We start from the raw sequence: 55,675 nt of genomic DNA, 5'->3' as shown, positions 1-55,675 counted from the left end.
GCACGCTCGGCCCAGGCCTGGATGTTGGCGTCGCCGTTCAGGTTCTGGCGCTGCGCGTGGATCGCGGCGAACACCTTCGGGTGGTACTCGTCGAGCTTGCCCATCGCTTCGAGCGTGAAGTACAGGCGCTGCTTGGCCTCGACGTCGTTGCCCACGAAGGGCACCGGAATGCGGCGGAAGGCCACTTCCTTCGGGGCTGCCTTGACCCAGGCTTCGAGCGAGGGCTCGAAGTCGTTGCAATGCGGGCAGTTGTACGAGAAGAACTCGACCACCTCGACCTTGCCGGCGGGTGCATCGACGGGCACGCGCTTGTCGAGCACGAGGAAATCGGTGCCGGCCTTGGGGGCGCGCTGGGCATGTGCCGGAACGGCAGCCAGCGAAAGCAGCCCGATCGAAGTGGCGGCCAGCGAAAAGTCACGACGTTTCATGGAAAAGGTTCTCCTGTGGGTACCGCAGTACAGAGCCGGCGCGCCGCCGGGAGTTCCCCGTGGACGGCGCGACCGAGGCGCTGGAATTGACAAACGAGTGCGGCAGATGCCGCGCGGGCGAGAGCTTAAAGGCTGTTCAAGAAAGGCGTCGGTCAGCGCTGCACGCGCACCAGCGCCGATTCGAGACCGCCGCCGTCGAGCCGTTCCTTGAGCCGGTCGGCGTCGTCCTTCTTGTTGAACGGGCCCGCGCGCACGCGGTAGACCGTGCGACCGGCCTGCTCGCGCTCGGTGACCTTGGCCTCGACGCCCATGAGCGACAGCTTGGCGCGCTGCGCCTCGGCGTCGTCGGTGGTGCGGAAGGCGCCGGCCTGCACGAAGTACATGAAGGGATCGGCACCCGAGGACGACGGTGCGGCGGCGGCCGTGTGGCTCGGCGCGGCGGACGCGGTGGTCGTGCTGCCGCCCGCACGGGCGCGGGCGAGGTCGCCCAGCGGATCGTTCGACGGCGGCAGGGCGTTGGCTTCGGCCGGCACCGGTGCGGGGCGCGCCGGCTTGGGCGCCACCACCACGGGGGCCGGGGCGGTGACCGGCGCGGTGGCGACAGGCGGCGTGCCGGGCGCCACGGTGGCGGGCGCGCCGGTGATCGGGTTCACCGGGCCGGTGGCCGTGGCGGCCGGCGGCGTGGCGGCGGGCTTGGGCGCGCCGGCCTTGCCGGCCAGCGGCGCGTTCGGGTCCCAGTCGCGGTTCTTGCGGGCTTCGGCTTCGTCCTGCTCGGCACCGCCGCGTTGCGTCTTGTTGACGAACGGGATCGGCACCTTGGTGACGTAGACCGCGATGCCCAGGGCGACGCCCAGACCGAGCACCAGGCCGATGATCAGCCCGATGACGATGTTGCCGCGTTGTCTGCTTGTCTTCTTCATGTTCAGAGGGTGATTCACATCTTGCTCGGCGCACTGACGCCGAGGATCGCGAGGCCATTGTGCAGCACCTGCGCGGCTGCTGCGACGAGTGCGAGACGCGCCAGCTTGACCGGCTCGTCGTCCACCAGGATGCGCTCGGCATCGTAGTAGCTGTGGTAGCTGGCCGCGAGTTCGCGCAGGTAGAAAGTCACGTCGTGCGGGGCGAAATCCTTCGCCGCCGCCGTCAGCATGGCCGGGTACTTGGCCAGCAGCAGCATCAGCGCCTGGGCCGCCGGGCTGTCCAGCGGCGACAGGTCGACCGCCTTGAGCGCGGCCACGTCGCCGCCCCAGGCCGCGAGCACCGAGCAGATGCGCGCGTGGGCGTACTGCACGTAGTACACGGGGTTGTCGTTGTTCTTGGTGACCGCCAGGTCGACGTCGAAGGTGTATTCGGTGTCGGGCTTGCGGCTGAGCAGGAAGAAGCGCACGGCATCGGTGCTGGTCCATTCGATCAGGTCGCGCAGCGTGACGTAGCTGCCGGCGCGCTTGCTGATCTTGACCTCTTCGCCGCCCTTCATGACGCGCACCATGGTGTGCAGCACGTAGTCGGGGTAGCCCTCGGGAATGCCTTCGCCCGCGGCCTGCAGGCCGGCGCGCACGCGCGCGATGGTGCCGTGGTGGTCGGTGCCCTGGATGTTCACGACCTTGTGGAAACCGCGCTCCCACTTGGCGATGTGGTACGCGACGTCGGGCACGAAGTAGGTGTACGTGCCGTCCTTCTTCTTCATCACGCGGTCTTTGTCGTCGCCGTAGTCGGTCGACTTCAGCCACAGCGCGCCATCCTGCTCGTAGGTCTTGCCGGCGGCCACGAGCTTGGCCACGGCCGCCTCGACGCGGCCGCTGGTGTAGAGGCTGGACTCGAGGTAGTAGTTGTCGAAGCGCACGCGGAAGGCCTGCAGATCGAGGTCCTGCTCGCGGCGCAGGTAGGCCACGGCGAATTCGCGGATGCTGTCCAGGTCGTCGATGTCACCGCTGGCGGTGTACTCGCGGTCGTCCGACTTGACGGTCTTCTTCGCCTTGAAGTCCTCGGCGATGTCGGCGATGTAGTCGCCGTTGTAGGCCGGGGCCTTTTCGCCGCTGGGCCACTCGGGGTCGCCGGGCTTGAAGCCCTTGGCACGCAGCTGCGTGCTGTTGGCCAGCGTCTGGATCTGCACGCCGGCGTCGTTGTAATAGAACTCGCGCCACACGCTCTGGCCCTGCGAGGCCTGCAGGTTGCAGATGGCGTCGCCCAGCGCGGCCTGGCGGCCGTGGCCGACGTGCAGCGGACCGGTCGGGTTGGCCGACACGAACTCGACCAGCACCTTTTCGCCGGTGGCGGGCTGCTGGCCGAAGGCGTCGCCGGCGGCCAGCACCTCGCGCACGATCTGCTGCTTGGCGGCAGCCTTCAGGCGGATGTTGAGGAAGCCGGGGCCGGCGATCTCGATGGCCTCGACCCATTGGCCGAAAGCGGGGGTGGCGAGCAGCGCAGCGCTCAGTTCCTCGGCCAGTTCGCGAGGCTTGCGCCCCAGCGGCTTGGCGAGCTGCATGGCAGCGGTGCTGGCGAAATCGCCGTGCGCCGCCACCTTGGGCGACTCGAACGCGGCTTTGGCGCCGGCGCCGGGAGAGAGGGTTTCGAGCGTGTTCGCGAGCGCCGCGAGCAGCTCCTGTTTGACCAATAGCATCTGTGAATTTTACCGGGGGCAAACCCGGACCCAGTTAACGATCGTCATCCGATGGGCGATGTCGCCCGTTAGGATGGTCGGCCCCGAGGCGGGGCGTCTGTCACAACCCAACCTTGCAAGGACATATCCACCATGAAGAAGCTCCTTTCCCTGGTCGCCTCCACCGTCGCGCTCGGCGCCTGCCTGTCGTTCAGCGCCTACGCGCAGGACAAGGCACCCGCCCCGGTCGTGGCCCCCGCTGCCGCCGCCGCACCTGCGGCAGCCCCTGCCGCCGCGGCCGCACCCGCCGGTGGCGCCAGCTGCGATGCCAAGGCCATCGACAAGAACGGCAAGCCCCTGGCCGGCGCTGCCAAGAACAGCTTCATGAAGAAGTGCACCAAGGCCGCCGCCGGACCCGCCTGCGCCGCCAAGGCCCTCGACAAGAACGGCAAGGCCCTGGCCGGTGCCGCCAAGAACAGCTTCATGAAGAAGTGCGAAGCCGACGCGGCCAAGGCCTGATCCGGCGCGGCGGCGCCGTGTGGCGCTGACATTTGTTACTCCCGAAGGGCCCGCTCATGCGGGCCTTTTCTTTTGTCTTTTGTGTTGATTACTTGCCGAAGCCGCGCGCCAGGAACACCGCCACCAGCGGGATCAGTGCGATCAGGTGCGCCTGGATCATCACCAGCTTGCGCGTCTTCAGGATGTCGGCCTCTGCCGGCAGCTTGCCCGTGGCGCGCAGCGTCTTGCGCCAGCGGAAGTAGGTCAGCGTCGGGAAGATCGACAGCACGCCCACGATGATGAACAGCGTGAGCTTCACGTGCAGCAGCGGGTTGGTCCAGTACCAGGCCGTGCCCTTCACGCCCCACCAGGTGCGTGCGATGCCGGTGGCCAGCACCGCGATGGCGGCGATGCCGTAGACCATGTCGACCTTGGCCAGCCGCTCGACCACGGCGGCATTGAGCCATTGCACGCGGCACAGCGCGGCTTCACTGGAGATGAACACGACCATCGTGAGGATGGCCAACAGATGCAGGTAGGCGAGGATGGCTTCGAGGGTCATCGGAAACTTTCTTCATCGGGGTTGCAAGCAAATGCAAAAAGCATTGTGCCGCCCGGTCACGATTTCAGGACCGCCCGCCCCAGAATTCCGGCTGCCCGTACTGCGCTTTGAGGAAATCAAGCCACAGTCGCACGCGCAGCGGCAGGTGCTTGGTGCCTGTGAACACCGCATAGATGCCGTTGGGCGGTGCGGCGAAGTCGTCGAGCAGGGGCACGAGCAGGCCGGCGTCGATCTCGGCCTCGACCTCCCACGTGCTGCGCCAGGCGATGCCGTGGCCCGCGAGGCACCAGTCGTGCAGCACCTGGCCGTCGGAACAATCGAGCGGGCCGCTGGGGCGCAGGTGGATGAGTTCCTGCACGCCCTCCTCGCTGGTAATGCGAAAGGCCCAGCCGCGCGTCTGCGAGGCGTCGCTCGACAGCGTGAGGCAGGCAAAGCGCGACAGTTCGCCCGGGTGTTTGGGCGCGCCGTGGCGGCGCAGAAACTCGGGCGTGGCGACGCAGCGGCGGCGGTTGTCGGCCAGGCGCACGCTCACGAGCGACGAGTCGGGCAGGTCGCCCACACGCACGGCGCAGTCGAAGCTCTCGCCCGTGACGTCGACCACGCGGTCGCTGAGGTTCAATGAGATCGTCACCTCCGGATGCAGCGCATGAAAGCGCGGCACCAGCGGCGCGACGTGGCGGCGGCCGAAGCCGGCCGGCGCGGTCACGCGCAGGTGGCCGCTGGCCTTCACGCCGCCGGCGCTCACGCTGGCCTCGGCGTTCGCGAACTCGGTCAGGAGGCGCTGGCAGTCTTCGAGAAAGGCGCTGCCTTCGTGCGTGAGCGCGATGCGCCGCGTGGTGCGCACCAGCAGCTTGACGCCCAGGCGCTCTTCGAGCGCGTCGATGCGACGGCCCATGATCGCGGGCGCCACGCCTTCCGCCTTGGCCGCCGCGGTGAGGCTGCCGCGGGTCGAGACCGAGACAAAGGATTCGAGCTGCTTGAGGCGGTCCATGGCGCGGGAACTATATCGCCCGCCGCGCATTGAGCAGGGGTTCAGTCGCCGGCCGTGACGCCTTGCGCCCGCAGCGCGGCGATGTCGCCGTCGCTGTAGCCCACCTCCTTCAGCAGCGCCTCGCTGTGCTCGCCGATGTGCGGCGGCTGCAGGCGGATGCCGGGGCGTTCGCCGCCCAGCGTGAACGGCGCGAGCGGCACCTTGGCCATGTGGCCGTCGTTCATGCGCACGGGCGCGAGGCCGCCGGTGGCGTTCAGGTGCGGGTCGTCGAACAGCTCCTGCGGCTTGGTGATGGGCGCGAAGGGCAGCTCGTGCTGCTCGAACACCGCGCTCAGTTCGGCCGCGCTGTGGTTGGCGAGGTGCGAGCGCAGGATCGGCATCATCCACTCGCGTGCGCGCACGCGGTCGTTGTTGGTCTTCAGGCGCGGGTCGGCCAGCATCTCCTCGAGGCCGAAGGCTTTGCAGAAGATGGCCCACTGCTTGTCGCTCACGGCCGCCAGGAAGATCTGCTCGCCGTCCTTCACCGTGAACACGTCGTACACAGCCCAGGCCGAGATGCGGCTGGGCATCGGGTCGGCCGCCTTGCCGGTGGCGGCGAACTGCATCATGTGCTGCGCGACGAGGAACACGTTGTTCTCGAACAGCGCCGACTGCACCTCGCAGCCCTTGCCGGTGAGCTCGCGCTGGCGCAGCGCGGCCATCGCGCCGATGGCGCCGAACATGCCGCCCATGATGTCGTTCACGCTGGTGCCCGCGCGCAGCGGATCGCCGGCGCGGCCGGTCATGTAGGCCAGGCCGCCCATCATCTGCACCACCTCGTCGAGTGCGGTGCGGTGGTCGTACGGGCCGGGCAGGAAGCCCTTGTGGCTCACGTAGATGAGGCGCGGGTTGAGCTTGCTGAGCGTGTCGTAGTCGAGCCCCAGCTTCTTCATCGTGCCGGGCTTGAAGTTCTCGCTCACGATGTCGGCGGTGGCAATGAGGCGCAGCGCGGCCTCCACGCCTTCGGGCTTCTTCAGGTCGAGCGCGATGCTCTTCTTGTTGCGGTTGAAGGTCGGAAAGAACCCCGCGCCCGAGCCCAGCAGGCGGCGCGTGTTGTCGCCCTCGATGGGCTCGACCTTGATGACCTCGGCGCCCAGGTCGGCCAGCAGCAGGCCGCAGGTCGGGCCCATGACCATGTGGGTGAACTCGACGACACGCACGCCCGCGTAGGGCAAGGGATTGGCTTCAGACATGAGAGAGGGTTTCCTGGACAAAGCCCTTGGGCAGACCGGCTTCGGGCGTCATGCCGTAGACCGGCTCGCCGGGCAGGCCGGCCTTGAGCGGCGCACGCGCCGCGATGAGTTTGTCGATGTCGATGCCAGTGCGCACGCCCATGGCCTCGAACATGAAGACGAGGTCTTCGGTGACGGCATTGCCCGACGCACCCGGCGCATAGGGGCAGCCGCCGAGGCCGCCGAGCGAGGCGTCGAAGGTGCGCACACCCTCGTCCCATGCGGCCAGGCAGTTCGCGATGCCCAGGCCGCGCGTGTTGTGCATGTGGGCCGCGCCCGCGTGCACGCCGAGTTCGGCGCGCAGCCGCTTGAAGAGGCGGCGCACCTGCGCGGGGTTGGCATAACCCACGGTGTCCGACAGGCCGACCTCCTGCGCACCGGCCTCGACGCACTGCACCGCCAGGCGGATCACGTCGTCTTCCGGCACCAAGCCCTGCAGCGTGCAGCCGAAGGCGGTGGAGATGCCGGCTTCGAGCTTCACCTGCGGCGCGAGGGCGCCGCGCAGCTCGGCGATGGCGCGCACCTCCTCGACCATCTCGGTCGGCGTCTTGCGCACGTTGGCCAGCGAATGCGCCACGCTGGCCGACACCGGCATCGTGAGCTTGTGCACGCCCGCCTCGAGCGCAGCCTGCGCGCCCTTGCGGTTGGGCACCAGCGCCATCACCACGAGGCCGGGCAGCGTGACGGCATGGCGCACCACCTCGGCGGCGTCGGCCATCTGCGGCAGCAGCTTCGCGGGCACGAAGGAGGCGACCTCGATCTCGCGCAGGCCGGCGGCATGCAGCGCATCGATCCAGCGCAGCTTGTCGGCCGTGGGCATGGTGGCCTTCACGGACTGCAGGCCGTCGCGCGGACCGACCTCGCTGATGAGAACGTCGGGGGAGGTCATCGGGTGCTTTCTTGACTGTTCTATCCTGCAGAACTATATTCTGTTAAACAGAATTAAATCGGCAAGCCCGCCGACTGTCAAGCCACGCCATGCCACGCAAAGCCCAGACCGAATCGGTGTCCGACCTCAACGCCGCCCCCGGCGGCGCCGCCGCGGTCGACCGCGCGCTGAGCCTGCTGTCGGCCTTCCGGCCTGGCGACGAGGCGCTGTCGCTCGCCCAGTTCGCCGAGCGCACGCAGCTCTACAAGAGCACGGTGCTGCGCCTGCTGGCCTCGCTCGAACATGCGCGGCTGATCCGCCGGCAGGACGACGGGCGCTATGCGCTGGGGCTGGAGATCGCGCGGCTGCACGGGCTGTACGCGGCGTCGCAGTCGCTCGACCGCCTCGTGCTGCCGGTGCTGCGCACGCTCGCCGCCGCCACCGGCGAGAGCGCGGCGTACCACGTGCGGCAGGACCAGGGCGAGAGCTGGGTGCGGCTGTGCCAGTTCCGCGTCGATTCCTCGCACGTGGTGCGCGACCACGTGCGCGCGGGCGACCTGCTGCCCAACGACCGGGGCGCGGGCGCGCGCGTGCTGATCGCCTTCGGGCCCGAGGCCGAACGGCCGCGTGGCGCGAAGGAGCGCAAGCTGTACGACGCGATCCGCGCGCAAGGCTATTGCGCGCTGGTGGGCGACCGCACGGCCGAGCTGGCGGGCATCTCGGCGCCGGTGTTCCATGCGGATGGCGGCCTGGCCGCGGCGGTCACGCTGACGATGCCGACGCACCGCTATGACGCAGCCTACATCGAGCCCGTGCGCGCGGCGGCGAAGGCGCTCAGCGGGCAGGTCTGAGCATCAGGACTCAGCCTTGAAGCCCGAGTTCTTGATGGGCAGTTCCCACCGCTTCAGGTGCGTCGCCTGGATCGTCGCCAGCTCCGCCGGCCCCGCATGCGCCGGCACGAGGCCCAGCGCGTAGATCTTTTCCTGCACGTCGGGCAGGCGCAGCGCGTCGGCCACGGCCTTGTCGATGCGCGCGACCAGCTCGGGCGACATGCCCGGCGGGCCATACAGCCCGAAGAAGGCATCGGCCGTCACGTTGATGCCCGCTTCCTTCAGCGTCGGCACGTCGGGCAGCGCGCGGCTGCGCTTTTCGCCCGTCACCGCGAGGATGCGGACCTTGCCCGCGCGGTGGTGCTCGATGGTTTCCGAGGCGGTGTCCACCATCAGCGGCACCTGTCCGCCGATGAGGTCCTGCGCGGCCGGCGCGCCGCCGCGGTAGGCGACGTGCGTCATCGGCACGCCCGAGGCCTGCGCCAGCAGCTGGCCCGCGAAGTGCGGCACCGTGCCGGCGCCCGAGGTCGCGTAGTTGGCCTTGCCCGGGTTGGCCTTCATCCAGGCCAGCACCGCCTTCAGGTCGCCCGCCGGCGCGCCCGGCCCGGCCGTCACGGCGAAGTCGAAGGTGCTGCCGAGCGAGATCGGCGTGAAGTCCTTCACCGTGTCGTAGCCGAGGTTCGAATACAGCCACGGGTGGATCACCATCGCGCCGCTGGGCGAGAAGATGAGCACGCTGCCGTCCGGCGGCGAGCGCTTGAGTTCGGCCAGCGCCAGCCGGCCGGCCGCGCCGGGCTTGTTGTCGACGATGACGTTCTGTCCGAGCGACACGCGCATCTTGTCGGCCAGGATCCGCGCGACCACGTCGGCCGACCCGCCCGGCGGAAAGCCGATCAGGATGCGCACCGTGCGCTCCTGCGCGAACGCCATCGGCGCGAAGGCCGTGGCGGTGATGACGGCAGCGGCCTGCGCTGCGAACTGGCGGCGTTGCATGGGGCGGTCTCCTCGGGGTGGTTGTTCTTCGGTGTGCGTGGGGTCGTCAGCGCAGCGCGGCCAGCAGCGCCTCGTTCTGTGCCGGCAGGCCGACGCTCACGCGCAGCCATTGCGGCAGTCCATACGGGCCGAGCAGCGAGACCTCGATGCCGGCAGCCAGCAGGCGCGCGTGCACGGCCGGCGCATCGCCGACCTGCAGCATCACGAAGTTGCCCGACGACGGCACGTGCGGCAGGCCCAGCGCGGTGAAGCCCGTGGCGAGCTGTTCGCGCCCGGCGGTGTTGAGTTCGTAGGTGCGCGCCAGGAAGTCGGTGTCGCCCAGCGCCGCCACGGCCGCGGCCTGGGCCGGCGTCGTCACGTTGAAGCGCGGGCGGTGCGCGTTCATGCGCGCCGTGAGCGCCGGCTGCGACACGCCGTAGCCGATGCGCAGCCCCGCCAGGCCGAAGGCCTTGGAGAAGGTGCGCGCCACGATCAGGTTGGGCAGGCGGCGCACCCATTCGATGCTGTCGTAGCGCTGCGCGGGCGACAGGTACTCGGTGTAGGCCTCGTCGAGCAGCACCGTCACGTGCGCGGGCACCGATTGCAGAAACTCGCGCAGCGGCGCAGCATCGATGAAGGTGCCGGTCGGGTTGTTCGGGTTGGCCACGAAGACCAGCTTGGTGTCGTCGCCGATGGCGGCGCGCATCGCGTCCAGGTCGTGGCCGAAGTCGCGCGAAGGCACGACGGTGGCGCGCGCGTGGGCGTGCGCCGTGGCCGCCGCATAGACGATGAAGCCGTACTGCGAATAGACGACGTTCTCGCCCGGCTTGAGGCTGACCTGCGCCGCCAGTTCGAGGATCTCGCTCGACCCGCTGCCCAGCGTGAGCCACTCGGGCGGCACGTCGAGCCGTGCGGCCAGCGCCTGCTTGAGCGCGGTGCCGTTGCTGTCGGGGTAGTTGCCCGCGCCTTCGAGGGCGGCGGCGGCGGCGCGGCGGGCCGACTCGGGCATGCCGAGCGGGTTTTCGTTGGAAGCCAGGAGGATCATTGCGGCGGGAGCTGATTATTTAAGAAGTTAAATATATACAGCTGCCACCGCCCCGGCCTCAGGGCCTACCCTTTGAGGCGGGGCTTGGGTTCTGGTCGATTACCTTCATTTTTGTCACAGATAAATCTCACTTTCGGCTCTTACTGGCCCGCAAAGTATCGAATACAGTTCTCCCATGGCTTCACCTGGGGCAAGTGCGCCCCACTGCTGCGCCGCCCCCCCGATTTCCTGTTTTTTGCATTGCGTTCCCCAAGGAGAAACACATGACCGACCGCACCACCGCCCACCGACTCCAGGTCGCGACCGAACTGCACCGCTTTGTCGAAGAGAAGGTCCTGCCCGCCAGCGGCGTGGCCAGCGACGTGTTCTGGAAGGGCTTCGACGCCATCGTCCATGACCTGGCGCCCAAGAACGTCGCCCTGCTCGCCGAGCGCGACCGCCTGCAGAGCGAACTCGACGCCTGGCACAAGAAGAACCCCGGCCCGATCGCCGACATGCCGGCCTACCGCGCCTTCCTGGAAAAGATCGGCTACCTGCTGCCGCAGCCCAAGGGCGTGAAGGCCACCACGGCCAACGTCGACTCCGAACTCGCGCTGCAGGCCGGCCCGCAGCTGGTGGTGCCGATCCTGAACGCACGCTACGCCCTGAACGCCGCCAACGCGCGCTGGGGTTCGCTGTACGACGCGCTGTACGGCACCGACGCCATCCCCGAAACCGGCGGCGCCGAAAAGGGCAAGGGCTACAACCCCGTGCGCGGCGCCAAGGTCATCGAGTTCGCGCGCAACGTGCTCGACCAGGCCGCACCGCTGGCCAACGGCTCGCACAAGAACGCCACCGGCTACAGCGTGAAGGACGGCCAGCTGGTCGTCGCGCTGCAGGGCAGCACCACCGGCCTGGCCGATGCGTCGCAGTTCGTCGGCTACCAGGGCGACGCCGCCGCGCCGTCGTCGGTGCTGCTCAAGCACAACGGCATCCACCTGGACATCCGCATCGATCGCAGCACCGCCATCGGCAAGAGCGACGCGGCCGGCGTGAGCGACCTCGTGCTCGAAGCCGCGCTCTCGACCATCCTCGACCTGGAAGACTCGGTGGCCGTGGTCGACGCGGCCGACAAGGTCGTCGCGTACGCGAACTGGCTGGGCATCGTGCAGGGCACGCTCACCGAAGAAGTCGCCAAGGGCGGCAAGACCTTCACGCGCGGCCTGAATGCCGACCGCGAGTACACAGGCGCCAATGGCCAGCCGCTGAAGCTGCACGGCCGCTCGCTCATGTTCCTGCGCAACGTGGGCCACCTGATGACCAACCCGGCCATCCTGTACGAAGGCGGCAAGGAAATCCCTGAAGGCATCCTGGACGCCGTGGTCACCACCACCATCGCCATGATCGACGTCAAGCGCAAGGGCAACTCGCGCACCGGCAGCATCTACATCGTCAAGCCCAAGATGCACGGCCCGGCCGAAGTCGCCTTTGCCAGCGAGCTGTTCGGCCGCGTCGAGCAGCTGCTCGGCCTGCCCGCCAACACCGTCAAGCTCGGCATCATGGACGAGGAGCGCCGCACCAGCGTGAACCTGCAGGCCTGCATCGCCGAAGCCGCCGCGCGCGTGGCCTTCATCAACACCGGTTTCCTGGACCGCACCGGCGACGAGATGCACACCGCCATGCAGGGCGGCCCGATGATCCGCAAGGGCGACATGAAGTCCAGCGCCTGGATCGGCGCCTACGAAAAGAACAACGTGCTCGTCGGCCTGAACTGCGGCCTGCGCGGCAAGGCGCAGATCGGCAAGGGCATGTGGGCCATGCCCGACCTGATGGCCGCCATGCTCGAGCAGAAGATCGCCCACCCCAAGGCCGGCGCCAACACCGCCTGGGTGCCCTCGCCCACCGCCGCCACGCTGCACGCGCTGCACTACCACCAGGTCAGCGTGACCGCCGTGCAGCAGGAACTGGAAAAGATCGACGCCGACGGCGAGCGCGAGAACATCCTGAACGCGCTGCTGCAGGTGCCGATCGCTGCGCAGGCGAAGTGGACCGACGCCGAGAAGCAGCAGGAAATCGACAACAACGTGCAGGGCATCCTGGGCTACGTGGTGCGCTGGGTCGACCAGGGCGTGGGCTGCTCGAAGGTGCCAGACATCCACAACGTCGGCCTCATGGAAGACCGCGCCACGCTGCGCATCTCCAGCCAGCACATCGCCAACTGGCTGCTGCACGGCGTGGTCACCAAGGCGCAGGTCGACGAGGCCTTCCAGCGCATGGCCAAGGTGGTCGACGAGCAGAACGCCGGCGACGCGCTGTACCAGCCGATGGCCGGCCACTTCGACACCTCGGCCGCCTACAAGGCCGCGCAAGACCTGGTGTTCAAGGGCATCGAGCAGCCCAGCGGCTACACCGAGCCGCTGCTGCACGCCTGGCGCCTGAAGGTCAAGGCCGCGGCCTGACGCGCGCCTTGCGCAGTGCCGGCCTCCGCCGGCACTGACGCCTCGGAGACACGCAACGAACGGCGCCCTCGGGCGCCGTTCTGCATGGGGCGCGACATGCCGGTAGCATCGACGCCGCCCTCTTCTCTCTCTCCGGTCTCCGTCTCTCCCGATGAACAAGCACGCGGCTACGCCGCCCCCGACCCGCGGGTCGACCTCGGCCGCGGCCATGCTGGTCGCACTGGCCACCGCCTTCGCGCTGAGCCAGGCCTTTCGCACCGTCGGCGCCATGATGGCCACGCCACTCACGCAGCACTTCGGCCTCACGCCGCAGGCGCTGGGCACCTGGGCCGGCACCTTCCATTTCACCTTCGGCATCATGCAGCTCGCGATGGGCGTGTCGATCGACCACTTCGGCGTGCGCCGCACCGTGCTCACCGCCTTTCCGCTGGCCATCGCGGGCGCCGCGCTGTGCACCGTGGCGCCGGGCTTCGGCGCGCTGCTGCTGGGGCAGGCGCTGATCGGCGTGGGCTGCGCGCCGGCCTTCCTGGCCTGCACCGTGTTCATCGCGCGGCACTTCGACGCCGCGCGCTTCACCGCCATGTCGGGGCTGGTGATGAGCCTCGCGGGCATGGGCATCCTGTTCACCGGCACGCCGCTGGCGCTGCTGATCGAGGCCGCCTCGTGGCGCGCCGGCTATGCCGCGCTGACCGGCTTCGCCGTGCTCTCGTGGATCGTCATCTTCTGGCGCGTGCACGAGCCCGCGCGACCAACGATCGCATCGGGCGAACCCGCGCCCGAACGCCAGTCGCTGCGCCAGGCCGTGCGCGACCTGCTGCCGCTGTTCGCCATGCCGCACACGCTCGGGCTGCTGTGCTTCGCCTGCGTGTCGTATGCCGCCTTCATCACGCTGCGCGGCCTGTGGCTCGGCCCCGTGCTGCACGACCGCCACGGCCTCTCGCTCGTGGCCAGCGGCAACGTGGCGCTGGTGATGACCGTCGCCGGCATGGCCAGCCCCATGCTGTTCGGCCGCCTCGACCCCGGCGGCGCGCGCCGCACGCGCTGGATGATGCGCTGCGCCTTCGCCGGCGCAGCGATGTTCGCCGCCATGGCCCTCACGCAATCGCGCGCCATCGACATCGGCCTGCCGATCGTCTACGGCATGCTGTCGGGCTACAGCGTGCTGCTGTACGCGTACACCAAGAACGCCTACCCGGCGGCCGTCACGGGCCGCGCGATGGCGCTGCTCAACATGGCGATGTTCCTCGGCGTCTCGCTGATGCAATGGACCACCGGCGTCGCCGCCTCCTGGGCCGTGGCCCAGGGCAGCGAGCCGTTCCGCGCGGTGTTTCTCACGGTGAGCGGGATGCTGGCGGCGGGCACGTTGGCGTTTCTGCTGCTGCCGCGAGCGAAGGTGCCGGTGCGTCCGACGCCCTGATCGCCGATCACGCTGCCTCACGTCACATCACCCAACCGCGCCCGCACCTCGCGCCGGCTCAGCTGTCGCTTGGCGACGGCATAGACGTCGTGACGCCCATACATGTCGACGTGCGTAGGCAGGCCCGGCGCTGAACGTCGCGCCGCACCGCAGCGCGTGACCATGCAGCGGCGCAGCACGTCGTAGCAATTGGGCTCTGGCTGCGCCGCGCTTGTGCGCTCGGGAAACTGCGCCAGCACGACCTCGAACCAGCAGCCCTCGACGCAGTGCCACTGCGTGGTCTCGTCGATCACGTGGTAGACCGCATACGGCGTGTCGCCGCGCCGCCCGGCCCGGTCCGCACGGCGCGCCGCACGCGCCTCGCGCAGGCGCCGGTTCGGCAACAGGATGCCGGTGACCGGATGCACGAACAGCTCGACACCCGGCGCTTCGTGCAGCGGCACGCCGGGCCGGTCTCCCCAGCGGTACGGTCGCACCCGCACCTCGCCATCGCACAGCACCGCGTCGCGCGCCACGAAGTCGTCGACGTGCAAAAAGATGTGCGCCTGCACCGTGCTGCGGCGATCGATGCCGCTGCACAGTTCGGCGTACACCTTGTCCCACGGCCGGTGCACCTGCTTGTGCAGCCAGCGCTTGAGCGGCTGGAGGTTTTCGCTCAGCCACTTCGGATGCTGCAGCCCGCGCTTCATGCCCACATGCGAGCCGCGCTCGGTGCTGTTGCGCCATAGGCGGCCATCGCCCTGCACGCGCCAGCCGCCGCGCGGACGCTCGACGATCACCTTGTCCATGTCGTCACGCATCGTCGGCCCTCCGCCCGAAGTCGCGCGCGGCTTTCTGCAGCGCCACCTTCTGCGCGCGCCGCTCGGCGCGGTGGGTGCGCAGGTGGCGGCCTGCGCCCTGGCTGGATTCGCGGCGCGCCATCGCGGCCACCACGGGATTGCGCGGTGCCGACGCGGGCACCGCAAAGTAGAACCGGCCCAGACGCTTGTCGTCGTCGCGGGCCTTTCGTTGAGCACTCATGTGCACACACTCCGAAAAAACAAAAAGGCCCCGGCGAATGCAGTTGCGCGCGGGGCCCTTGTCGATTCGGCCGCGGCGGATGCGAAGGTGCACATCCGGCCGGGGCGGTCGGTGTGCGTCAGGTGTTCAGTGAACGGTTCATTGAATGGTGTTCTCGCCCGGGAGGTTGATCGTCGCCGGGCGTGGTGTCGGAAAAAACTGTCGCTGAAAAAGGAAGGGCGGATTCTGGCGAGGGCTCGCGCCGCGCGCAAGCGGGGCACGCAGCGCTGTGGCGCAAAGCTGACACGAACGCGCGCGTTGAATCCGCTTCACGCATCGCGCCGTATGGCATCTCAAGCGCATCGCGCCCCCGAGCTGTTGGCGGTTTCCACAGAGCCTTTCCTTCCAGGAGACATCCATGAAAAAACTCGTGATCGCCCTCGGCGTGTCGGTCCTGCTCGGCGCGTGCGCCGGCAGTGGCATGAGCAACGCCAGCAGCAACAGTGCCGGCACCCCCATGGTCGGCGGCGCGCCGATGTACCCGACGAAGGACATCGTCGACAACGCGGTGAATTCGAAGGACCACACGACGCTGGTCGCCGCGGTGAAGGCGGCCGACCTCGTGGCCACGCTCAAGAGCCCGGGCCCGTTCACGGTGTTCGCGCCCACCAACGCCTCGTTCGCGGCGCTGCCGGCCGGCACGGTCGACACACTGCTCAAGCCCGAGAACAAGGCCACACTCACCAAGGTGCTGACCTACCACGTGGTGCCCGGTCGCATGGACAGCGCGGCGCTGATGAGCGCGATCAACGCGGGCGGCGGCAAGGCGCAACTCAAGACCGCCAGCGGCGGCACGCTCACGGCGACGATGAGCGGCGGCACGGTGTGGGTGACCGACGCCAAGGGCGGCACGGCGGCGGTGACGATCGCCAATGTCTACCAGTCGAACGGCGTGATCCACGTCGTCAACAAGGTGCTGCTGCCAGGTTGAGTCAGCTCCGCTGCGCGGCCTCCGCCTCGTCGCGCAGCCATTGCGCGAAGTCCTGCGCGTCGCGGTTGCCCGCGGCGCGCCGCGACATCTCGATGAAGTAACCGCGGTGCGATGCCACGCCCTGGCCGAGTGGCGCCACGAGCCGGCCGTCGCGCACCAGTTCGCGCAGCAGCGGCAGGCGCCCGATCACCACGCCCTGCCCTGCCACCGCGGCGGCCACCGCATCGGCGTACTGCGAGAAGCGCAGCGTGCTCTTCATGCGCAGGTCTTCCAGCACCATCACCTTGAGCCACGGCTCCCAGTCGGCGGTCGGGGCTTCGCTGTGGTCCGGGTACTCGATGGTCAGCAGCGTGAGCTTGGAAAAATCGGACAGCTCGCGCAGCGACGCGGCCACCTGCGGCGCGCACAGCGGGATCACCGACTCCTCGAACAGCGCCGGGCCCACGCCGCGGCCGATGGGCACGAAGCGCACCGCAAGGTCGAGCCGGCTCACGTCCAGGTCGAGCACGTCGAGCGTGGCCGACACACGCACGTCGACCTGCGGATGCGTGCTGGTGAAGCGCGCCAGTTTCGGAATGAGCCACAGCGACGCGAAGCCCGGCGTGGTGGTGATCGACACCTGCCGCGGCGCGGCGCTGGCGCGCACGCGCGCGGTGGCGTCGCGCAGGCGCTCCAGGCTGTCGGTGACGGCGCGCTGCAGCACGCCGCCGGCCTCGGTGAGCGCGAGCGCACGGTGGCGGCGCTCGAACAGCAGCACGCCCAGGCTGGCTTCGAGCTGCTGGATCTGCCGGCTCACGGCCGACTGCGTGAGGTGCAGCTCGCCCGCCGCCAGCGTGAAGCTGAGCCGGCGCGCGGCGGCCTCGAAACTGCGCAGCAGCTCGAGCGGCGGGAGCTCGCCGGCAGGGGTTTTCGCATTCTCTGGAGGCATGCAACGAGTTCCGAATGACCGCGTGTAAGAGAGGGCTCGGCTCACTATATTCATTCGTATCACGAATGCAATGGAGGTTCCCATGAGCACCACCGACCGGTCCCCTTCCACCTTTTTCTCCTCGTCGAGCTCGCGCTTCCACGTGAGCCTGCCCAGCCGCGCCGTCTTCGCCGTGCCCGACGGCGCGGGCGTGGGCATCGAATGCCGCAGCGGCGCCGTGTGGATCACGCTCGACCGCGACCCGCGCGACATCGTGCTCGGGCCGGGCGAGCGCTTCGAGAGCACCGAGCACCGGCGCGTGCTGGTGTCGGCGCTGGAGTCGTCGTGCATCTCGGTGTCGGACGCGCAGCCCGCCGCGCTGCCGAACCCGGCCTCGCGCGCACAGGCTCGTGTGCGGTCGCCTTGGCGACTGGCGCTGCACGGGTTGTCCCCGGCTTGACCGCGGGCGCCGTGGCATCGAACCTCGATGCCATGGACCGCCCCCGCAGGGAGCAGCACCGCGCGCCGCCGTGACGACAGGCGGCTTTTTGCTTTGGGCGTCCGTTTTCCTTCTTGGCCTTGAAAGGGACACGCCCATGACCACCACTTCCGGCGCAGCGCTCGCATGACCGCGCCGCAACCCACACCCCAACCCTGCGTGCTGTGCGAGCAGGCCGACGGCATCGCCACGCTCACGCTGAACCTGCCGCACAAGCTGAACCCGATCGCGAAAGACCTGCAGATCGAACTGCGCGACGCGCTCGAGCGCATCCGCGACGACCGCACGGTGCGCGCCGTGATCCTCACGGGCGCCGGCAAGGCCTTCTGCGTGGGCGCCGACCTGAGCGCGATGGCGCCGCCCGGCGAGCCCGGCCAGACGCTCGGTGACCAGACCGCCGAGTGGATGCAGAAGCTCAGCAACCCGCTCATCGAGACGCTGCGCACGCTGCCGGTGCCGGTGGTGGCAGCGGTCAACGGCCCGGCGGCCGGTGCGGGCGTGGGCCTGGCGCTCGCGGCCGACGTGACCATCGCCGCGCGCAACGCCTACTTCTACCTCCCGTTCCTGCCCAAGCTCGGCATCGTGCCCGACCTGGGCTGCACCTGGGCCATCCCGCGCCGCGCCGGCCGTGCGCGCGCGATGGGCATGGCGCTGCTCGACGAGCGCCTGAGCGCCGGGCGCGCCGTGCAGTGGGGCCTGATCTGGGCCTGCGCCGACGACGAGCAGCTGATGGACGAGGCCCGCGCCATCGCGCAGCGCCTGGCGCGCCTGCCGGCGCATGCGGTGCTCGAAGCCCGCGAAGCCTTCGAGGCCTCGGAGCACCACACGCTGAAGGAACAACTGCACTACGAGAGCGAGCGCCAGCGCGCGCTCATCGACCGCCCCAGCTTCCGTGAAGGCGTGAGCGCCTTCCTGCAGAAGCGCCCCCCTGTTTTCGAAACCCGCTGACGTCCCCATGACCATCGAACGCACCCTCTTCACCGCCGACCACGAGGCCTTCCGCGACAGCTTCCGCCGCTTCATGGACAAGGAGATCGCGCCCTTCCACGACGCATGGGAAGAGCAAGGCTACGTGGACCGCGCCGTCTGGTCCAAGGCCGGCGAGAACGGCTTCCTGTGCATGGCGCTGCCCGACACCTACGGCGGCGCGGGCGCCGACCTGCTCTATTCTGTGATCCAGTTCGAGGAGCTGTGGGCACGCGGCTTCACAGGCATCGGCTTCGGCCTGCACAACGAGATCGTGGCGCCGTACATCCTGCGCTACGGCACCGAGGCGCAGAAGCAGCACTACCTGCCCAAGCTCGCCAGCGGCGAGATGGTCGGCGCCATCGCCATGAGCGAACCCGGCGCGGGCAGCGACCTGCAAGCCGTGAAGACCAGCGCCATCCGCCAGGCCGACGGCAGCTACCTGCTCAACGGCAGCAAGACCTTCATCACCAACGGCTGGCACGCCGACCTGGTGATCGTGGTCGCCAAGACCGACCCGGCCGCGGGCGCGAAGGGCACGAGCCTGTTCCTCGTCGAGCGCGGCATGCCGGGCTTCGAGAAGGGCAAGCGCCTGAAGAAGCTGGGCCTGAAGGCGCAGGACACGTCCGAGCTGTTCTTCAACGACGTGCGCCTGCCCGCCGAGGCGCTGCTGGGCGAGGTCAACCGCGGCTTCGTCTGCCTGATGGAGCAGCTGCCCTGGGAGCGGCTGCAGATCGCGATCAGCGCGGTGGCCGCGTCGCAGGCTGCCATCGACCACACCGTGGCCTACGTGAAGGAGCGCAAGGTGTTCGGCCAGCCCGTGGGCAACTACCAGAACACGCGCTACACCTTGGCCGAGCTGCAGACCGAGGTGCAGGTGGCGCAGGTGTTCGTCGACAAGTGCATCGAGCTGCTCATGGCCGAGAAGCTCGACACCGCCACCGCGAGCATGGCCAAGTACTGGACCAGCGACCTGCAGTGCAAGGTGATGGACGAGTGCGTGCAGCTGCACGGCGGCTACGGCTTCATGTGGGAGTACCCGATCACCCGCGCGTACGCCGACGCGCGCGTGCAGCGCATCTACGGCGGCACCAACGAGATCATGAAAGAGGTGATCACGCGCTCGATGGGCCTCGGCGGGCGCTGAAGCGCCCCGCATTTGGCACCACTGGCGCCATGGAAAGGGCTGCGGGAGAATGCCGCGCATGCCCCTCCTCAACGCCTTCTACGCCCAGTCGGGCGGCGTCACCTCGGTCATCAACGCCTCGGCCTGCGGCGTGATCGAGACGGCGCGCCAGCACCCGGACCGCATCGGCACGCTCTATGCCGGACGCAACGGCATCCTCGGCGCGCTCACCGAGGACCTGATCGACACCAGCGCCGAGCCGGCCGACGCGATTGCGGCGCTGCGCACCACGCCCTCGGGCGCCTTCGGCTCGTGCCGCTACAAGCTCAAGTCGCTCGAAAAGAACCGCCGCGAGTACGAGCGCCTGATCGAGGTGTTCAAGGCGCACGGCATCGGCTACTTCTTCTACAACGGCGGCGGCGACTCGGCCGACACCTGCTTCAAGGTGAGCCAGCTGTCGCAGTCGATGGGCTACCCGCTGCAGGCCATCCACGTGCCCAAGACCATCGACAACGACCTGCCGCTGACCGACTGCTGCCCGGGCTTCGGCTCGGTCGCGAAGTACGTGGCGGTGTCCACGCTCGAAGCCTCGTTCGACGTGCGCTCGATGGCCGCCACCTCCACCAAGGTGTTCGTGCTCGAGGTGATGGGCCGCCATGCCGGCTGGATCGCCGCGGCCGGCGGGCTGGTGGCCGACCATGGCATTCCGGTGGTGGTGCTGTTCCCCGAGATCGAATTCGATGCGGCCCGCTTCCTGGCGCGCGTCGATGCCATGGTGCAGCAGCACGGCTACTGCTCGGTGGTGGTGTCCGAGGGCTGCCACCATCCCGACGGCACCTTCCTGGCCGAGCAGGGCGCGCGCGATGCCTTCGGCCATGCGCAGCTGGGCGGTGCGGCGCCGGTGGTCGCGCAGATGGTGAAGGAGGCGCTGGGCCACAAGTTCCACTGGGCGGTGGCCGACTACCTGCAGCGCGCGGCGCGGCACATCGCCTCGGCCACCGACGTGAAGCAGGCCTACGAGCTGGGCCAGCGCGCGGTCGAGCTGGCGCTCGAAGGCCGCAACGCGGTGATGCCGACCATCGAACGCACGAGCGACGTGCCTTATGCGTACACGCTGGGCGCGGCGCCGCTCGACGCGGTGGCCAATGTCGAGAAGCCGATGCCGCGCGACTTCATTTCGGACGACGGCTACGGCATCACCGAGAAGTGCCGCCGCTACCTGCTGCCGCTGATCGCGGGCGAGGACTACCCCGCCTACCGCGACGGCCTGCCGGTGTACGCGACGCTGCGCAACGTGGCAGTGCCGAAGAAGCTGCCGGCCTTCGCGCTCGCATGACGGTGGTCATCGACACCGCGCGCTGTCCGCTGTGCGGCGAGGCGAACCGCTGCGCGATGGAGGTCGAACGCGAGACCGGGCAGGCGCAGCCGCCCTGCTGGTGCATGGCCGCCGATTTTTCGCTGGCGCCGCTCGACACGCTGCCGCCGGCGTTGCGCGGCCAGGCCTGCATCTGCGCGCGCTGCGCCGCAGGAAAGCCGCCGCCTCAGGACTGAGCGGCGTCGCCCTGCGACTGCGATTGGGTCTGCCCCTGTGCAGGCTCGGCAGCTTCCGTCGCGGCTTCCGCCACATCCCCCGCCGTCACCATCGTCGGCGCCGTGCCGCTGCGCTGCGCGGTGACCACGCCGTGGATGAACTGCAGCTTGCCCACCGCCGCGCGCGGCAGCACGAAGGGGTAGTAGTCGGGCTGGCCCATGCTGCGCGACAGCTCGTTGAGCATGCTGGTCAGCAGCACCCAGCCGTTGATGAAGTCGAGGAATTTCGCGGCATCGGGATGCTCGGGCTGCCACAGGTCGGCGGCGGTGAACAAATCGTTCTGCAGCTCCACGTTGCTCGCGTCGATGCCGAAGCTCATCGCCGTGTCGGCCGTGTCGGCCATGTGCAGGTAGTGGGCCCAGGTCTCGGCCCAGTCTTCCCACGGGTGCATGCTCGCGTAGCTGCTGACGAAGCGCTGCGCCCAGTCGGGCGGCGGGCCCTGCTCGTAGTGCTGCTGCAGCGCGGCGCCGTAGTCGGCGCGCTCGTCGCCGAAGAGCGCGCGGTAGTCGTCGATCCAGCGCGTGGGCAGCACCAGCAGGTCCCAGTAGTAGTGGCCGATCTCGTGGCGGAAATGGCCCAGCAGCGTGCGGTAGGGCTCGTGCATCTCGGCGCGGATGCGCTCGCGCACGGCGTCTTCGGCCTCCTCGGCGTTGAGCGTGATCAGGCCGTGCTCGTGGCCCGTCATCACGTGCGGGGCGCCCGGCATGTTGCTGAGGAAATCGAAGGCCAGCCCGTGCACCGGATCGGCATGGCGGCTCACCACCGGCAGGCCGAGCGCGAGCAGCTGCGAGATCAGGCGGCGCTTGGGCATCTCGAGCTTGCGCCAGAGTTCGCCGTTGGCTTCCACCGACAGGTCGGGGATGGTGCGCGTGACGCTGCAGGCCAGGCAGTAGCCGGGCGCCAGGCCCTGCGTGTCGGCGGGAATCGTTTCGCCCTCGCGCGGCTGCGCCACCATCCAGTTGCAGGCGGCCGGCGTCATGAGGTTGGCGCAGCGGCGGTAGGTGGCGCCGTGCGGATCGCCGAAGACGGTGAAGGTGTCGGGCAGCGCGCCCTCGCCTTCGGCCGGCGCCAGCGGCACCACGCCGAGGCGGTCGATCACGTAGCCCAGCGGCGTGTGGCAGGCCAGGCACTCGCTGTTGCGCAGGAACACGGGGCGCCCGCACTGGCAGCGGTAGGCGCGGCTGACGGTGGGCGCGGCGAGTTCGGCCGAAAGCGTGGGGGCCGCCTCGGGCGCGGCCGGGTCATGGACGGAGTCGGGGGTCGATGGATGCATGGCTTGTTCTTTGGAGACTTGACGCACAGGGGACAGCCGCCGCATTGTGCGACCGGCCCGCGCGCGGTCGACTCCGCAAACACCGATATGCTTGTAGGACGACGGACCCGCGACCGTCCCTGCGCCGCCCCATGACCTCCCCACAACCCCCTGACACGCCGCCCTCCATGGGTGTCCTGCGCGCCCGCTACGGCGAGCGCTACCGCTGGTACCTGCTGCTGTCGGTCATGGTGGGGACGATGGCGTCCATCATGTCCTCGACCATCGTCAACGTGGCGATCCCCGACATGAGCCACCACTTCGCGCTGGGCCAGGAGCGCGCGCAGTGGGTGAGCTCGGGCTTCATGGTGGCCATGACGGTGTCGATGCTCACCACGCCCTGGCTGCTGTCGCGCTACGGCTACCGGCGCACCTACGTCGGCACCATGCTCCTGCTGCTGGCCGGCGGCATCGTCGGCGGGCTGGCCAACCACTACCCGCTGGTGCTGCTGGCGCGCGTGGCCGAGGGGCTGGCGGCGGGCGTGGTGCAGCCCATTCCGGCCATCATCATCCTGCGCGCCTTCGAACCGCACGAGCAGGGGCGCGCCAGCGGCATCTTCGGCATGGGCGTGGTGCTGGCGCCGGCCATCGGGCCGAGCATCGGCGGCGTGCTGGTCGACCTGTTCGGCTGGCGCTCGATCTTCTTCATGGTGGTGCCCTTCTGCCTGGCCTCGATCTGGCTGGCCTACAAGTTCGTGCCCAAGACCGCGCCCGGTGGCGTGGCCGCGACGCGCGGCAGCGGGCTCGATGCGCGCGGCCTGGCGCTGGGCACCGTGGGCACGCTGTGCCTGCTGAACGGGCTGGTCGAGCTGCGCGGCGATTCGCCGCTGCAGGCCACGCTGCTGCTGGCCGGCGCGCTCGTCGCCTTTGCCGCCTTCGTGTGGTGGCAGCGCCGGCTCATGGCCTCGGGCGGCGCGCCGCTCATGAACCTCGCGCTCTTTCGCTACCGCCAGTTCGCGATGGGCAGCCTGGTCGCCTTCATCTACGGCACCGCGCTGTTCGGCTCGACCTACCTGCTGCCCGTGTACATGCAGGTGGGGCTGCACCTGTCGGCCTCGCACGTGGGCACCACCCTGCTGCCGGCCGGCATCGTGCTGGCCTTCACCATCGCGGGCGTGGGCCGGCTGGCCGACAAGCAACCGACCTGGCTGCTGGTGAGCATCGGCCTGGCGCTGCTGGCGGTGTCGTTCGCGCTCATGGCCGTGCTGCGGCTGGACAGCCCGCTGTGGCTGCTGGTGGTGTTCGCGATCGTCGGGCGCATCGGGCTGGGCTTCATCCTGCCCTCGCTCAACCTCGGGTCGATGCGCCCGCTGGCCAAGCCGCTCATTCCGCAAGGCGCCAGCGCGATCAGCTTCGTGCGCATGCTCGGCGGCGCCGTGGGCGTGAGCCTGTGCGCCATCATTCTCGAATGGCGCCTGGCGGCGCACGGCGACTCGCTCGCCAACCCGGTGAGCACCGCGGCGCGGCTGGCCGCCTTCGACGAGGTGTTCCTGATGCTGGCCGGCCTGTGCGCGCTGGCCGTCTGCGCGGCCTGGCAGCTGCGCGAGCCGCCCGGCGAGGACACGGCGCAACACAGGGGGTAAACCCCGGCGGCGCGGGGACTCGCTTTCGCTTTCAATTGTTATCAGTTGTATCTAAAAGCGGAATCGGTTCCATGCATCGCAGACGTTTTCTCGCCGCCTCGGCCGCGGCGACGGCCGGACTCGGCCCCCTCCTTTCCTTGCCTTCCACCGCCCTGGCCGCCGAGAACGGCGTCAGCGACGGCGAGATCGTGCTCGGCCACACCGGCATCCTGAGCGGGCCGCTGGGCGTGCCGATCAAGGTCGTGATGGCCGGCGCCGGGCTGGCCTTCGACGCGGTCAATGCGCAGGGCGGGCTCGCGGGCCGCAAGCTCAAGCTGGTCTCGCTCGACGACGAGCTCAAGCCCGAGAAGGCCGTCGCCAACTACGAGAAGCTGCTCGCCGAGCACCGCGCCTTCGCCTTCTTCGGCTGCGTGGGCTCGGGCACCACCGCCGCCGCGGCCAAGGTGCTGGGCCAGAGCGGCGCGCCGATGGTGGGCGGCTACGCGGTGTCCGATTCGGCGCGCGAGAAGGTCGCCGGCTCGGGCTACTTCGTGCGCGCCACCTTCGCACGCGAGGCGCAGGCGCTGGTGCAGCACCTGAGCACCATCGGCGTCTCGCGCATCGCCGTGGCCTACCTGGACAACCCCGGCGGCGCCGAAGTGGCGCGGCTGGTCGAGGCGGCCCTCGACGCGCTCAAGCTCAAGCCCGTGGCCGCGGTGCCCGTGAAGGGCGACGGCACGGCCAACGAATCCTCGGGCAAGGCGCTGGCCGACAGCCAAGCGCAGGCCGTGCTCATGTATTTGGGCGGCGGCATCGGCGGCGAGGTCATGAAGAGCGCCTGGACCGCCGGCGGTCGCCAGATGTTCTACGGCATGTCGATCGTGCCGGGCGACGTCACGGCGAAGCTCGTCGGCGACAAGACCAGCGGCCTGGCCATCTCGCAGATCGTGCCCTACCCCTGGAGCGAGGTCGACGCCACCGCGCGCGAGTTCCGCCAGCTGGCCGAGCGCGCCAAAGTCGACATCGGCTACCTGAGCTACGAAGGCTATGTGAACGCGCTCGTGATGATCGAGGCGCTGCGCCGCACCGGCCGCGACCTCACGCGCGCAAAGCTGCACGCCACGCTGAAAGCGATGAAGCTGCGCATCGGCAACATGGAGATCGACTTCACGGGTGCCAGCAACACGGGCTCTCGCTTCATCGAGATGGTGCGGGTGACGAAGGAAGGGCGGTTCCTGCGCTAGAGACAGAGGCCGGCTCTGCTCACAACCCCAGCTGCGTGAGCGCCCACGCCACCGTGCCCAGCTGCATCACGTTGAGCACCATGCCCGCGATGTGGAGCTTGCGGAACTGCACGATCGACGTGTCCGTGGCCGGGATCGTGTGGCGCAGCAGGTCCATGCGCGGAATGATGAGCCAGCGGCGCAGCGCGAAGGCCAGGCCGGCGATGAAGGCCATGCCGACTGCGAAGAAGGGCTTGCCGCACCACGCATAGCTGAGCGCCGCCGCGCTCGCGGTGAGCACCACGGCCACGTAGTAGACGTTGAACAGGCCGCGGATGAAGCGCGAGTCCAGCGGGGTGTCGTGCGAGAGCACGAGCAAGGGCAGCGAGCCCATCATGAAGAACCCCATCCAGACCAGCAGGATGACGGTCGCCATGAGCGCAACGACGATGGGAAGCATCTTTGAAAACCCTCCGCGGCGCGCAAGCATACGCCCGGGCGGGCGACGCGTCTCCTACACCGCGCGTGCGGCCGCCGGCACCCGCGCCCCGCCATCGGCCACCAGCGCCACGCCGGTCACGAACGAGGCTTCGTCGCTGGCCAGGAACAGGCACACGGCGGCCATCTCCTCGGGCGTGGCCATGCGGCCCAGCGCGATGCGCGCCACCGTCTGCGCGCGCGCGGCGTCCTCGTCGATGCCGCGTTCGGCGGCCAGGTCGCGCATCTCCTGGCGGCTCATGGGCGTGTCGACCCAGCCGGGGCACAGCGCATTCACGCGCACGCCCTTCGGGCCATAGGCCTGCGCGGCCGAGCGCGTGAGCGCGACCACGCCGGCCTTGCTGGACGCATAGCTGGCCATGCCGGCGCCCGCATTGAAGGCCGCGACCGAGGCGATGTTGACGATGGCGCCGCCGCCCTGCGCCACCATGCCGGGCAGCACGGCGCGCTGGCAGCGCATGGTGCCGCCGAGGTTGACCTCGTGCAGGCGGTGCCAGTCGCCGTCGTCGATATCGGCCGCGTCGTCGCTCTGCACGATGCCAGCGCAGTTCACCAGCACGTCGATGCGCCCGAAGGCGGCCTGCACCGCGGCCACGGTGGCGCGCACGGCCGCGTCGTCGGTCACGTCGCAGTCGAAGGCCGGGCCGTCGCCCACCGGCTGCGGGCGCGGCCAGCCGGCCACCGCGACGCGCGCGCTCTCGGCCGCGAAACGTGCGGCCACGGCGGCGCCGATGCCGGTCGCTGCACCGACCACGAGGCAGGCCTTGCCGTGCAGGCGCGCGCTCATGTCGGTTGCTCCGCGAAGAATGGGCTTTCGGGCAGCGTCGAGCCGCCATCGACCACGATCGTCTGCCCCGTGATGTAGCGCGCCGCCGGGCTCGCCAGGAAGCGCATCGCGTAGGCGATGTCCTCAGGCCGCCCCAGTTCACCGGCCGGGATGTGGCGCGCGATGCGCGCGGCCTTGGCCGGGTCGGACAGCAGCGAGCCGCCCTGCTTGGCGATGTAGCCCGGCTCCACGCCGTTCACGGTGATGCCCTCGCGCGCGTACTCCAGCGCCGCGGTGCGGATGAAGCCGTTCACGCCGGCCTTGCTGGCCGCGTAGTGCGCGCTGCCCGGCATGGCCACGCGCGGCCCGGTCACCGACGAGGTGACGAGCAGCCGCCCGCCGCCGCGCGCGCGCAAGTGCGGCACAGCGGCCTGCGTGAGCCAAAAGCAGGCCTTGAGGTTGACGGCCAGCGTGTGCTCGAGCTGCTCGTCGGTCATTGCGTCGATGGCGGCCCAGGGGTTGACGGCCGCGTTGTGGACCACGATGTCGAGCGCGCCGAACACGCGCACCGCCTCGGCCACCGCGCGCTCAGCCTCGTCGCGCCGGCCGATGTCGCAGGCCATCGCCTGCGCCGCGAAGCCGCGCGCACGCAGTTCCGCCGCCACGGCCTCGCCCGCACTGCCGGTGCGGTTGGCGATGAGCACCGAGGCGCCCGCTTCGGCGAACACCTGCGCGATGGCCGCGCCGATACCACGCCCGCCACCCGTGACCAGCGCCACCTTGCCCTGCAGGCCGAAGAGATCGGGCGTGCTCATCCCTTGCACTCCCGCACGAACTCGGCGAAGGCCGCGTTGTGCTCGTCCACCTCGCGCTCGGTGGTGCCGGGGCAGCACAGCATCATGTTGTGGAAGGGCGTGATGAGCACGCCGCGGTTCATCATGAAAAGGTGCAGCAGCGCTTCGAGTTCGCCGTCGCGCGTGCGGCGCACGTCGCTCGCGTTGCGCGGCGCGTCGGCGCAAAAGAGCGTCTCCACGCGCGCACCGACCTGCGTCGCATGCCACGGCAATCCCGCCGCGGCGATGCTGGCGTTGACGCCTTCGGCCAGGCGTTGCGCGAGCACCAGCATGCGATCGAAGGCCTCGGGCGTGAGCACCTGCGAGAGCACCGCGCGCATCACGGCCACGGTGAGCGCGTTGCCCGCCAGCGTGCCGCCGAAGCCGGCGTGCGCCGACTGGCGCTTCGTCGGGTGCAACTTGGGCAGCACCTGCCAGACGCGTTCGGCGGTCTCGGCGCTGAGGCCGAAGGCGGCGGCGGGAATGCCGCCGGCGATGGCCTTGCCGATCACGAACATGTCGGGGTCGAGCCCGTGCTGGCGCGTGTAGCCGCCGGGGCCACTCGAGATGGTGTGCGTCTCGTCGATGACCAGCAGCGTGCCGGTCTCGCGCGTGAGGCGGCGCAGCGCGTCGTGAAAGCCGGGCGCGGGCGCGATCATTCCGTAGTTGGTCATGGCCGGCTCGGCCAGCACGCAGGCCACGTCGCCGGCGCGCAGCGCGCGCTCCAGCGCGGGCACGTCGTTGAACTCGACCACGGCCGAGAGCTGGTCGTGCGGAAAGCCGTTGGGGTGGATGTCGTTGCGCATCGCGACGGCGCCGTCGCGCAGTCCACATGCGCCTCTTCCACCGAGCCGTGGTAGCAGCCCGAAAACACCAGCACGCGCGGCCGGCCCGTGACCATGCGCGCCAGGCGGATGCAGGCGCGGTTGGCGTCCGAGGCCGAGGTCGTGAGGTTCCAGTACGGCAGGCCGAAGCGGCGCGACAGCTCTTCGCCGACCCAGGCCGCGTCGTCGGTGGGCAGCATCAGCGAGCTGCCCACGCGCGCCTGCCGCGCCAGCGCCTCCACCACCGCCGGGTGGCCGTGGCCGCACATGCCGCCGGTGTCGCCCAGGCAGAAGTCGGCGTAGCCGTTGCCGTCCACGTCGACAAAGCGCGCGCCATAAGGCAGCTGCGCGTCCTGCACGTACAGCGGCCAGCCGCCGATCCAGCGGCGCATCCAGTGCGAGGGCGCGCCGTAGAGCCAGGCCTGCTGGCCCTGCGCAAAGCGTTCGCCGCTGCGCGCGTGGGTGCGCGCGTAGCGCGCCTGTTCGGCCTGCATCAGGGCCTGCACACGCTCGCGCGGCACGGTGGGTTCGAAGGTCGGGGTCATCGGGAACTCGGTCAGAAAGAAAGAGAGGAAGAAACGCCCAGCATCGAGAGCGCCTGCGCATAGCTCGCGCCCGGATGCATCACGTCGAAGTGCACGGTGCGCAGGCCCACGCGCTGTGCGCCGGCGATGTTGCGCAGCTGGTCGTCGACGAACACGCAGGCGTCGGCGGGCAGGCCGAGCTGGTCCAGGCACTGCTGGTAGGCGCGCGCATCGGGCTTGAGGATGCCGGTGTGCGTGGCGTCCACCACCACGTCGAAGGCGCTCATGAAGGGCAGGCGCTGGCGAAAACCCGCGCCGTAGAACAGGTCGAGCTCGTTCGACAGGATCGCGAGCCGGCAGCCGGCACGCCGCGCCGCCTCGATGGCCGCGAGCGCCTCGGGGCGGATCGCGGCCTCGGGGTCGGCGCCGCGTGCGCGCTGCACGAAGGTCTCCATGCGGTCCCAGCGTTCACCGACCAGCGCGCCCACTTCGCGCGTGCGCGCCATCCAGTAGTCGCGCTCCGAGAGCTTGTCGGCCTGCATGTCGCGCCACAGCGGATCGCTCGCGAGGTCGAAGGGGCCGCGCCACGTGAGCGTGCCGCGCGGCAGCGACAGCGCTTCTTCGGTGAGTGCGTGGGTCTCGAACAGCGTGCGGCTGATGACGCCGCCGAAGTCGAGCACGAGGGCTTGCGTGTCGTGAATCATGCGCGGCTCCCTGCGGGCACGGTGCCGTCGGCCACCCAGGCGTCGAACACGCGCAGTGCGGCGTCGCAGAACGCGCTGTCGTTGATGTGCGCGTCGAGCTCGACGAGCCGCGCCGGGTCCACGCTGCCGCGCAGCGCTTCGGTGAAGGCCGCGAGGCCTTCGGGGTCGTGCAGCGGCTCGCCCGGACGGTCCCAGCCTTCGATGCCTTGCAGCGGCATCAGAAGGCAGGTGGCGCCCTCGGCGCGCGCGAGGCGGCGCGCGATCTCGGCGGCCACGCCACGGCGGAACGCGGGCGCGCTCAGTGCCGAGGCCAGCAGCCGGTTGTGGATGTGCGTGGGCCGGCCTTCCAGGCCTTCGGGCGTGGACTGCCAGGCCGGGTAGTCGAGCATGTCGATGGCGCCGGGCGCGACGATCTGCGGCGTGCCCGCGCGACCGGCGCCGAGCAGGCGGTCGGGCCCGGCCGTCACGCACGAGCCGCCGAGCTGGTTGGCCAGCTCCTGCAGGCTGAAGTCCATCACCGCGCAGAAGCGGCCCTCGGCGGCCAGCGCCTCGAAGGCGCGACCGCCCATGCCGGTGGTGTGGAACACGGCGACTTCGTAGCCACGCGCCTCGAGTGCGGGCTTGAGCGTCTTCATGTAGGTGAGCGCGCTGGAGCCCAGCGAGGTCATGCCCACCAACGGCTTCTCGAAGGCCGGCACGCAGGCCTGGCGGCAGGCGCCGAGCACCGCGCCCGCGGCCTGGCTCAAGGCCGAGCGGCACAGGCTGTTGAGGCCATAAAGCCCGCCGGCCCACAGCACCATGATGAGGTCGGGCGGAATGCGCTCGGGCGGCAGCAGGTGCGAGTAGGCGATGGTCGAGACCAGCACCTTCGGCACGCCCAGCGGCAGCGCCTGCGCCACGTCGAGCGCCAGGTCGGTGCCCATGGTGCCGCCCAGCGCGAGCAGGCCGTCGATGCGGCCCTCGGCCTGCCAGCGCGCGGCGAGCCTGGCGGCGCCGCGCGCCATCAATGTCATGGCGCTGTTCTCGTCGCCACTGGCCGCCACCTCGGCCACGGTCTTGCCGGCGGCGGCGGCCACCTCGGTGTTGGGAATGTCGGGCGTGAAGGGCGCGCCGTCGAGCACGCCCACGTCCATCACGACGACGCGGCCGCCGCCGGCCTCGATGCATTCGCGCATGAACAGCAGCTCGGCGCTCTTGGTGTCGGCGGTGCCGATCAGCAGGATCGTGGGCGATGCACTCACGGCGTCGCTTCCACGTCGGCCTGTACGTCGGAAAATGCGCCTTCGAGCGCATCGACCATGAAGTCGACCTCCTCGCGCGTGATGACCAGCGGCGGCGAGAGGATGAGGTTCGGCCCCGAGATGCGCACCATCAGCCCGCGCTGGTAGGCCGCCTGCGCCACCTTCGCGGCGATCGGGTTGCCGCGCGGCAGCGTGGTGCGCGTGGCCTTGTCGGCCACCATCTCGATGCCCAGCATGAGGCCCATGCCGCGCACGTCGCCGACGAAGCTGAACTTGTCGACGAAGGGCCGCACGCGCGCCTGGAAATGCGCGCCCACGCGCGCCGCGTTGCCAGGCACGTCGAGCGCCTCGATCTGGTCGAGCGTGGCGAGTGCCGCGGCGGCGGCCACCGGGTGCGCGCTGTAGGTGTAGCCGTGGCCCACCGCGGCCTGCCCGGAGGCATCGTTGAGGAAGACCTCGGCCACCTTGTTGCCGATGGCGGTGGCGCCCAGCGGCACGTAGCCCGACGAGATGCCCTTGGCCAGGCACCACAGGTCGGCCTTCACGTTCCACAGCCGCGTGCCGAACATCGCGCCGCCACGGCCGAAGCCGGTGACGACCTCGTCGGCGATGAGCAGCACGCCGTACTTGTCGCAGATCTCGCGCACGCGCGGCCAGTAGTTGGGCGGCGGCACGATCACGCCGCCCGCGCCCTGGATCGGCTCGGCGATGAAGGCGGCCACGGTGTCGGGGCCCTGGAACTGGATCTCGCGCTCCAGCTGCGTGGCGCAGATCTCGCCGAGTTCTTCCGGGTCCTGCGTGTAGGGGTTGCGGTACAGCCAGGGCGTGTCGACGTGAAAGCACCCCGGCAGCAGCGGCTCGTAGGCGCGGCGGAAGTTCAGGTTGCCGTTGACGCTCATGCCGCCGAAGTGCACGCCGTGGTAGCCCTGGCGCAGCGCGATGAACTTGAAGCGGTCGGCCTGGCCCTTGAGCTTCCAGTACTGGCGCGCGAGCTTGAGCGCGCCCTCGACCGCGTCGGAGCCGCCGTTGCTGAAGAACACGGCGGCCACGCCGTCGGGTTCCATGGTCTTGACCAGGCGCGCCGACAGCTCGATGGCGCGCGGGTGCGTGGTGCCGCGAAACACGTTGTAGAAGGGCAGCTCGTCCAGCTGCGCGACGATGGCGTCGCGCACGGGCTTGTTGCTGTGGCCCAGGTTCGCGGCCCACAGGCCGCCGACGCCGTCGAGCATCTTGTGGCCATCGACGTCCCAGATCCAGCAGCCCTGGCCGCGCGCAATGATGTCGGGCTTCGTCTTGAGCATGGCCTGCGGATGCGCCATGGGGTGCCACAGGTACTGGGCGTTGTCTTGCTTGAGCGCCGCCACGGCGGCGGCATCGGTCGTTGTCATGCAGGTCTCCGGAAGTGTTGGGTGTGTGCTCAGGACGGCACGCCGACGGTGAGGGTCTTGACCTCGGTGTAGTGCAGCAGGCCCTCGGCGCCCATCTCCTGGCCGATGCCGCTTTCCTTCCAGCCGCCGAAGGGCATCTCGGGCTGCGAGACGCCGAAGTGGTTGATGCCGACCATGCCGGCCTCGAGCGCGTCGCCCAGGCGGTGCGCGGTGTGCAGGTCGCGCGTGAAGGCGTAGGCGCCCAGGCCGTAGGGCAAGGCATTGGCCTGCGCGATGGCTTCGTCCAGCGTGTCGTACGGCTGCAGCACGGCGATGGGGCCGAAGGGCTCCTGGCGCATCACGCGGCTGTCGGCGGGTGCGTTGGCGATGACGGTGGGCTCGAAGAAGAAACCGGGGCGCTGCACGCGGTGGCCGCCGCACAGCAGCTGCGCGCCGCGTTCCACGGCGTCGTCGACAAAGCGCTGCATGTCCTCGATGCGGCGTGCGTGCGCGAGCGGGCCCATCTGCGTGGCGGGGTCGGTGCCGTCGCCCAGGCGCAGCGCGCGCGCGGCCTGCACGAAGGCCTCGCTCCATTCGCCGAAGCGCGCGCGCGGCACGTAGAAGCGGATCGGCGACGCGCACACCTGGCCCCCGTTGCGGAACTTGGCGGCGAGCGACTGCTTGAGCGCGAACGGAAAGTCGGCGTCGTCGCAGACGATCACCGGCGCGTGGCCGCCGAGTTCGCCGGTGAAGCGCTTCACATGCCGCGCCGCCTGCTCGCCCAGCAGCTTGCCCACGGCCACCGAACCGGTGAACGACACCTTGGCGATCGCCGGATGGTCGATGAGGAAGGACGACACCTCGGCCGGGTCGCCGCACACCATGTTCAGTGCATCGGGCGGCACGCCCGCGTCGAGAAAGGCGCGCACCAGCAGCATGCAGGTGCCCGGCGTTTCTTCCGCCGGCTTGATGACCACGCTGCAGCCCGCGGCCAGTGCACTCGCGAGTTTTCGCGCCGGCAGGTTGGCCGGAAAGTTCCACGGCGTGAAGGCCGCCACCGGCCCCACGGGCTGGCGCATCACCGACTGCGAGAGGATGCCTTCGACGCGCGGCGGCACGAGGCGGCCGTACAGGCGCTTGGCCTCCTCGGCCTGGAAGTCGATGATGTCGGCCGACAGCGTGACCTCGCGCAGCGACTCGGCCAGCGGCTTGCCTTGCTCGAGCGTGAGCACGTGCGCAATCGTCTTCGCTTGCGCGCGGATGTTCTGCGCGGCGGCGCGCAGGATGTTGCAGCGTTCGAGTGCGCTCTTGCTGCGCCACTGCACGAAGCCGCGGCGCGCGGACGCGGCCGCTTCGGCGAGTTCGTCGCGGCCGGCCAGCGGCAGCTGTGCGATGACTTCTTCAGTGGCGGGATTGACGACCGCGCGGCGGCCGCCGGCGGTCTGCGTGCGCCATTGGCCGGCGATGTGCAGTGCGAGTTCGGGGTAGTCCATGCCCTGCACGATAGGGAGCGAGCCCCTTGCCGCGTTATCGAAAACTGGCAAACCTCGCGCGGCCTCGTGCGTGATGCGCAAGGGCCTTCCTATACTGTCCGCGCCGATCTTCTTTCACGACGCCTCCACGCCACGACCTCACCGTGCCCCGTTCACGCATCCCTTCCCGGCCCAGCGCCAAGCCCCTTCCCAAGGCACGCAGCAATGCCGCGAGCGCCCCGGCCTTCGACCTCGAGACCTTCCTGCCCTTTCAACTCTCGGTGGTTGCCAACCGCGTGAGCCAGACGGTGGGCCAGTCGATTGCCAGCCGCTTCTCGCTGCAGATTCCAGAGTGGCGCATCGTCGTGGTGCTGGGCAAGTACGGTGCACTGTCGGCGCTCGAGATTGCACAGAAGACGAGCATGGACAAGGCCCGCGTGAGCCGCGCGCAGCACCGGCTGGTGGACCTGGGGCTGGCCAACATGCACCCTTCGGCGGACGACCGCCGCAAGGTCATCGTGTCGCTCGAGGAAGAAGGCCTGGCGCTGTACCGCGACATGGTGCCGCTGGCGCACGACACCGCGCAGCGCCTGTTTTCGCAGCTCACGGCGGACGAGCGCCAGGTGCTGCAGACCATCGTGCAGAAGCTGTTCGACAGCACCACCGGCTTCGAGCCCAGCGGCGAGCTCGAATAGGGCGCGATCGGGTGGCTTAGGGGTTTGCCCTGTCACTTTAAGATCGTTGTCAACGAAACAATCTGGTCTGGAGATTGCTTCCGGCACGGGTCTTCGCACCCCTGCCACCGCTTCGCCGGACCGCCATGACCAGCCAGACCGCCTCCGTTCTTCCCGCCCCCGCCCCCACCGTCGCGACGCGCTGGACCCTGTCCACGCACGACATCGACGCCTACGCCAGCGGCCAGAACGGCTGGCACTTGGCGTGCGACATGCTCTCGGGCGGCAGCTTCGCCGGCTTTCTCGACCATGTGCAACTGCCCGGCCTGCGGCTGGTGCGCGAAACCACCAACCGCGCGCTGCGCCAGCACGGCGAGATGAACCCCGACTGCTGCGGCTTCGCCCTCACCTGCCGGCAGGACGGCGAGGCGCGCTTCTCGGGCCAGCGGCTGGACACCGAGTCGGTGATGGTCGGGCGCTGCGACGAGCTCGACCTGTGCAGCCCGCCGGGCTTCGAGCTGACGGGCATCGTGGTCGACAACGCGCTGCTGCAGTCGCTCACCGAACGCCTGAACGACCGCGCGCCGCCGGCCTGGCTCGAACGGCGCGTGGTGCTGCACTTCGACGACCCCACCATGCAGTCGCTGCGCGGCACCCTGCGCGGCGCCTTCAGCGCGCTCGACGCGATGCCCGGCCTGCTCGACGACCCCGTCGCCACGGTGCAGCTGCGCGACGACGTGCTGCTGGCCTGGCTCAACGCGCTGCCCGAAGACGTCGACCTGCGCGAGCTGCGCTCCACCGAGGCGCACCGCCGCGTGGTGCGCCGCGCCTGCGAGCTGATGATGTCGCGGCCCGACGAGCCGCTGTCGATGCTGCAGGTGTGCAGCCGCATCGGCGCGAGCCAGCGCAAGCTGAACTACTGTTTCCAGGAAACGCTGGGCCTGAGCCCCGCGCGCTACCTGCGGGCGCTGCGCCTCAACGGCGTGCGCCGCGCACTGAAGCGGCCCGAGTCGCGCTCGGTGCAGGACATCGCGGCGCACTGGGGCTTCTGGCACCTGAGCCAGTTCGCGACGGACTACCGGCGCCAGTTCGGCGAACTGCCCTCGCAGACGCTGCGCGGCGCGGCGCTCACGAGGCACTGATCCGGTGCACGGGCCGAGGGGAATCCCTCGGTTTTCGGGGCGCCAGTTTTGCCGTTTTTTGATACCTGCTTGCGGAGGCGGTCGCTATCGTTGACCGCCATATGTCCGCCACGCTGCCACCCCTTCCCAGCGCCCGTTCGCTCGCCGCCGCCCTGCAACGCCGCGAGCTCTCGTGCCGCGAACTGATGCAGACCTGCCTCGCGCGCATCGAGCGCTTCAACCCGCAGGTCAACGCGCTGGTGTCGCTGCAAGCGCCCGAGGAGATGCTGCGCCAGGCCGATGCCTGCGATACACAGTTGGCGCGCGGCGACGCGGTGGGCCGGCTGCACGGCTTCCCGATGGCGCCGAAGGATTTCGTCGCCACCGCCGGCCTGCCCACCACCATGGGCAGCCCGGTGTTCGCCAAGCAGGTCACGCCGCACGACGCGATCATGGTCGAGAGGCTGCGCCGCGCCGGCGCGCTCTTCGTGGGCCGCAGCAACACGCCCGAGTTCGGCCTGGGCTCGCACACCTACAACACGGTGTTCGGCACCACGCGCAACGCATGGAACCTCGACCACGCAGCCGGCGGCAGCAGCGGCGGCGCGGCGGTGGCGCTCGCGCTGCACATGCTGCCGGTGACCGACGGCAGCGACATGATGGGTTCGCTGCGCAACCCCGCGGCCTGGAACCACATCTACGGCCTGCGCCCGTCGCTGGGTCGCGTGCCCACCGGGCCGGGGCCGGAGCTGTTCTTCCAGCAGCTGGGCTGCGAAGGGCCGATGGGCCGCACGCCCGAGGACGTGGCCTGGCTGCTGTCGGTGCAGGCCGGTTACGACGCGCGCTCGCCGCTGAGCTTGGCCGGCGACGGCGAGGCCTTCGCGCAACCGCTCGATGCGGAACTGCGCGGCCAGCGCATCGCGTGGCTCGGCGACCTCGGCGGCCACCTGCCGATGGACCCGGGCGTGATGGCGCTGTGCGAATCGGCGCTGCGGCATTTCGACACGCTGGGCTGCAGCGTCGCACCCGCCGTGCCCGCCTTCGACTTCAACGCCCTGTGGACCGCCTGGCTGCGCCTGCGTGGCTTCATCGTCGCCGGGGCGCTGCGCGGGCTGCATGCCGACCCGGCCACGCGCGCGCAGCTCAAGCCTGAGGCCTGCTGGGAGATCGAACAGGGCGAGCGCCTGAGCGCCGCCGCGCTGCATGAGGCGGCCGTCACGCGCACGCAGTGGCATGCCGCGCTGCTGCAGCTCTTCGAACGCTTCGACTTCCTGGTGCTGCCGGCCGCGCAGGTGTTCCCGCTGCCGGTCGACACGCACTGGCCGCGCGAAGTCGGCGGCCGCGCCATGGACACCTACCACCGCTGGATGGAAGTGACCATCGGCCCCTCGCTCGCCGGCCTGCCCGCGATGGCGATCCCGGCCGGCTTCTCGCAGGCCGAGGGCACGCGCGGCCTGCCGATGGGCCTGCAGCTCATCGGCCGCCCCGGCGCCGACCTGGACGTGCTGCGCATGGCGCACGGCTGGCACCAGGCCGTGCCCTTCGCGAACGTGCAGTCGCCGCTGCTGCAGCAGTAGCAAGCCCCCTGTTTCCCGTACTCCGACACATCTCACACAACCCGAGGAGAGAACCCATGCGCAGACGTTCGCTGATTGCTGCCGGCCTGGCCGCCGGCCTGTCCCCCATCGCCCTGCCCGCCCTGGCGCAGGGCCTGGGGGGCAAGACCCTGAACCTGATCGTGCCCTACCCCGCGGGCGGCGGCTCCGACATCAATGCGCGCCTGGCCGCGCCCGAGCTGTCGCGGCTGCTGGGCCAGCCGGCCATCGTCGACAACGTGCCCGGCGCCAGCGGCTCGCTCGGCGTGATGAAGGCGGCGAATGCACCGGCCGACGGCTCGGCGCTGCTGGTGGGTTCGCCGATGGAGCTGATGCTCACGCCGCTCACGCTCAGCAGCGCGCGCTACAAGGCCGAGGACTTCCGTCCCATCGGCGTGATGGCCGTCACCTCGATGGTGCTGCTGGCGCGCAAGGACCTGGGCGCGGGCAGCGTCGACGAACTCATCGCACTGCTGCGCCGCCCCGACACGAAAGAGCTGAGCTACGGCAGCATCGGCCCGGGCTCGCTCTACCACCTGCTGGGCGAGCGCTTCATGCAGCAGACGGGCACCAAGATGCTGCACGTGCCCTACAAGGGCTTCGCACCGCTGGTGAACGACCTGCTGGGCGGGCAGATCGACCTGGTGTTTGCGCCGCTGGCCGGCAACGTGCCCGACCTGCTGGACGCCGGCAAGGTCAAGGCGCTGGGCATCGCGGCCTCGGCGCCGCACGAGCGCTTCACGGCCATTCCGCTGATCCGCAACAGCAAGGGCCTGGACGACTTCGTCTACAGCCTGTGGGCGGGCATCCAGGTCTCGCACCGCGTGCCCGAGGAGGCGCAGCAGCGGCTGCACACGGCCTTCAACCAGATGATGCTCAAGCCCGAGCTGCGCCGCGCGCTGGAACTCGGCGGCAGCAAGGTGGCGCCCGAACAGACGCTGGCCGAGCTGCGCCGCGGCTACCAGGCCGACATGGAGCGCTACCGCGCCATCGCCAAGTCGGTGAACCTGCGGCCCGAATGACATCCGCGGGCACGGGCCCGCGTTTTGCCAGTTTTCGATAACGCCGCGGCGGCGCGCAGAGAGAGGATGCGGACCTGTCCATCCTTCATCCGCCAAGGAGAACCGCCATGTCCGCCGACCTTTTCCCCGCAGCCTCTGGCGCCCTCACGCGCCGCCAACTCGTCATCGGCGGCGGCGCGGCCGCGCTGGCCGGCGTGCCTGCGCTGGCGCATGCGCAATCGAAGACGATCAAGATCGGCTACCTCACCACGCTGTCGGGCGTTCGCGCCAACTTCGGCGAGGCCGACCCCTGGAGCCTGGAGCGCGTGCGCGCCGCGCTGAAAGACGGCCTGACCATCGGCGGCACGACCTACAAGGTGGAGATCGTGGTGCGCGACACCCAGTCCGACGCCAACCGCGGCGCCACCATGTCCAGCGAACTGCTGCTGCGCGAGAAGGTCGATCTGCTGCTGGTGCAGGACAGCGACGCCGCATTGGCCGCCGGCCAGCTGTGCGACGTCAACGGCGTGCCGATGGTGTCGACCATGGGGCCGTGGCAGGCCATCACCTTCGGTCGCGGCTCCACGCCGCAAAAAGGCTTTCCGTTCTCGTTCCATTTCTTCTGGGGCGCCGACGACGTGCTGAAGAACTTCTTCGGCATGTGGGAGCCGCTGAAGGTGGAGCGCACGCTGGGCACGCTGTACATCGACAACGGCCCGGGCCACGCCTTCGCCGATCCGGCCACGGGCATCCCGGGCGGCGCGAAACAGCGCGGCTACAAGGAGACCAACGGCGGCTTCTTCAAGATCGCGACCGACGACTTCAGCAACCAGGTGTCGAGCTTCAAGGCGGCGCGCGCGAACATCGTCTCGGGCTTTGCCTATGCCAACCACTTCGCCACCTTCTGGAAGCAGGCGCAGCAGGCGGGCTACCGGCCCGAGGTGGTGACGATGGCGGCGTCGTTCCTGTTCCCGAGCGCGGTGGAGTCGCTGGGCGCGGCGGGCAACGGCATGTCGACCGAGGTCTGGTGGACGCCCAACTTCCCGTTCAAGTCGTCGCTGACGGGCCAGAGCGCCAAGGCGCTGGCGGCCGACTGGGAGGCCACCACGGGCAAGCAATGGACGCAGCCCATCGGCTACGGCCATGCGCTGTTCGAGGTCGGCATTGCCGCGCTGAAGAACGCCACCAACCCGAAGGACAAGAAGGCCGTGCGCGACGCGCTGGCCAACCTGCAGCTCGATTCGGTGGTGGGACGCATCGACTTCAAGGGCAGCCCGATCAAGAGCGTGGCCGTCACGCCGATGGTGGCGGGCCAGTGGCGCAAGACCAAGGCGGGCAGCAAGTTCCCGTACGAGCTGGTCATCACGCACAACAGCACCGCGAAGCAGATTCCGGTGGAAGACGAGCTCAAGCTGCTGTCGCAGCTGAAAGCTGCATGACCGACTGCCTCGTCATCGACGGCCTGTGCAAGCGCTACGGCGAGATCGTCGTGGCCGACCAGGTGGCGCTCTCGCTCGCGCGCGGCCAGTGCCTGGGCGTGGTCGGGCCGAACGGCGCGGGCAAGAGTTCGCTGTTCAACCTGATCACCGGCGTGGCCGTGCCCGACGCGGGCAGCATCCGCCTCGAAGGCCACGAACTCGTCGGGCTGCGCGCCGATGCGCGGGCGCGGCTGGGCGTGGCGCGCGCCTTCCAGATCCCGCAGCCCTTCGCGCACCTGAGCGCCTACGAGAACGCACTGGCCGCCGCCACCTTCGCCGCGCGGCTGCCGCGCGCGCAGGCCGCGCGCCAGGCCTGGGCCGTGCTGGAACGCACCGGGCTGGCCGACCGCGCCGACGTGCCGGCCGGCCGCCTGCCACTGCTGGACCGCAAGCGGCTCGAACTGGCCAAGGGCCTGGCGGCGCGGCCGCACCTGCTGCTGCTCGACGAGATCGCCGGCGGCCTCACCGAGGCCGAGGTGCAGGTGCTGGTGGCGCTGGTGCTCGAACTGAAGCAGGACGTGGCGATGATCTGGATCGAACACATCGCGCAGGCCTTGATGGCCGTGGCCGACCGCATCATGGTGCTGAACTTCGGCCGCAAGCTGCTGGAAGACACACCCGCCGCCGCCATGGCCAGCCGCGAGGTGCGCGAGGTCTACATGGGCGTGGGCGATGAAGACACCTTGCAGGAGAGCACCCATGCCGCTGCTTGAAGTGCGCGACCTGTGCAGCCACTACGGCGACCTGCAGGCGCTGTTCGACCTCTCGCTCGACGTGGCGGAAGGCGAGGCCACCGCGCTCATCGGCGCCAACGGCGCGGGCAAGTCGACGCTGATCCGCGCCATTGCCGGGCTGGGCTCGCGCAGCCGCGGCGGCATCCGCTTCGACGGCCAGGCCATCGAGGCCGAGCCGGCCGAGCGCATCGCGCGCCGGGGCATCGCGCTGGTGCCCGAGGGGCGGATGCTGTTCCCCTCGCTCACCGTGGAAGAGAACCTGCGCATGGGCGCACTGTGCGGCCGCACGGGCCACTGGACGCTGTCCACCGTGTACGCGCTCTTCCCCATCCTGCAGGAGTTCCGCCACCGGCCGGCCACGCAGCTGTCGGGCGGGCAGCAGCAGATGGTGAGCATCGGCCGCGCCCTCATGGCCAACCCGCGCCTGATGCTGTGCGATGAAATCTCGCTCGGCCTCGCGCCCGTGGTCATCGAGCAGATCTACCGCGCCTTCGGCGACATCCGCGCGCAGGGCACGGCGCTGCTCGTGGTGGAGCAGGACGTGACGCGCGCCTGCCGCATCGCGCAGCGCGTGTACTGCCTGCTCAAGGGACGCGTCACGCTGGCAGGCCGCGCGTCGGACTTCAGCGCCGCGCAGATCGCCAACGCCTACTTCGGACACTGAACACCTCCCCACCATGGCCTGGCTCGAAACCCTCATCAACGGCGTGCTGCTCGGCGGCCTCTACGCGCTCTTCGGCCTCGGGCTGGCGCTGGTCTTCGGCGTGATGCGCATGGTCAATCTCGCGCACGGCGAGTTCGTGGTGCTGGCGGCGTACTTCGCGGTGTTCCTGGCCACGCAGTTCCCCGGCGTGTCGCCGCTCTTCTTCATCGCGCCGGTGGCGCTGGCGGCCTTCGGCATGGGCTACCTGCTGCAGCGGCTGCTGCTGAACCGCGCGGTGGCCACCGACGATCCGCTCACGCCGGTGCTGGTCACCTTCGGCATCGCGGTGGTTCTGCGCAACCTGATGGTCGAGCTGTTCGGCGCCGACCCGCGCGCACTCGACGGCGGCGCGCTGGCCACGGCGGGCTTCGAGATCGGCGGGCTGCGCATCGGCTGGTACCCGGTGCTGGTGCTGGTGCTCGCGGTGCTGGCCTTCGGCGCGCTGCAGTGGCTGCTGCAGCACTCGCGCTTCGGGCTGGTGGTGCGCGCCACCTCGGACCACCGCGAGATCGTGCGCACGATGGGCGTGCGCCCGCGCCATGTGTATGCGGTGGTGATGGGGCTGTCGCTGGCCTTCGCGTCGGTGGCGGGGCTGCTGCTGGCGCTGCGCACCTCGTTCACGCCGTTCTCGGGCGTGGAGCGGCTCTTGGGCGCGTTCGAGGTCGTGATCATCGGCGGCCTGGGCTCGTTCCGCTGGGCGCTGGTCGGCGGCATCGCGCTGGGCGTGGCGCAGCTCGTGGGCCAGCGGCTCGATTCCAACGCGGGCGCGCTGTACGCCCACCTGCTGTTCTTCGCGGTCCTGATGGTGCGCCCCAATGGCATCGCTGGCGCACGCACCTGAGATGACTTCGATGCGCCATCCGTCCCTCGCCCCCTGGCTCGGCTTCACCGCTGCGGCCCTTGCCATCGCCTTCGCGCCCACCGTGGCCGACGGCGGCCTGCTGCGCCTGCTCAGCGAGGTGCTGATCACGCTGGCCATGGCCCAGATGTGGAACCTGCTGGCCGGCTACACCGGGCTGGTGTCGATGGGCCACCAGGCCTTTGCCGGCATCGGCGCCTACCTGCTGTTCGTGGCCTCCGACCGGCTGGGCATCTCGCCCTACTGGATGGTGCCGGTGGCGGGCCTGGGCGGCGCGCTGCTGGCCGCCGTGGTGGCGCCGCTGATGTTCCGCCTGCGCGATGCCTACTTCTCGATCGGCATGTGGGTGCTGGCCGAGATCGTGCGCCTGCTGGTCGCCAAGTTCCCGCTGTTCGGCGGCGAATCGGGCGTGCCGCTGCAGGCGGTGCGGCTGGTGGAGGCCGAGACCTTCCAGCAGAACGCGTTCTGGATCTCGGGCGCCATCGGCCTGGCAGCAGTGGCCGGCGTGTACCTGCTGATGCGCTCGCCCTTCGGCCTGGGGCTGATGGCGGTGCGCGACAACGAACTGGCCGCCACGAGCATCGGCGTGAACGTGTGGCGCAACCGCTTCATCGCGTTCGTGCTGTCGGGGCTGGGCTTCGGGCTGGCCGGCGGGGCGCACTTCATGGGGACGATGTTCGTCTCGCCCGACTCGGCCTTCGACATCAACTGGGTGGTGACGGCGATGTTCATCGTGATCATCGGCGGCATCGGCACCATCGAGGGGCCGCTGATCGGCACGGTCATCTACTTCGGGCTGCGCGAGCTGTTCAACACCTGGTTCGCGATGTCGGGCGGCTGGTACCTGATCGCGATGGGCTGCATCGCCATCGCGGTCATGCTGCTGGCACCGCGCGGCCTGTGGGGCCTGGCGCGCGAACGCTGGGGCTGGCGCGGCCTGAGCGTGCAGCGCCATCCGCCGCCGCGCGACGAGACGGCCCTTTCTTCTTCTCCCCTTCCTCCCTCCACGCAAGGACGCACCGCATGAAGACCACCGCCTTCTTTCACGACGAACGCACCTTCTGGCACGTGCCCGGCGGGCTGCATGCCCTGTTCCTGCCGGTGGGCGGCTGGGTGCAGCCCATGGCCGGCAGCGGCATGGCCGAGTCGCCCGATTCCAAGCGGCGCATCAAGTCGCTGATGGACGTGTCGGGCCTGAGCGCGCAGCTCGACGTGCTGAGCGCGCCGATGGCCAGCGAAGAAGACCTGCAGCGCGTGCACCCCGCCAGCTACCTGCAGAAGTTCAAGGCCGCCAGCGACGCCGGCGGCGGCGACCTGGGCGAGGTCGCGCCCTTCGGCCCGGGCAGCTACGAGATTGCGAAGCTCTCGACCGGGCTGGCCATTGCCGCGATGGACAGCGTGCTGCAGGGCCGCCACCGCAACGCCTTCGCGCTCACGCGCCCGCCGGGCCACCACTGCCTGCGCGAGCACAGCATGGGTTTCTGCCTGTTCAACAACATCGCGGTCGCCATCGAGACCATGAAGGCGCGCCACGGCCTGGGCCGCGTGGCCGTGATCGACTGGGACGTGCACCACGGCAACGGCACGCAGGAAATCTTCTACGACCGCCCCGACGTGCTCACGCTGTCGCTGCACCAAGAGAACTGCTTCCCGCCCGGCTACAGCGGCGCCGAAGACCGGGGCACGGGCGCGGGGCTGGGCTTCAACGTCAACATCCCGCTGCAGCCCGGCGGCGGGCACGCGGCCTACATGCACGCCTTCGAGCGCATCGTGACGCCGGTGATCGACCGCTACCAGCCCGAGCTGATCGTGGTGGCGAGCGGGCTGGACGCCAACGGCGTCGATCCGCTGGCGCGCATGCAGCTGCACCCCGAGTCGTTCCGCCAGATGATGCGGCAGGTCAACACGCTGGCCGCGAAGCATTGCGACGGGCGCGTGGTGGTGGTGCACGAAGGCGGCTACTCGGAAGCCTGCGTGCCCTTCTGCGGGCTGGCGGTGGTGGAAGAACTGTCGGGCCACCGCACCGAGGTGGAAGACCCGTTCAGCGACTTCTTCGGGCTGCAGCAACCCTCGGCGCGCTTCGATGCGTTCCAGCGTGAATTGATTGGCGAGATGGCGGCGTTGCACGGGCTCTGAGACGTTCGCATGGACTAAGCTCGTCGCTGCCGGCCCGTGGCCGCGCGTCCTGCTTCAGAGTCCATGCCCCGTTTCATCTCCCGCCGCACCGTCGTCGTTCTTTCGGCCCTCGTCCTCGTCGCCCTGCTCGGCCTGTGGGGCGCGAGCCGCTTCAACGTCAACCCGGCGCACGCACCCGGCGAGGTGATCGACCAGTTCGAGGGCGTGCCGGTGTACTTCAACGGCGCCATCAACCACGTCGACGGGCGCAGCGTGGCGCCCGACGGCTACAACATCGGCCTGCGCTGGCAGTGCGTGGAGTTCGTCAAGCGTTACTACTACGAGCGCCACCAGCACCGCATGCCCGAGGCGCGCGGCCACGCCAAGGCCTTCTTCGACGCGGCCGTGGCCGATGGCGCGCTGAACGCGGCACGCAACCTGGTGCAGCACCGCAACGGCAGCGCGGTGGCGCCCGCCGTGGGCGACATCGTGGTGTTCGCGCCGTGGCTCTTCAATCCCTACGGCCACGTGGCGATCGTGTCGCGCGTGGACGCCGACGCAGTCGAGATCGTGCAGCAGAACCCCGGGCCCTTCGGCACCTCGCGCGAACGCCTGCCGCTGGTACTCGCTGAAGGGCGCACGCAGCTGGGCACCGAGCGCGTGCTGGGCTGGCTGCGGCTGCCCACCACTGCTGCTGCCTCCCCGAAACCCTGAATCGCGGTCTAATCACAGCCATGTGCCAATTGCTAGGGATGAACTGCAACACGCCGACCGACGTGACCTTCAGCTTCACGGGGTTCGCGCAGCGCGGTGGCCGCACCGACCACCATGCCGACGGCTGGGGCATCGCGTTCTTCGAGGACCGCGGGCTGCGCCACTTCGTCGACCACCAGCCGGCCTGCGAGTCGCCGGTGGCCGAGCTGATCCGGCGCTACCCGATCCAGAGCCGCAACGTCATCGCGCACATCCGCAAGGCGACGCAGGGCGAGGTCAACCTGCAGAACTGCCACCCCTTCGTGCGCGAGCTGTGGGGCCGCTACTGGGTGTTCGCCCACAACGGCGACCTGAAGGACTTCCGTCCGCGCCTGCACGGCAACTTCCATCCGGTGGGCAACACCGACAGCGAGCACGCCTTCTGCTGGATCATGCAGGAGCTGGCCAAGTCGCACGCGGGCGTGCCCAGCGTCGAGGAGCTCACGCTCACGCTGCGCGAACTGGCGCCGCAGCTGGCCGCGCATGGCACCTTCAACTTCATGCTGTCGAACGGGCAGGCGCTGTGGGCGCATGCCTCCACCAACCTCTGGTACGTGGAACGCCGCCACCCTTTCGTGACGGCGCAGCTCTCGGACGAAGACCTGGAGATCGACTTCGCCCAGCACACCACGCCCACCGACCGCGTGGCCGTGGTGGTGACGGCGCCGCTCACCACCAACGAGACCTGGACGCCCTTCGCCTCGGGCGAGTTGCATGTGTTCGTGGACGGCCAACGGATGCCACGCTGAGGCCTGACATTCAGTCTTTTGGCTGACACTTTTTTGCAACAACGCAAGAAAGTATCGATGAGTGAGTGCAAACAATGAACAATAACTGTTCTCATTTGCATCCGGTCGATCTTTCATGCCCGCTCCTCGTTTCTTTCTCCGCCCGACCGTTGCCGCCTCGCTGCTGGCCCTTCACGCCCTGACGGCCCTGGCGCAGACACCGCCCGCCGAACCGGCGGCCCCCGCCAGCGGCACGCTGAGCACCGTCACCGTCGAAGCCAGCGCCGACGCCTCGGCCGAAGGCCTGACCAAGCCCTTCGCGGGCGGGCAGGTGGCACGCGGCGGGCGCGTGGGCATCCTGGGCAACCAAGACATGATGGATTCGCCCTTCTCCAGCACCAGCTACACGCACGAGCTGATCCAGAACCAGCAGGCCAAGAGCGTGGCCGACGTGCTGCAGAACGACCCCTCGGTGCGCGTGGCGCGCGGCTTCGGCAACTTCCAGGAGTCGTACTTCATCCGCGGCTTCGTGGTGAATTCGGACGACATTGCCTACAACGGCCTGTACGGCCTGCTGCCGCGCCAGTACATCTCGTCGGAGCTGTTCGAGCGCGTCGAGGTGCTGCGCGGCGCGAGCGCCTTCCTGAACGGCGCCACGCCCACGGGCGGCGGCATCGGCGGCAACATCAACCTGCTGCCCAAGCGCGCGCCGAACGATCCGCTCACGCAGGTCACGCTGGGCACGGCCAGCGGCTCGCAGAGCTATGTGTCGACCGACATCGCGCGCCGCTTCGGGCCCGACCAGAGCCTGGGCGTGCGCCTGAACGCGGCCCACCGCGACGGCGGCACCGGCGTGAACGCCGAGCAGGTCAAGCTCGACGTGGCCTCGGTCGGCTTCGACTGGCGCAGCCGCAACGCGCGCATCTCGGCGGACATCGGCCACCAGGAGCACCGGCTCACGCGCACGCGCCCGAACGTGACGCTCGGCGCCGGCGTGACGCGCGTGCCGTCCGCGCCCGACAACCAGCTGAACTACGCGCAGCCCTGGACCTACTCCAACGAGCGCGACACCTTCGGCTCGCTGCGCGGCGAGTACGACCTCACCGACAGCGTCACGGCCTGGATCGCCGGCGGCGCGCGCAAGAGCCACGAAGGCAATGCGCTGGCCGGCCTCACGCTCACGAACAACCTTGGCGCGGGCAACATGTCGCGCTTCGAGAACCAGCGCCAGGACAGCACCCGCACGGCCGAAGCCGGCGTGCGCGGCAAGTTCGCGACCGGCCCGGTGAACCACACGGTGGTGGCCTCGTATTCGTACTACCAGCTCAAGGAGAAGAACGCCTACAAGTGGGACTTCTTCAACCCCCTGAAGACCCACCTGTACGCGCCCATCGGCTACCCGATCCCGGCCTACACGGCGAGCGCGTTCCGCGGCAACGACATGGACAACCCCGCGCTGCTGACCCAGACGCGCCTGAGCAGCCTGGCGATCGGCGACACGCTGTCCTTCCTGGACGACCGCGCGCAGCTCACGCTCGGCGTGCGGCGCCAGAAGCTCGAAAGCACCGACTTCGCCTACGACACCGGCAAGCCCACCGCGTACGAGAAGAGCCGCACCAGCCCGATGGCCGGCTTCGTGTTCAAGCTGCAGCCGCAGGTGTCGCTGTACGCGAACTACATCGAGGGCCTGAGCAAGGGCGACACCGCACCCACGGTGTCGACCGGCGGCGCCGTGCGCAACGCAGGCACGCAGCTGTCGCCCTATGTGTCCAAGCAGAAAGAGATCGGCATCAAGTTCGACGGCGGCCGCATCGGCGGCGGCCTGGCCTTCTTCACCACCGACAAGCCGCGCGCCCTCGTCAACAGCGCCGGCTACTACGTGGCCGAAGGCCGCGACCGCCACCAGGGCCTGGAGCTGACCGCGTTCGGCGAAGCGGCCAAGGGCGTGCGCCTGATGGGCGGCATCACCTTCCTGGACGCCAAGCAGCGCGCCACGGGCGACGTCACGACCGACGGGCGCCGCGTCATCGGCATCGCGAAAACGCAGGGCACCCTGGGCGTGGAATGGGACGTGCCGGGCGTGCGCGGCCTGTCGCTGGACGGCCGCGTGGTGGCCACGGGCCCGAGCTACGCCGACGCCGCCAACACGCTGCGCGTGCCCGGCTGGACACGCTTCGATGTCGGCGCGCGCTACCTCACCGAGGTGGCCGGCAAGCTGGTGACGCTGCGTGCGCGCATCGACAACCTGACCAACCGGAACTACTGGGCCTCGGTGGGCGGCTACCCGAACAACGGCTACCTGGTGCTCGGCGCGCCGCGCACCTTCACGCTGTCGGCGTCGGTCGACTTCTGATCAAGCCGAGGCCAGGTGCGCCTCGAGCGCATCGATGAACATCTTCGGCACGTCGAAGCCGGTCTGCTCGGTGATCTCCTGAAAGCAGGTCGGACTGGTCACGTTGATCTCGGTGACCGCGTCGCCGATCACGTCGAGCCCGATCAGGAGCAGCCCGCGCGGCGCCAGCACCTTGCCGATGGCTTCGGCGATCTCGCGGTTGCGCGCCGTGAGCGGCTGGGCCACGCCCTTGCCGCCGGCCGCGAGGTTGCCGCGCACCTCGGTGCCCTGCGGAATGCGCGCCAGCACGAAGGGCGCGGGCTCGCCCGCGATGATCAGGATGCGCTTGTCGCCCTGCGTCACCTCGGGCACGAAGCGCTGCACCATGATGGTTTCGGCGCCGTCCTTGTTGAGCGTCTCGACGATGGAGCCGAGGTTCAGCGCATCCTGCTTGACGCGGAAGATGCCCATGCCGCCCATGCCGTCGAGCGGCTTGAGAATGATGTCGCCGTGCTCGGCATGGAAGTCGCGCACGGCCTGCGCGCTGCGCGTGACCAGCGTGGGCGTGACGAACTGCGGAAACTCCATGATCGCGAGCTTCTCGGGGTGGTCGCGCAGCGCGCGCGGCGAGTTGACCACCTTCGCGCCCTCGCGCTCGGCCTGCTGCAGCAGGTGCGTCGAATAGATGTACTCGGCGTCGAAGGGCGGGTCCTTGCGCATCAGCACGGCGTCGAAGTCCTTCAACGCCTTCGACTCGACGATGTCGACGCGGTACCAGTCCTTCGGGTCACCCGTCAGCGTGATCTGCTGCACCACGGCCGAGACGCGCCCGCCGGATTTCCACTGGATGTCCTGCGGCAGGCAGGCCGCGATGCGGTGGCCGCGGCGCTGGGCCTCGCGCATCATCGAGAAGGTCGTGTCCTTGTAGATCTTGAAGTGATCGAGCGGGTCGGCGACGAAGAGGATGTTTTTCATCAGGCGTTCTTTCCGGCGCCGGGAGCGGCGGCTGTGGAGGGGGTTTCTGGCGGCATGTTGCCGGAAGCGGCGATGTCCTTGCCGGCCGGGGCTTTTTCAACGGGCACCTGCACCTGTGCACGACCGACCTGCTGCACCGCCAGCGCCACCGCGCCGGCCACCACGCCCCAGAAGGCGGAGCCGATGCCGGCCAGCGTCACGCCCGAGAGCGTGACCAGGAAGGTGATGAGCGCGGCCTCGCGGTGGGCCTCGTCGCGCACCGCCGCCGCCAGCCCGCCGCCGATGGTGCCCAGCAGCGCCAGCCCGGCGATGGCCGCGACCAGCTCCTTGGGAAAGGCCGTGAGCAGGCCCGTGACGGCCGCGCCGAACAGGCCGATCACCACGTAGATGGCGCCGCAGCTCACGGCCGCCGTGTAGCGCCGCGCCGGGTCTTCGTGCGCCTCGCGGCCCATGCACATCGCGGCCGTGATGGCGCTCAGGTTGAGCGCGAAGGCGCCGAAGGGCGCGAGCACCAGCGTCGCGAGGCCGCTGATCGTGATGAGCTTGCTGACCGGCAGGTCGCTGTAGCCGCTGGCGCGGATCGCCGCCACGCCGGGCAGGTTCTGCGAGGCCATGGTCACGACGAACAGCGGCAGCGCCAGGCTCACGATGGCCTGCCAGGTGAAGACCGGCACCGTGAACACCGGCCAGGTGAGCGAGAAGTGCACGGCCGACCACGCCAGCTCGCCGCGCGCGGCCGTAAAGACGATGGCCACCAGCAGCGTGAGCGGCACCGCGTAGCGCGGCAGCAGGCGCTTGCCCACGAGGTAGGTGGCGAGCATCAGCAGCACCAGCGGCAGCGCGGTCTGCGCCGCCGTGAAGGCCGAGATGCCGAAGCGCGCGAGCACGCCGGCCAGCAGCGCCGAGGCGATGGCCATCGGGATCTTGTTCATCACGCGCTCGAACCAGCCCGTGGCGCCCGCGAGCACGATCAGCACCGCGCAGACGATGAAGGCGCCCACCGCCTCGCCCATGCCGTAGCCCGCGCCGGCCACGGCCAGCACCGCCGCACCGGGCGTGCTCCAGGCGATCATGACGGGCTTGCGCCACCACAGCGAGGGCAGCGCCGAGGCCAGCCCCATGCCGATGCCCAGCGCCCACATCCACGAGGCCGCCATCTCGGGCGTGGCGCCGAAGGCCTGGGCGGCCTGGAACACGATGGCCACCGAACTCGTGAAACCCACGAGCACGGCGACGAAGCCCGCGGTGAAGGCCGAAAGGCTCAGGTCCTTGAAGAATCGCATGCCGCGATTCTGCCGGGGCGCGCGGCCTGGCGCCGCGCGCCTCAGATCTCGATCTTCGAACCCAGCTCGACCACGGCGTTGTTGGGCAGGCCCAGGAAGGCCGCCGCGCCGCTCGCGTTGTGGTGCATCTGCGCGAACAGCTTCTCGCGCCAGGGCGCCATGCCGCTGCCCAGCGTGGGGATCACGACGTCGCGCGAGAGGAAGTAGCTGGTCGTCATCGGCTCGAGCTGGCAGCCGCGCATGCGTGCGTTGTCGAGCGCGCGCGGCAAGTCGATGTCGTTCTTGAAGCCGTAGTGCACGATCACCTGCCAGCAGTGGTTGCCCAGCGCCTCGATCTCGATGCGCTTGTCCATCGGAATCCAGGGCACCTCGTGGTTGCGCACGGTGACGAACATGTTCTGCTCGTGCAGCACCTTGTTGTGCTTGAGGTTGTGCAGCAGCGCGTTGGGCACCACGCCCGGTTCGGCCGTGAGGAACACGGCCGTGCCGTCCACGCGCGCGGGCGGGCTCATGAACACCGAGCCGAGAAAGGACTTGAGGTCGATCGCGTCCGCGTGCTGCGCTTCGCCCATGAGGCGTCGGCCTTCCTTCCAGGTGACCATCAGCGTGAACACGGCGCCGCCGATCAGCAGCGGGAACCAGCCGCCTTCGAACAGCTTGAGCAGGTTCGAAGCGAAGAACAGGAAGTCGACCACGAAGAAGATCGCGGTCGAGGCGATGCACAGCGCCAGCGGCAGCTTCCAGGCGTAGCGGATCACGAAGAAGGTCAGGATCGTGGTGATCAGCATGTCGGTGGTCACGGCGATGCCGTAGGCCGCGGCCAGGCTGCTCGAGGTGCGGAACATCACGACCGCCAGCACGATGGCCACGAACAGGCCCCAGTTGACCAGCGGGATGTAGATCTGGCCTGCCGTGCGCACGCTGGTGTGCTCGATGTTCAGGCGCGGCAGGTAGCCCAGCTGGATCACCTGGCGCGTGACGCTGAAGGCGCCAGTGATGAGCGCCTGCGAAGCGATCACCGTCGACAGCGTGGCCAGCAGCACGAGCGGAATGAGGGCCCATTCAGGCGCCATCATGAAGAACGGGTTCTTCACGGCCTCGGGGTTCTCCAGGAGCAGCGCGCCCTGGCCCAGGTAGTTGAGCGTGAGCGCCGGCATGACGACCGAGAACCACGCGATGCGGATCGGCTTCTTGCCGAAGTGGCCCAGGTCGGCGTACAGCGCCTCGGCGCCGGTCACGCACAGCACCATCGCGCCCAGCAGGATGAAGCTGGTGCCCGGGTTGTCCCAGATGAACTTCAGCGCGTACCAGGGGTTCAGCGCCTTGATGATCTCGGGGTGGTGCGCGATCTGCCACACGCCCAGCACGGCGATGGCCGCGAACCAGGCCAGCGTGACGGGGCCGAAGAACTTGCCGATGCCCGCCGTGCCGCGCTTTTGCACCGCGAACAGGCAGAACAGCACGACCAGGGTGATCGGGATCACGTAGTGCTTGAAGTGCGGTGACACCACCTCCAGGCCCTCGACCGCCGAGAGCACCGAGATGGCCGGCGTGATCACGCCGTCGCCATAGAAGAGCGAGGTGCCGAAGATGCCGACGATCAAGAGCAGCTGGCGCAGCCTGGGCTTGTCGGCCACGGCCTGGGAGGCCAGCGCGAGCATCGCGACCAGGCCGCCCTCGCCTTCGTTGTCGGCGCGCAGCACGAGCACGACGTACTTGATGGAGACGATGACCGTGAGGGTCCAGAAGAACATCGACAGGATGCCGTAGACGTTCTCCACGGTGAACGGCACATGGCCGTGACCGAAGACTTCCTTGACCGCATAGAGAACGCTGGTGCCGATGTCGCCATAGACGACGCCGATGGCGCCGACGATGAGGCCGGCAGAGATGTTTTTGGGGGCTGACACGGGGGTCGATGGGAAAAGGTTGGCTCGCAATGATCGACGCGTCAGTCACGCCGGGGTGCCGCGGCCGTGCCGCGCATCCCTCCGCCCTTTTGGTTCCGTTGCTGTGGGGCCGCTATTTTGCCGTTGCCCGCCGACGCCGCAACCCGCCCCCGCCGCTCATTCGTAGATTTCGGCGTCCGGATCGGTCGCTTCCATCTCGTAACTGGCCGCGACCATGGCCAGACGGCCCACCACGCCATACATGTAAAAACGGTTGGGGGCGCTGGCACCGGGCTTGGCACCCGGCTGCGGCAGTTGCGCGCTTTCCGAGAAGGCCAGCGGCACGTAGCTGGCGCCCGGCTGCTTGAGGTTCTCGTCGGCGGCGCGCTCGGCATGCACGCGGTAGAAGCCGCCCACCACGTAGCGGTCCATCATGTAGACCACCGGCTCGGCCACGCCGTTGTGCACGCGCTCGTTGGTGAGCACGCCTTCCTGCACGATCAGCTCGGTGGGCTCGCGCAGGTCGCGCCCGGCGCTGGTCTTGGCGGGCGACGAGGTGGCGGTGCGCGACTTGCCGATCAGCGCCTCGACCTCCTTGGCGTCGCGCACCGTGACCACGCCGGGGCTGCCGCTGCCGCTGTGGCCGCCCTTGACGACCACGAAGGGCTTCTCGTTGATGCCGTATTCCTTGTACTTGCGGCGCACCTTGGTGAGCACCGCGTCGACATGGCTGGTGAGCACGTCGATGCCGCGGCCCTCGGCCACGTCGACGCCTTCGGCGCGCGCGTAGATCGGGTTGATCAGCCAGGGGTCGATGCCCAGCAGCTTGCCGAAGCGCTTGCACAGCTCTTCGTAGCTGTGCAGGTGGTTGCTCTTGCGGCGCACCGACCAGCCCGCGTGCAGCGGCGGCAGCAGATACTGCTCGTGCAGGTCTTCGAGGATGCCGGGCGTTCCTGCAGAAAGCTCGTTGTTGAGCAAGATTGTGCAGGGATCGAAGTTCTTCAGGCCCAGGCGGCGCTTGGAACGCACCACCGGTTCGAGCGTCACGGTCTCGCCGTTGGGCAGCTCGATCTTCTTAGGCGACTTGATGGCCGGATCGATCGAGCCGATGCGCACATTGAGGCCCGCCATGTGGAAGATGCGCACCAATTGCGCGACGTTGGCGAGATAAAAGGTGTTTTTCGAATGGTTTTCAGGAATGACGAGCAGGTTGCGCGCCTCCGGACAGATCTTCTCGATGGCCGCCTGGGCGGCCTGCACCGCCAGCGGCAGCATTTCCTTGGTGAGGTTGTTCCAGCCGCCCGGGAACAGGTTGGTGTCGACCGGAGCCAGCTTGAAGCCCGCGTTGCGGATGTCGACGGCGCTGTAGAACGGCGGCGTGTGCTCCATCCACTCGAGGCGGAACCAGCGCTCGATGGCGGGCATCGAGTCGAGCACCCGCTGCTCCAGTTCGTTGATCGGGCCGGTCAGGGCAGTGACGAGATGCGGAACCATGCAGCGGCCTTGTTGGTTTTGTGCTTAAAGGTGGAGTGGAATTGTAGGATTTGGGGATGGCGCGCCCGATGACAAGCAGTCAAAGAGAACAAAGCACCCCAATCCACAACACACGTTGCAAGAACACCGCGGCACGGGCCTCGCCGCGCCGCCGGCCCGATGGCCCCGGCCCTTCGGACCCCGATTAACCGCGGACTTCGCCCTGCCCCAGCACCACGTACTTGAGCGAGGTCAGGCCTTCGATGCCGACCGGGCCGCGCGCGTGGAACTTGTCGGTGCTGATGCCGATTTCGGCGCCCAGCCCGTACTCGAAACCGTCCGCGAAGCGTGTGCTCGCATTCACCATCACGCTGGCCGAATCGACCTCGCGCAGGAAGCGCTGGGCGTTGATGTGGTCGCGCGTGACGATGGCGTCGGTGTGGTGGCTCGAGTAGCGGTTGATGTGCGCAATGGCCTCGTCCAGCCCCGCCACCACCTTGATGCTGATGACGGCGGCCAGGTACTCCTCGGACCAGTCGGACTCGACCGCATCGATCACCTTGGCCTGCGGATGGTGCGCCTCGCTGGCGCGCAGGATCGCGGCGGCCGCCGGGTCGCAGCGCATCTCGACGCCCTTGGCGGCGAAGATGGCGGCGATCTCGGGCAGGAAGTGGTCGGCCACCGAGGCCGCCACCAGCAGGCCTTCGGCGGCGTTGCAGGGGCTGTACTTCTGGGTCTTGGCGTTGTCGACGATGCGCAGCGCCATGTCGAACTCGGCCGTGTCGTCCACGTAGACGTGGCAGTTGCCGTCCAGGTGCTTGATGACGGGCACCTTGGCGTCGCGGCTGATGCGCTCGATCAGGCCCTTGCCGCCGCGCGGAATGATCACGTCGACGAACTCGGGCATGGCGATGAGCTGGCCCACGGCCTCGCGGTCGGTGGTCTGCACCAGCTGCACCGCATCGACCGGCAGGCCGGCTTCGGCCAGCGCCTCGGACACCAGGAGCGCCAGCGCCTTGTTCGAGTCGATGGCTTCCGAGCCGCCGCGCAGGATGGCGGCGTTGCCCGACTTGATCGCCAGGCTCGCGGCCTCGATGGTCACGTTGGGGCGGCTCTCGTAGATCATGCCGAAGACGCCGATCGGCACGCGCATCTGGCCCACGCGGATGCCGCTGGGCTGCTGCTTCATGCCGATGATTTCGCCGATCACGTCGGCCATGCCGGCCAGCTGCTCGCAGCCCTCGGCCACGGTCTCCAGGACCTTGGGCGTGAGCTTGAGCCGGTCGACCATCGGGGCCGACAGGCCGGCGGCCGTGGCGCGCTCCAGGTCCTTTTGGTTGGCGACGGCCAGCGCGGGGCCGGCTTCGCGCAGGCGCCGGGCCAGCGCTTTCAGTGCTCTGTTTTTGGTAGCTGCATCCGCACGGGCCATGAGGAATGCAGCGGCTTTGGCTTGCAGACCGAGGGTCTGCATGTGCTCGCTGACGTTGAACGCGTTCATAGCGGACATTTTCCCACGCGGACCTTCGGCCCGGCTGACGCGGGCCTTTTGATGGCGATCGACGTCAGGCGCGACGCGGCGCCGCGGCCGTGCTGCAGGCGCGGCACAGCATCAGCGCCAGCCGCTGCAGCGCCTGCCAGCCACTGGCGGGCCAGTCGGGCTGCTTCAGGCCCTTGCAGATGCCGTCGACCAGGTGGGCCGCGCGCAGCAGCCGGGTCAGCATGCGGTCGTCCAGGCGCGGCAGCACGCGCTCGAAGGCGCGCTCGCGCGGGCCCCAGATGCGGTTCTCGCGCAGCGCCATCGGCAGCGGACGGCCGGCGGCCATGGCGTCCTTCACGCGCTTGAGGGCGCGGATGTCCTCGGCGATGGTGTAGTGCACCAGCACCTCGGCCTCGCCCTCGGCCTGCAGGCCGTCGAGCATGCGCGCCACGCGCTGCGGGTTGCCGGCCAGCACGGCCTCGGAGAGCTTGAACACGTCGTAGCGCGCCACGTTGTTGACGGCGCCCTCGACCTGCTCCCAGCTCAGCTCGCCCGCCGGATGCAGCAGCGCGAGCTTCTGGATTTCCTGGTGCGCGGCGAGCAGGTTGCCTTCGACGCGGTCGGCAAAGAACTGCAGCGTGCGCTGGCCTTCGTCGCCGGGCATCACGCGCTGGTTCTGCAGCCCCAGGCGCTGGGCGATCCATTGCGGCAGCGCGGCGCGCTCGATCGGGTCGACCTGGATGCTCACGCCGTTGTTCTCCAGCGCCGAGAACCACGCGCCGGTGCGCGTGGCCTTGTCCAGGCGCGGCAGCATCACCAGCGTGAGCGTGCTGTCGTTGCCGGGCGCCCCCTCGGCCAGCTGCTGCAGGGCGACGCTGCCGTCCTTGCCGGGCTTGCCCGAGGGAATGCGGATCTCGACGATCTGCTTGTCGGCGAACAGCGAGAGCGAGCCCCCGGCCGCGAGCACCGCGCTCCAGTCGAAGTGCGCGCCGGCCACGGTGTACGAGCTGCGCTCGGTGTGGCCCTGGGCGCGCGCGGCGGCGCGGATGGCGTCGGCCGCCTCCTGCGCGAGCAGCGGCTCGTCGCCGTGGATCGTGTATAGCGGCTTCAGGCCCTTTTGCAGGTGGGCGCCGAGCTGGGCACTGGCAAGTTGCATTGAAA

Annotated in this window: 50 protein-coding genes and 2 pseudogenes (1 of these 52 cut by a window edge); 25 read left to right on the top strand and 27 right to left on the bottom strand. The window is 69.5% G+C overall.

The window, feature by feature from the left end:
- The 3 genes from AC1RGU_RS25850 to argS form a co-directional block, all read right to left on the bottom strand.
- Positions 1-428 carry the 5' portion of a thiol:disulfide interchange protein DsbA/DsbL gene (locus AC1RGU_RS25850; RefSeq protein WP_095743352.1) on the bottom strand. It extends 217 nt beyond the left edge of the window, so 428 of the gene's 645 nt are visible here — the first part of the coding sequence; the start codon lies at positions 426-428; its stop codon lies off the left edge, out of view.
- A gap of 152 nt (positions 429-580) precedes the next feature.
- Entirely contained in the window at positions 581-1,348 is a 768-nt protein-coding gene (locus tag AC1RGU_RS25845; protein WP_095743351.1) for an SPOR domain-containing protein, read from the bottom strand.
- A gap of 14 nt (positions 1,349-1,362) precedes the next feature.
- Positions 1,363-3,048, bottom strand: a complete 1,686-nt coding sequence (gene argS / locus AC1RGU_RS25840; protein WP_492699020.1) for an arginine--tRNA ligase — start codon at positions 3,046-3,048, stop codon at positions 1,363-1,365.
- Between the two features lie 132 nt (positions 3,049-3,180).
- On the opposite strand from argS, the gene AC1RGU_RS25835 reads away from it, so the two are divergent.
- The gene (locus tag AC1RGU_RS25835) at positions 3,181-3,546 is read left to right on the top strand and encodes a hypothetical protein (RefSeq protein WP_095949699.1); all 366 of its coding nucleotides are present in this window, start codon (positions 3,181-3,183) and stop codon (positions 3,544-3,546) included.
- Positions 3,547-3,634: 88 nt separating this feature from the next.
- Here the strand turns inward: AC1RGU_RS25835 and AC1RGU_RS25830 are convergent, their stop codons facing one another.
- From AC1RGU_RS25830 to AC1RGU_RS25815, 4 genes are all read right to left on the bottom strand, one after another.
- Entirely contained in the window at positions 3,635-4,087 is a 453-nt protein-coding gene (locus AC1RGU_RS25830) for a DUF2214 family protein (protein WP_056584391.1), read from the bottom strand.
- A gap of 64 nt (positions 4,088-4,151) precedes the next feature.
- Positions 4,152-5,078 carry a LysR family transcriptional regulator gene (locus tag AC1RGU_RS25825; RefSeq protein ID WP_492699018.1) on the bottom strand — a complete coding sequence of 309 codons (927 nt, stop codon included), beginning with the start codon at positions 5,076-5,078 and terminating at the stop codon, positions 4,152-4,154.
- Positions 5,079-5,119: 41 nt separating this feature from the next.
- A complete protein-coding gene (locus tag AC1RGU_RS25820) occupies positions 5,120-6,310 on the bottom strand; it encodes a CaiB/BaiF CoA transferase family protein (protein ID WP_492699016.1) in 1,191 nt (396 codons plus the stop codon).
- Positions 6,303-7,238 (bottom strand): hydroxymethylglutaryl-CoA lyase, encoded by a 936-nt coding sequence (locus AC1RGU_RS25815; RefSeq protein WP_139702179.1) that lies wholly within the window; start codon positions 7,236-7,238, stop codon positions 6,303-6,305. The genes AC1RGU_RS25820 and AC1RGU_RS25815 overlap by 8 nt, the downstream gene beginning before the upstream one ends.
- Before the next feature lie 89 nt (positions 7,239-7,327).
- On the opposite strand from AC1RGU_RS25815, the gene AC1RGU_RS25810 reads away from it, so the two are divergent.
- Complete coding sequence (locus AC1RGU_RS25810; RefSeq protein ID WP_369644948.1) at positions 7,328-8,068, top strand: IclR family transcriptional regulator; 741 nt, start codon at positions 7,328-7,330, stop codon at positions 8,066-8,068.
- Between the two features lie 3 nt (positions 8,069-8,071).
- On the opposite strand, the gene AC1RGU_RS25805 is transcribed toward AC1RGU_RS25810, so the two are convergent.
- The gene (locus tag AC1RGU_RS25805; protein ID WP_492699014.1) at positions 8,072-9,040 is read right to left on the bottom strand and encodes a Bug family tripartite tricarboxylate transporter substrate binding protein; all 969 of its coding nucleotides are present in this window, start codon (positions 9,038-9,040) and stop codon (positions 8,072-8,074) included.
- Between the two features lie 46 nt (positions 9,041-9,086).
- Positions 9,087-10,070 (bottom strand): annotated as a pseudogene (hisC, locus tag AC1RGU_RS25800) (histidinol-phosphate transaminase); the annotation flags it as partial.
- Between the two features lie 257 nt (positions 10,071-10,327).
- Here hisC and AC1RGU_RS25795 point away from each other — a divergent pair.
- Together AC1RGU_RS25795 and AC1RGU_RS25790 are read left to right on the top strand one after the other, a co-directional pair.
- Complete coding sequence (locus tag AC1RGU_RS25795) at positions 10,328-12,502, top strand: malate synthase G (protein WP_070063724.1); 2,175 nt, start codon at positions 10,328-10,330, stop codon at positions 12,500-12,502.
- Positions 12,503-12,653: 151 nt separating this feature from the next.
- Positions 12,654-13,919, top strand: a complete 1,266-nt coding sequence (locus AC1RGU_RS25790; protein ID WP_492699012.1) for an MFS transporter — start codon at positions 12,654-12,656, stop codon at positions 13,917-13,919.
- 17 nt (positions 13,920-13,936) lie between these two features.
- Here the strand turns inward: AC1RGU_RS25790 and AC1RGU_RS25785 are convergent, their stop codons facing one another.
- On the bottom strand, positions 13,937-14,719 hold the full coding sequence (locus tag AC1RGU_RS25785; protein WP_492699011.1) for a hypothetical protein: 783 nt from the start codon (positions 14,717-14,719) through the stop codon (positions 13,937-13,939).
- The gene (locus AC1RGU_RS25780; RefSeq protein ID WP_062479749.1) at positions 14,712-14,939 is read right to left on the bottom strand and encodes a hypothetical protein; all 228 of its coding nucleotides are present in this window, start codon (positions 14,937-14,939) and stop codon (positions 14,712-14,714) included. The genes AC1RGU_RS25785 and AC1RGU_RS25780 overlap by 8 nt, the downstream gene beginning before the upstream one ends.
- 397 nt (positions 14,940-15,336) lie before the next feature.
- Here AC1RGU_RS25780 and AC1RGU_RS25775 point away from each other — a divergent pair, with 397 nt between their 5' ends.
- Positions 15,337-15,909, top strand: coding sequence for a fasciclin domain-containing protein (locus AC1RGU_RS25775; protein WP_492699009.1), 573 nt, complete (start codon positions 15,337-15,339; stop codon positions 15,907-15,909).
- A 1-nt stretch (position 15,910) separates the two neighbouring features.
- Here the strand turns inward: AC1RGU_RS25775 and AC1RGU_RS25770 are convergent, their stop codons facing one another.
- Positions 15,911-16,837: a LysR substrate-binding domain-containing protein gene (locus AC1RGU_RS25770; protein ID WP_062479753.1), complete on the bottom strand. Its 927-nt coding sequence runs from the start codon at positions 16,835-16,837 to the stop codon at positions 15,911-15,913.
- A gap of 82 nt (positions 16,838-16,919) precedes the next feature.
- Here AC1RGU_RS25770 and AC1RGU_RS25765 point away from each other — a divergent pair, with 82 nt between their 5' ends.
- The 5 genes from AC1RGU_RS25765 to AC1RGU_RS25745 all read left to right on the top strand — a co-directional run bounded on the left by AC1RGU_RS25765 (position 16,920) and on the right by AC1RGU_RS25745 (position 20,958).
- Positions 16,920-17,276, top strand: a complete 357-nt coding sequence (locus tag AC1RGU_RS25765) for a DUF2917 domain-containing protein (RefSeq protein WP_062479754.1) — start codon at positions 16,920-16,922, stop codon at positions 17,274-17,276.
- Positions 17,277-17,441: 165 nt separating this feature from the next.
- Positions 17,442-18,263, top strand: coding sequence for an enoyl-CoA hydratase-related protein (locus AC1RGU_RS25760; protein WP_447740543.1), 822 nt, complete (start codon positions 17,442-17,444; stop codon positions 18,261-18,263).
- Between the two features lie 7 nt (positions 18,264-18,270).
- The gene (locus tag AC1RGU_RS25755) at positions 18,271-19,428 is read left to right on the top strand and encodes an acyl-CoA dehydrogenase family protein (RefSeq protein ID WP_354347997.1); all 1,158 of its coding nucleotides are present in this window, start codon (positions 18,271-18,273) and stop codon (positions 19,426-19,428) included.
- A gap of 58 nt (positions 19,429-19,486) precedes the next feature.
- Entirely contained in the window at positions 19,487-20,743 is a 1,257-nt protein-coding gene (locus AC1RGU_RS25750; RefSeq protein WP_492699008.1) for a 6-phosphofructokinase, read from the top strand.
- The gene (locus tag AC1RGU_RS25745) at positions 20,740-20,958 is read left to right on the top strand and encodes a cysteine-rich CWC family protein (RefSeq protein ID WP_095743338.1); all 219 of its coding nucleotides are present in this window, start codon (positions 20,740-20,742) and stop codon (positions 20,956-20,958) included. The genes AC1RGU_RS25750 and AC1RGU_RS25745 overlap by 4 nt, the downstream gene beginning before the upstream one ends.
- Here AC1RGU_RS25745 and AC1RGU_RS25740 read toward each other — a convergent pair.
- Entirely contained in the window at positions 20,949-22,271 is a 1,323-nt protein-coding gene (locus tag AC1RGU_RS25740; RefSeq protein WP_492699006.1) for a zinc-binding metallopeptidase family protein, read from the bottom strand. The two genes, AC1RGU_RS25745 and AC1RGU_RS25740, sit on opposite strands and share 10 nt — an antisense overlap.
- 131 nt (positions 22,272-22,402) lie before the next feature.
- Here AC1RGU_RS25740 and AC1RGU_RS25735 point away from each other — a divergent pair, with 131 nt between their 5' ends.
- Positions 22,403-23,893: a DHA2 family efflux MFS transporter permease subunit gene (locus tag AC1RGU_RS25735; RefSeq protein WP_492699004.1), complete on the top strand. Its 1,491-nt coding sequence runs from the start codon at positions 22,403-22,405 to the stop codon at positions 23,891-23,893.
- A 137-nt stretch (positions 23,894-24,030) separates the two neighbouring features.
- Complete coding sequence (locus AC1RGU_RS25730; protein WP_235944208.1) at positions 24,031-25,116, top strand: ABC transporter substrate-binding protein; 1,086 nt, start codon at positions 24,031-24,033, stop codon at positions 25,114-25,116.
- A 19-nt stretch (positions 25,117-25,135) separates the two neighbouring features.
- Here AC1RGU_RS25730 and AC1RGU_RS25725 read toward each other — a convergent pair whose 3' ends face one another.
- The 8 genes and pseudogenes from AC1RGU_RS25725 to AC1RGU_RS25690 all read right to left on the bottom strand — a co-directional run bounded on the left by AC1RGU_RS25725 (position 25,136) and on the right by AC1RGU_RS25690 (position 33,345).
- Positions 25,136-25,555 (bottom strand): hypothetical protein, encoded by a 420-nt coding sequence (locus tag AC1RGU_RS25725; protein WP_062479768.1) that lies wholly within the window; start codon positions 25,553-25,555, stop codon positions 25,136-25,138.
- Between the two features lie 54 nt (positions 25,556-25,609).
- Positions 25,610-26,380 (bottom strand): SDR family NAD(P)-dependent oxidoreductase, encoded by a 771-nt coding sequence (locus AC1RGU_RS25720; protein ID WP_492699002.1) that lies wholly within the window; start codon positions 26,378-26,380, stop codon positions 25,610-25,612.
- Complete coding sequence (locus tag AC1RGU_RS25715; protein WP_159278765.1) at positions 26,377-27,174, bottom strand: SDR family oxidoreductase; 798 nt, start codon at positions 27,172-27,174, stop codon at positions 26,377-26,379. The genes AC1RGU_RS25720 and AC1RGU_RS25715 overlap by 4 nt, the downstream gene beginning before the upstream one ends.
- Positions 27,171-28,561: pseudogene (locus AC1RGU_RS25710) on the bottom strand (transaminase). The gene AC1RGU_RS25715 and the pseudogene AC1RGU_RS25710 overlap by 4 nt, the downstream one beginning before the upstream one ends.
- Before the next feature lie 11 nt (positions 28,562-28,572).
- Positions 28,573-29,244, bottom strand: coding sequence for an HAD-IA family hydrolase (locus AC1RGU_RS25705; RefSeq protein ID WP_492698998.1), 672 nt, complete (start codon positions 29,242-29,244; stop codon positions 28,573-28,575).
- A complete protein-coding gene (locus AC1RGU_RS25700; protein ID WP_492698996.1) occupies positions 29,241-30,485 on the bottom strand; it encodes a Tm-1-like ATP-binding domain-containing protein in 1,245 nt (414 codons plus the stop codon). The genes AC1RGU_RS25705 and AC1RGU_RS25700 overlap by 4 nt, the downstream gene beginning before the upstream one ends.
- Positions 30,482-31,873, bottom strand: a complete 1,392-nt coding sequence (locus tag AC1RGU_RS25695) for an aminotransferase class III-fold pyridoxal phosphate-dependent enzyme (protein ID WP_492698994.1) — start codon at positions 31,871-31,873, stop codon at positions 30,482-30,484. The genes AC1RGU_RS25700 and AC1RGU_RS25695 overlap by 4 nt, the downstream gene beginning before the upstream one ends.
- A 29-nt stretch (positions 31,874-31,902) precedes the next feature.
- Positions 31,903-33,345 (bottom strand): NAD-dependent succinate-semialdehyde dehydrogenase, encoded by a 1,443-nt coding sequence (locus AC1RGU_RS25690; RefSeq protein ID WP_492698992.1) that lies wholly within the window; start codon positions 33,343-33,345, stop codon positions 31,903-31,905.
- Positions 33,346-33,488: 143 nt separating this feature from the next.
- Here AC1RGU_RS25690 and AC1RGU_RS25685 point away from each other — a divergent pair, with 143 nt between their 5' ends.
- From AC1RGU_RS25685 to AC1RGU_RS25625, 13 genes are all read left to right on the top strand, one after another.
- Positions 33,489-34,019: a MarR family winged helix-turn-helix transcriptional regulator gene (locus AC1RGU_RS25685; protein WP_492698990.1), complete on the top strand. Its 531-nt coding sequence runs from the start codon at positions 33,489-33,491 to the stop codon at positions 34,017-34,019.
- 125 nt (positions 34,020-34,144) lie between these two features.
- Positions 34,145-35,140, top strand: a complete 996-nt coding sequence (locus AC1RGU_RS25680; protein WP_159273608.1) for a helix-turn-helix domain-containing protein — start codon at positions 34,145-34,147, stop codon at positions 35,138-35,140.
- 101 nt (positions 35,141-35,241) lie between these two features.
- The gene (locus tag AC1RGU_RS25675; protein WP_492698988.1) at positions 35,242-36,696 is read left to right on the top strand and encodes an amidase; all 1,455 of its coding nucleotides are present in this window, start codon (positions 35,242-35,244) and stop codon (positions 36,694-36,696) included.
- 56 nt (positions 36,697-36,752) lie between these two features.
- Positions 36,753-37,736: a Bug family tripartite tricarboxylate transporter substrate binding protein gene (locus tag AC1RGU_RS25670; protein ID WP_159273606.1), complete on the top strand. Its 984-nt coding sequence runs from the start codon at positions 36,753-36,755 to the stop codon at positions 37,734-37,736.
- A 107-nt stretch (positions 37,737-37,843) separates the two neighbouring features.
- Entirely contained in the window at positions 37,844-39,154 is a 1,311-nt protein-coding gene (locus tag AC1RGU_RS25665) for an ABC transporter substrate-binding protein (RefSeq protein WP_307636095.1), read from the top strand.
- The gene (locus AC1RGU_RS25660; protein WP_492698986.1) at positions 39,151-39,906 is read left to right on the top strand and encodes an ABC transporter ATP-binding protein; all 756 of its coding nucleotides are present in this window, start codon (positions 39,151-39,153) and stop codon (positions 39,904-39,906) included. Before AC1RGU_RS25665 ends, AC1RGU_RS25660 begins: the two co-directional genes overlap by 4 nt.
- Positions 39,893-40,591 (top strand): ABC transporter ATP-binding protein, encoded by a 699-nt coding sequence (locus tag AC1RGU_RS25655; protein ID WP_492698984.1) that lies wholly within the window; start codon positions 39,893-39,895, stop codon positions 40,589-40,591. The genes AC1RGU_RS25660 and AC1RGU_RS25655 overlap by 14 nt, the downstream gene beginning before the upstream one ends.
- A 13-nt stretch (positions 40,592-40,604) precedes the next feature.
- Entirely contained in the window at positions 40,605-41,471 is an 867-nt protein-coding gene (locus AC1RGU_RS25650) for a branched-chain amino acid ABC transporter permease (RefSeq protein WP_062477701.1), read from the top strand.
- A gap of 10 nt (positions 41,472-41,481) precedes the next feature.
- Positions 41,482-42,516, top strand: coding sequence for a branched-chain amino acid ABC transporter permease (locus AC1RGU_RS25645; protein ID WP_492698983.1), 1,035 nt, complete (start codon positions 41,482-41,484; stop codon positions 42,514-42,516).
- Positions 42,513-43,625, top strand: coding sequence for a class II histone deacetylase (locus AC1RGU_RS25640; protein WP_492698981.1), 1,113 nt, complete (start codon positions 42,513-42,515; stop codon positions 43,623-43,625). Before AC1RGU_RS25645 ends, AC1RGU_RS25640 begins: the two co-directional genes overlap by 4 nt.
- Before the next feature lie 63 nt (positions 43,626-43,688).
- Entirely contained in the window at positions 43,689-44,318 is a 630-nt protein-coding gene (locus tag AC1RGU_RS25635; protein WP_492698979.1) for a CHAP domain-containing protein, read from the top strand.
- 20 nt (positions 44,319-44,338) lie between these two features.
- Positions 44,339-45,106: a class II glutamine amidotransferase gene (locus AC1RGU_RS25630; RefSeq protein WP_062477710.1), complete on the top strand. Its 768-nt coding sequence runs from the start codon at positions 44,339-44,341 to the stop codon at positions 45,104-45,106.
- 115 nt (positions 45,107-45,221) lie between these two features.
- Positions 45,222-47,438: a TonB-dependent receptor gene (locus AC1RGU_RS25625; protein WP_492698977.1), complete on the top strand. Its 2,217-nt coding sequence runs from the start codon at positions 45,222-45,224 to the stop codon at positions 47,436-47,438.
- On the opposite strand, the gene gshB is transcribed toward AC1RGU_RS25625, so the two are convergent.
- The 6 genes from gshB to holA form a co-directional block, all read right to left on the bottom strand.
- Complete coding sequence (gshB, locus tag AC1RGU_RS25620; protein ID WP_492698975.1) at positions 47,439-48,392, bottom strand: glutathione synthase; 954 nt, start codon at positions 48,390-48,392, stop codon at positions 47,439-47,441.
- Positions 48,392-49,675: a benzoate/H(+) symporter BenE family transporter gene (locus AC1RGU_RS25615; RefSeq protein WP_492698974.1), complete on the bottom strand. Its 1,284-nt coding sequence runs from the start codon at positions 49,673-49,675 to the stop codon at positions 48,392-48,394. The genes gshB and AC1RGU_RS25615 overlap by 1 nt, the downstream gene beginning before the upstream one ends.
- A gap of 41 nt (positions 49,676-49,716) precedes the next feature.
- Complete coding sequence (locus AC1RGU_RS25610; protein WP_492698972.1) at positions 49,717-51,585, bottom strand: potassium transporter Kup; 1,869 nt, start codon at positions 51,583-51,585, stop codon at positions 49,717-49,719.
- Between the two features lie 156 nt (positions 51,586-51,741).
- Entirely contained in the window at positions 51,742-53,058 is a 1,317-nt protein-coding gene (gene gshA / locus AC1RGU_RS25605; protein WP_062477724.1) for a glutamate--cysteine ligase, read from the bottom strand.
- A 184-nt stretch (positions 53,059-53,242) separates the two neighbouring features.
- Positions 53,243-54,535 (bottom strand): glutamate-5-semialdehyde dehydrogenase, encoded by a 1,293-nt coding sequence (locus AC1RGU_RS25600; RefSeq protein WP_307636103.1) that lies wholly within the window; start codon positions 54,533-54,535, stop codon positions 53,243-53,245.
- A gap of 64 nt (positions 54,536-54,599) precedes the next feature.
- Positions 54,600-55,670, bottom strand: a complete 1,071-nt coding sequence (holA, locus tag AC1RGU_RS25595) for a DNA polymerase III subunit delta (RefSeq protein ID WP_062477727.1) — start codon at positions 55,668-55,670, stop codon at positions 54,600-54,602.
- Positions 55,671-55,675 lie beyond the last annotated feature (5 nt).

It is taken from the genome of Variovorax sp. GW823-FHT02B07, assembly GCF_058797695.1.
The sequence above is the reverse complement of the archived record's forward strand: the minus strand, read 5'-3'. Positions and strand labels throughout refer to the sequence as shown.

Excerpts from the sequence above, each read along its gene's own strand:
- AC1RGU_RS25845 (WP_095743351.1), bottom strand. The coding sequence starts at position 1,348 with ATGAAGAAGACAAGCAGACAACGCGGCAACATCGTCATCGGGCTGATC.
- argS (WP_492699020.1), bottom strand. The coding sequence starts at position 3,048 with ATGCTATTGGTCAAACAGGAGCTGCTCGCGGCGCTCGCGAACACGCTC.
- AC1RGU_RS25835 (WP_095949699.1), top strand. The coding sequence starts at position 3,181 with ATGAAGAAGCTCCTTTCCCTGGTCGCCTCCACCGTCGCGCTCGGCGCC.
- AC1RGU_RS25830 (WP_056584391.1), bottom strand. The coding sequence starts at position 4,087 with ATGACCCTCGAAGCCATCCTCGCCTACCTGCATCTGTTGGCCATCCTC.
- AC1RGU_RS25825 (WP_492699018.1), bottom strand. The coding sequence starts at position 5,078 with ATGGACCGCCTCAAGCAGCTCGAATCCTTTGTCTCGGTCTCGACCCGC.
- AC1RGU_RS25820 (WP_492699016.1), bottom strand. The coding sequence starts at position 6,310 with ATGTCTGAAGCCAATCCCTTGCCCTACGCGGGCGTGCGTGTCGTCGAG.
- AC1RGU_RS25815 (WP_139702179.1), bottom strand. The coding sequence starts at position 7,238 with ATGACCTCCCCCGACGTTCTCATCAGCGAGGTCGGTCCGCGCGACGGC.
- AC1RGU_RS25810 (WP_369644948.1), top strand. The coding sequence starts at position 7,328 with ATGCCACGCAAAGCCCAGACCGAATCGGTGTCCGACCTCAACGCCGCC.
- AC1RGU_RS25805 (WP_492699014.1), bottom strand. The coding sequence starts at position 9,040 with ATGCAACGCCGCCAGTTCGCAGCGCAGGCCGCTGCCGTCATCACCGCC.
- AC1RGU_RS25795 (WP_070063724.1), top strand. The coding sequence starts at position 10,328 with ATGACCGACCGCACCACCGCCCACCGACTCCAGGTCGCGACCGAACTG.
- AC1RGU_RS25790 (WP_492699012.1), top strand. The coding sequence starts at position 12,654 with ATGAACAAGCACGCGGCTACGCCGCCCCCGACCCGCGGGTCGACCTCG.
- AC1RGU_RS25785 (WP_492699011.1), bottom strand. The coding sequence starts at position 14,719 with ATGCGTGACGACATGGACAAGGTGATCGTCGAGCGTCCGCGCGGCGGC.
- AC1RGU_RS25780 (WP_062479749.1), bottom strand. The coding sequence starts at position 14,939 with ATGAGTGCTCAACGAAAGGCCCGCGACGACGACAAGCGTCTGGGCCGG.
- AC1RGU_RS25775 (WP_492699009.1), top strand. The coding sequence starts at position 15,337 with ATGAAAAAACTCGTGATCGCCCTCGGCGTGTCGGTCCTGCTCGGCGCG.
- AC1RGU_RS25770 (WP_062479753.1), bottom strand. The coding sequence starts at position 16,837 with ATGCCTCCAGAGAATGCGAAAACCCCTGCCGGCGAGCTCCCGCCGCTC.
- AC1RGU_RS25765 (WP_062479754.1), top strand. The coding sequence starts at position 16,920 with ATGAGCACCACCGACCGGTCCCCTTCCACCTTTTTCTCCTCGTCGAGC.
- AC1RGU_RS25760 (WP_447740543.1), top strand. The coding sequence starts at position 17,442 with ATGACCGCGCCGCAACCCACACCCCAACCCTGCGTGCTGTGCGAGCAG.
- AC1RGU_RS25755 (WP_354347997.1), top strand. The coding sequence starts at position 18,271 with ATGACCATCGAACGCACCCTCTTCACCGCCGACCACGAGGCCTTCCGC.
- AC1RGU_RS25750 (WP_492699008.1), top strand. The coding sequence starts at position 19,487 with ATGCCCCTCCTCAACGCCTTCTACGCCCAGTCGGGCGGCGTCACCTCG.
- AC1RGU_RS25745 (WP_095743338.1), top strand. The coding sequence starts at position 20,740 with ATGACGGTGGTCATCGACACCGCGCGCTGTCCGCTGTGCGGCGAGGCG.
- AC1RGU_RS25740 (WP_492699006.1), bottom strand. The coding sequence starts at position 22,271 with ATGCATCCATCGACCCCCGACTCCGTCCATGACCCGGCCGCGCCCGAG.
- AC1RGU_RS25735 (WP_492699004.1), top strand. The coding sequence starts at position 22,403 with ATGACCTCCCCACAACCCCCTGACACGCCGCCCTCCATGGGTGTCCTG.
- AC1RGU_RS25725 (WP_062479768.1), bottom strand. The coding sequence starts at position 25,555 with ATGCTTCCCATCGTCGTTGCGCTCATGGCGACCGTCATCCTGCTGGTC.
- AC1RGU_RS25720 (WP_492699002.1), bottom strand. The coding sequence starts at position 26,380 with ATGAGCGCGCGCCTGCACGGCAAGGCCTGCCTCGTGGTCGGTGCAGCG.
- AC1RGU_RS25715 (WP_159278765.1), bottom strand. The coding sequence starts at position 27,174 with ATGAGCACGCCCGATCTCTTCGGCCTGCAGGGCAAGGTGGCGCTGGTC.
- AC1RGU_RS25705 (WP_492698998.1), bottom strand. The coding sequence starts at position 29,244 with ATGATTCACGACACGCAAGCCCTCGTGCTCGACTTCGGCGGCGTCATC.
- AC1RGU_RS25695 (WP_492698994.1), bottom strand. The coding sequence starts at position 31,873 with ATGACAACGACCGATGCCGCCGCCGTGGCGGCGCTCAAGCAAGACAAC.
- AC1RGU_RS25690 (WP_492698992.1), bottom strand. The coding sequence starts at position 33,345 with ATGGACTACCCCGAACTCGCACTGCACATCGCCGGCCAATGGCGCACG.
- AC1RGU_RS25680 (WP_159273608.1), top strand. The coding sequence starts at position 34,145 with ATGACCAGCCAGACCGCCTCCGTTCTTCCCGCCCCCGCCCCCACCGTC.
- AC1RGU_RS25675 (WP_492698988.1), top strand. The coding sequence starts at position 35,242 with ATGTCCGCCACGCTGCCACCCCTTCCCAGCGCCCGTTCGCTCGCCGCC.
- AC1RGU_RS25670 (WP_159273606.1), top strand. The coding sequence starts at position 36,753 with ATGCGCAGACGTTCGCTGATTGCTGCCGGCCTGGCCGCCGGCCTGTCC.
- AC1RGU_RS25665 (WP_307636095.1), top strand. The coding sequence starts at position 37,844 with ATGTCCGCCGACCTTTTCCCCGCAGCCTCTGGCGCCCTCACGCGCCGC.
- AC1RGU_RS25660 (WP_492698986.1), top strand. The coding sequence starts at position 39,151 with ATGACCGACTGCCTCGTCATCGACGGCCTGTGCAAGCGCTACGGCGAG.
- AC1RGU_RS25655 (WP_492698984.1), top strand. The coding sequence starts at position 39,893 with ATGCCGCTGCTTGAAGTGCGCGACCTGTGCAGCCACTACGGCGACCTG.
- AC1RGU_RS25650 (WP_062477701.1), top strand. The coding sequence starts at position 40,605 with ATGGCCTGGCTCGAAACCCTCATCAACGGCGTGCTGCTCGGCGGCCTC.
- AC1RGU_RS25645 (WP_492698983.1), top strand. The coding sequence starts at position 41,482 with ATGCGCCATCCGTCCCTCGCCCCCTGGCTCGGCTTCACCGCTGCGGCC.
- AC1RGU_RS25640 (WP_492698981.1), top strand. The coding sequence starts at position 42,513 with ATGAAGACCACCGCCTTCTTTCACGACGAACGCACCTTCTGGCACGTG.
- AC1RGU_RS25635 (WP_492698979.1), top strand. The coding sequence starts at position 43,689 with ATGCCCCGTTTCATCTCCCGCCGCACCGTCGTCGTTCTTTCGGCCCTC.
- AC1RGU_RS25630 (WP_062477710.1), top strand. The coding sequence starts at position 44,339 with ATGTGCCAATTGCTAGGGATGAACTGCAACACGCCGACCGACGTGACC.
- AC1RGU_RS25625 (WP_492698977.1), top strand. The coding sequence starts at position 45,222 with ATGCCCGCTCCTCGTTTCTTTCTCCGCCCGACCGTTGCCGCCTCGCTG.
- gshB (WP_492698975.1), bottom strand. The coding sequence starts at position 48,392 with ATGAAAAACATCCTCTTCGTCGCCGACCCGCTCGATCACTTCAAGATC.
- AC1RGU_RS25615 (WP_492698974.1), bottom strand. The coding sequence starts at position 49,675 with ATGCGATTCTTCAAGGACCTGAGCCTTTCGGCCTTCACCGCGGGCTTC.
- gshA (WP_062477724.1), bottom strand. The coding sequence starts at position 53,058 with ATGGTTCCGCATCTCGTCACTGCCCTGACCGGCCCGATCAACGAACTG.
- AC1RGU_RS25600 (WP_307636103.1), bottom strand. The coding sequence starts at position 54,535 with ATGAACGCGTTCAACGTCAGCGAGCACATGCAGACCCTCGGTCTGCAA.
- holA (WP_062477727.1), bottom strand. The coding sequence starts at position 55,670 with ATGCAACTTGCCAGTGCCCAGCTCGGCGCCCACCTGCAAAAGGGCCTG.